The following is a 55,775-nucleotide window of genomic DNA, read 5'->3' as shown; positions in this document are numbered from 1 at the left end:
ATCACCTCGATCAACCAGACGCTCGCCCTGCCGAACCCCGGCGACTCCCATCTCGTCGCCGAAAGCACCGGCGGAACCTGGGGCGGCGCCGGTGGCGGCCACGCCGCGGGCGGCCCTGGCCTGCTCTGCCTGTGGGCGAACCAGCAGTTCTCGCGCGGCGTGCTGCGCCTGGCCTCCGCCGACCCGGACGTGCATCCGGGGATCGACCAGGACCTGCTGAGCGACCCCTCGGACCTCGTCCGGATGCGTGACGGCGTCAAGCACTGCCTGGAGTTGCTGCGCAGCGGGCCGTTCGACACCGCCTTCGAACACATCGCCATCGACATCGCCGGCCGGGGCCTCGACGCGCTGTCCGACGACGCGACGATCGACCGCTGGCTGATGGAGACCATCGGCGACACCGGCCACATCTGCGGAACCTGCCGCATGGGCGCGCCCGACGACCCCCGTGCGGTGGTCGATCCGTCCGGCCGCGTCCTCGGCCTCGACGGGCTCTGGGTCGCCGACGCCTCCGTGTTCCCGGAGGTGCCGCGGGCCAATACGAACCTGCCGACCATCGCCGCCGCGGAACGGCTGTCGGACCTCATCCGCGGACGCCTCGCCGGCCCCCTCGCGGGCGAGAGCGCCGTCACCCCGGCGTAGTCACGATCATGACTGATGCCGGAGGGCCCATGGCCGCATCACCTCTTCCCCTGGCCGCCGCGCCGCTGGTCATCGGTTCGTCGACGCTGCGGAACCGGCTGGTCGCCACGGCCCACGCCAGCGGTTTCGTACGGGACGGGCTGCCGGTTGGCGGCGACGCCGAGTACTGGGGCCGTCTGGCGGCCGGTGGCGCGGCGCTGCTGGTCTGCGGCGGTACGACGGTGGCGCCGGAGTCCGCGCCGCGGCAGGGGAACATCCTTCAGCTCCATCGTCCGGAGGCGGTGCGTCCGCTGCGGGAGCGGGTGGAGGCCATGCACGCCGAAGGCGCGGTCGCCGTCTGCCAGCTTGTGCACCTCGGCCGGGAGACGCTCGGCGCGCAGTCGTACTACGCGCCGGTCGCTCCCGCGGCCGTGCGTTCTCCCCGTGAGCCGACGGCGCCGCGTGCTCTGCTCGGCAGCGAGATCGACGGGGTGGTGGAGGCGTTCCGCGTATCCTCCGCCCACGCTCTGGAGGCGGGGTTCGACGGCATCGAATTGCACGCCGCTCACGCCTATCTGCTGGAGCAGTTCCTCTCGCCGCGCACGAACCCGCGCCGTGACGGGCTCGAGGTACTGGAGCGGGTGATCGCCGCGATGCGCGGACTGTCGGCCGACGCGTTGCTGGGCATCCGTTTCAGCGTCGACGCCTCGGAGGACGTGGCGCTGACGCCGGACGAGCTGGCCGCGCTGCTCCCGGCCGTGGATCCGCTGGTCGACTACGTCAACGTCACCGTCGGGGTGCGGACCACGTACGTCCGTGACATGGCCACCGAAAGCCCACCGGTGCTGGACGATCTGGCGCGTCTGCGGCCGCTCGTCACCCGGCCGCTCGTGGCGTCCCACGCCTTCCGTACCGCGGCCGCGATCGGCGACGCCCTGGCGGCCGGAGCCGACCTGGTGGGGATGGCGCGCGCGCTCATCGCCGACCCGGACCTGCCGCGCAAGGTGCTCACCGGCCGTGCGGCGGAGGTCCGGCCCTGCGTGGCCTGCAACGAGGACTGCCGGACGTTCGACCCGGTGCTGCTGTGCGTGGTCAACCCGGACCTGGCACCGCCCGGCGAACCGCGTCGGCCCGCCGCACCGCTGGTGCGCGCGTGGGATCCGGCACGCGCCACGGGACAGCGCGTCGCCGTCGTGGGGGCGGGACCCGCGGGCCTGGAGTGCGCGCTGAGTCTCGCCCACGCCGGGGTGGCGGATGTCGTCCTCTTCGAGGCAACCGACCGACTGGGCGGACAGCTCACCACGGCGGCTCTGGCGCCCCACCGCACCGGTTGGGGCGCCCTGCTCGGCTTCTACGAACGGGGACTGTCCGCCGCGAGTGTCGACGTACGTCTGGGGCAGACCGTGGAGCCGGGCGCTGAGCTCGAAGGATTCGACGCCGTGGTGCTGGCCACGGGCGCGGAGGAGACATCGCCGCTGCTGGCGGCCGGTGCCATGGCCTCGTCGGTCGTGCTGGCGCGGGGAGTTCCGTCGCTGGCAGGCGCCGCGCAGGTGCTCGTGGCCGACGACGGTTTCGGCTGGTGGCCGGGGTGCGACGTCGTAGAACTGGCCGTGGCCGCGGGAGTTCCCCGCATCACCTTCGTCACGCCGGGAACCGCCTTCGCCGGGGCGATCCCGCCCGAGAGCCGCGTCCAGTTGTTGGAACGTCTCTCGGGCACCTGCGAGCTCGAGATCCTGCCGCTGTGCACGGCGGCCGGCATCAGCCCCGAGGGCGTCACCGTCGCTCACCGCACCTCCGGAGGGACCACCACCGTGCCCGCGGACCGGGTCGTCGTGGTGGGGGAGCGCCGCCCGCGCGGAGCCCTGGACTGCGCCGCCCCCCTGGTGCTGACGGTGGGCGACGCCGTGGTTCCGCGCCGTGTGGCGCACGCGATCGCCGAGGGGCGGGAGGCCGCCGTCAGAATCGCCACCGCTGTACGACACCGCATGCCGCACAGGCACGCTTAACCCATTGCGCCCGGTCAAACCAAACTGATATTAGTTCAATATGGTGATGCGGACTGGACGGGAGATCCGGGTCAGGGCGTACCCGGTCGGCAGCGTCAGCCCGGACGACTTCGAGGTGATCGAGGTCCCCGTACCCCGGCCCGGGCCCGGGCAGGTGCTCGTACGCAACACGTGGACATCGGTGGACCCCGGCCTTCGGCTGCGGCTACGGCCCGACGCGCCCTCCGGCTATTTCGCCGCCTTCGCTCTCGGCCGCGCCATGGACGGCATCATGACCGTGGGGGAGGTGGTGGAGTCCCGGGCCGAGGGCTTCGCCCCGGGTGACGTGGTGTGGCACGCCCAGGGGTGGCGCGAGTACGCCGTCGTGGACGCGGGTGCCGAGCAGCTCGGCGGACTCGGCACCCTGACACGCCTGGACGTCGATGAATGCGAGCCGCAGTGGTATCTCGGCCCGCTGGGCGGTATGGGTTTGACGGCCTACGCCGGTCTGCACGTCGTTGACGCGCTACGAGGCGGGGAAACCGTCTGGGTCTCGGCTGCCGCGGGGGCGGTGGGCAGCTTGGCCGTGCAGATCGCACGGCTCATGGGCAACCGGGTAGTGGCCAGCGCGGGCACCGACGAGAAGGTCGACTGGCTGCGCGACCGCTTGGGCGCCGACGCCTTCAACTACCGGGCAGGGAACATCGGGGCACGGCTGGGCGACATCGCGCCCGCCGGAATCGACGTCTATTTCGACTCCGTCGGAGGGGCCCACCTCGAGGCCGCCCTGTCACACCTGAGGCGGGGCGGGCGCGTAGCGATGTGTGGCTCGATCTCGGAGTACGAGTCCGGCCCGGCCGGGCCGCGGAACCTGTTCCTCGCGGTGTCCAAGGACCTGACCCTCCGCGGGTTCCGCGGGAGCAGCAACCTGCATCTCATGGGGCAGATGCGGCGCCGGATGACCGGGTGGCTTCGGAGCGGCGACCTGGATTATCGCGAGACGGTTTTCGCGGGCTTGGAGTCGGCTCCGCACGCGCTGACGGAAATGATCGCCGGCCGAACGACCGGAAAGACGCTCGTCAGCCTCGGCTGACCCGATGAATGAGGTGTGCTGTGCCGGCGGTGGATGAACGCATCAGGGACAAGGTCGTGTGCGTGACCGGCGCCACCGGGGGACTGGGCACGGCCGCGGCCGCCAGACTCGCGGAGGAGGGCGCCCACCTGGTGCTCACCGACCTCGACGAGCAGGCGTGCGGCGCCCTCGCCGCCGAGCTGGACGGCACGCCCGGACGGCATGTGACCGCGCGGCTCGACGTGGCCGAGGAGTCCCAGTGGATCGACCTGGCGAGCTTCATCCGGAACGAGTACGGCCGACTGGACGGGCTGGTCAACAACGCTGCCATCGGCAGCATCGCCACGGTCGAGGACGAGACGATCGAGCGCTGGGAGGCGGTCATGTCGATCGGCTCCACCGGGGTCTGGCTCGGTATGAAGCACCTCGGCCCGCTCATCGCCTCCTCGGGAGGCGGATCGATCGTCAACGTGTCCTCGATCCTCGGCACGGTGGGCGGCATGGGGAACAGCGCGGCCTACCATGCGGCCAAGGGGGCCGTGCGCACGCTCACCAAGAACGCGGCGCTGCATTGGGCCGACTCCGGAGTTCGCGTGAACTCCCTGCACCCCGGATTCATCGGGACCCGGCAATTGCTCGAGAGGTACGAGGGAACGGCCCGCCACGAAGCCATGCTGGACGGCACCCCGATCGGAAGGCTGGGCCGTGGGGAGGAGATCGCAGCCGTCGTCGCATTCCTGGTCAGCGATGATTCCACCTTTATGACCGGCTCGGAGGTCTACGCGGACGGCGGATACACCGCGCGGTGAGGAGGACGGGTGGCGGACGGCCCGTTTGGGACCTGGTGTTGTCGCCTTGGTGAGGGCATGAGCATCCGGACGGACCAACTCGCCCCATGGTGGTCTGCTGCCCGCCAGATTCGCCACCACGGTGTCCTCCCATAGCACCTCGCTCGTCGGCTGCCCGACGCTGTGCCGTCCACCGGAGAGCGAGAGGGCGAACCGCTCGTCGGTGAGCACGAGCCGCGCCACTGCCAGGCGGTGGCGGGCAGGCGGTCGGCGACGGCGCCCGCGCGGACGGCGGTGTAGCGCCGATGCCGCGTGGTGAACTGGATGTTCTCGGGCTGGGCGTTTTCGATGCGTCCCGCGGTGCCGGTGTGCTGCCTTTGCACGCCTGCCGAGGTACGGCCCTTCTTCACGAAGCCCGTCTCGTCGACGACGAGAACGGTGCCGTCGCTCCCAGCGGGCGTAACGCAGCAGGCGCTGCATCTGTCCTGGCCGGACATGGCCCGCCTTTTCGGCCAGAGCATCTGTCGAATGCGCAGGTCAGGATGAGCCCGACTCTGTCGCCCGGGGCCGGTGTGCGGTTGCGGGCCAGCGGTGTGAGGCCGGCCATGAGGACGACGGCCGCGAGCGGGATCAGGTCGAGGCTGATCGCGATCAGGATGAAGGACACGAACACCAGCGCCGGGCTCCACACGGGCAGCTGCCTGGGCCGTACGGCCACCAACATGATCAGTAAGGTGAGCATACCGAGCTGGAAGGCCATCGGGCCTGCGACCTCGAGGGGGCCGGGCAGAGGGGCGGAGTCGGCGAAGGCGGAGAACAGATCGCCGAGGATCACCCAGACGAAGCAGGCTGCGCCGAACACTCCGGCAACCATGGCGGCACTGGCAGCGGTTCTCGTCCCGACGGTGACCGCGGGAACGAGGCTGCGCAGCAACACGACGAAGGCGCCGAACAGGAGGAAGGCGGCGAGGAAGAACGTGTGGCCGAGGTTCCAGGCCACCCCCGGGCCGTGGCCGCCGTCCATGCCGTCGATCAGGCGAAGCGCGCCGTACGACAGCAGCAGGAGGGGGATGAGGACACTGAACAGTCGGGTTGTGGGTGCCGTCGATGTCATGCTCATACGGTCGCTGTCCGGTCCGAGTAGGGGCTATCGGGACGACCCCCCAGCGCACCCGGACAGCCGCCCTAAGGGCTGGGCGGCTCAACCACCGGGATTTCCCGGAGGTGCGGGCGCGCGGGTTCTGCCGGTCCGCACGGGGCTGGGCAAGCGACCACTTCCTCGTCCGGGCGACAGCCCGACGCAGCCATCCGTCAGCGCCCTGGCCGGTCCATCGCCGGCGACCCGATGACGTGTCCTCGGCGCAATCCGGCGGTGGCACCGAAGAGTTCGAGGTTGCTCGCTTCCCTGCCTCCTGGGCGACAAGGGAGATCATGATCGTGTTACGAGCTCATAGGAAATGATTGGAGCGAGGCGGCGCCTCGCTGCTACTTTCGCGGTGGACCGTGAAGTTCGTCGTATGGAGGTGAGCCCCGTGAACACAGTTACCTATGGGTGCTCCCTCAACCCGTCACGGTCCGGCGGCTGACGTTCGGTGTCGCCAGGAGCGCCTGAGATCGAGGCACTCCTGGAAGGGGAGACTCCGATGAACACGAAGCCTTTCACATCTGGCCTGAGCGAGAACGCGGTGATAATCACGCGCGTCGCGGACAGGCAATGGCATGCACTGGATGACGACCTGGTGGTCGGCCGCGGGCATGCGGAGCACCGGCCCGACGGACGCTTGTTCGTCAGCATCGACGCCTGGCACGACGCCACCTTCGACCGGCTCGCCGAGGCGATGCTGGCGGAACTGCCGGCGCCCCTGTACACGGTGGTCGACGAAGCCGACGTCGAGCTGACGGCCTGCTGGCGGCGGGCCGGTTTCACGATCCGGCGCCGCGAGTGGGAGTACGTCGTGCCGACCGACCCGCGGGTTACAGGGCTCGAAGCAGTCCTGCCGCCTTCAGGCGTGGCGATCGTGCCCGCCGGTCAGGCGGACGAGAGCCTGCTGCGGGCAGTGGACCGCACGATCCGTGACGAAGTCGAGGCGACCGTCGGGTGGCAGTCGATGCCCGCGGAGGTAATTCCCCGCCCCGAAGGCGACACCATCGTCGACCCGTCGAAGTACGCGGTGGCCGCGGCGCCGGACCGCTACCTGGGTCTGATCCGGGTGGTGACGGTGAACCGACCCCGCATCGGGCTGGTCGGGGTCCGGGTCGGCGAGCAGCGCCGCGGCATCGCACGGGCGCTGATCGCCCACGCGCTGGGGACGCTGCACCGCTCCGGGTTCGCCGCGGCCTGGACCGAAGTCCACGAGTCCAACCAAGCAGCCTCGGCGCTGTTCGAGGGCATCGGCGCCCGGCCGATGAGCAGCAACCTGGAGCTGGTGCGATGACGAGGAACAAGAATGTCATCGAAGTCGAGGGCAAGGTCGTCGAGTGCCTGCGCAGCGCCATGTTCACCGTGGAGCTCGAGAACGGCCACCGGGTGCTCGCGCACATCAGCGGGAAGATCCGCAAGAACTACATCAAGATCATGCTGGAAGACCGGGTGCTGGTGGAGCTCCCGCCGTACGACCTGACGCGCGGCCGGATCGTGTTCCGGTACCGGAACTAGCGGCGGTCGGCACCTTTCTGTGACAGCTGATCCTGGGGCCCCGGTCACGGCGTTTCCGTGACCGGGGCCCCGATGATGGCTCGCCGGCCCGCGGCGGCCACCGCTCCGGCCCCCGGTCCGGCACCGGCCACGGGCCAGGAGCCTTCTCGGGTCAGGGCGGCGGCAGCGGCGCGATCAGCGCCCACAGGTCATCGTCCACCAGCCGCGGCCGGGGAGTCACAGCCGAACAGGGCCGTTCAACAAGATCGTGTCACGAGCTCTTAAGAGCTGCTAACACAATGAGCGGATCTGGCGCAGGGTGATCAGGCAGCAGGCGAGTTTGAGGAACGCTTCGTGGATGTCGGCTCGGCGTTCCCAGCGGACCCGTAGGCGCCGGAGGCCGTGCAGCCAGGCGAAGGTGCGCTCGACCACCCAACGGTAGACCCCCAGTCCGCTGCCGGGGGGTGTGCCGCGGCGGGCGATGATGGGCAGGATCCGGCGGACGGGCGGGACGGTGTCAAGCAGGTGCAGCAGCAGCGTGACGTCGTTGCGGCCCCTGGTGAGGAGAATGGCGAGCGGGGTGCCGTGTCCGTCGGTGATCAGGTGGCGCTTGGAGTCGGCCCGTCCCCGGTCGACCGGGGACGGGCCCGTGTGGGCCCCCTTTTTTAGGGCCCTGACGTGGGAGGAGTCGACCGCGCAGCGGGACCAGTCGAGCCGGGCTGCGGCGTTCAGCTCGGCGAGCAGGACCTCGTGTAGCCGCTGCCAGACCCCGGCCTCGTTCCAGTCCCGCAGCCGCCGCCAGCACGTCATGCCTGAGCCGAAGCCCAGCTTCTTGGGCAGGTACTCCCACTGGATCCCGGTGTGCAGCACGTACAGGATTCCGCACAGCACATCCCGATCCGGCAGTGGTTTGCGGCCCGGATACCGGAACCGCCGCTCCTTGCTCGGCAACAGCGGTTCGATCCGCTCCCACAGTTCATCCGAAACGACCCAAGGCGACGCCCCCATGAGCTGGCCAACCGGTGAAGGTCGGGCTGGGACACGTTGTTCGGTTCGGATACCGTCCGAGCGAGGAGACTTCACCAGGGGGATGGGATGAACGCAGAGACCGTCACAGCGATATGCGCGGTCGTGATTGCTGTCGCGTCGTTGGTCGTCTCGGTCTACCAGACGCGCGCGATGCGGCAGCACAACCGCCACTCGGTGCGCCCGATGCTCCAGCTACACCGCGGCTGGCCGACGGGAGGCAGGGCAGGGATCCGGCTCACCAACTCCGGACTTGGACCGGCGGTCATCGTCGACAGCACGCTCACCGTCGATGACGAAGTGATCGGCGCCTGGAACGCTCCCAGTGTCGACCACGTCCGTGACCACCTGTCAGTGCGCCCATCCGCTGTGACCTTCAACTGTGGAGAGGTCATCGCCACCGACTACGAACAGTACTTGTTGAGTGTCGCGAGCTACGATCCGCAGGACCACGCCGAGGTCGAGGACCTGATCAACCGGCGGCTCATACTCAAGATCCGCTATGAGTCCTTGTACGGCGGAGAGGACTACGCAGCTGTCCTACACCCTATCCGTTGAGGGGGGGCACTCCGCCATGCCGCCGATCATTCTGTTAGAACTCCTTAACAGCTCCTAACAAAAAGGGGTTTCTGGACCTCCGGGAATGACGGCGTGTCAGTTCTCGTTGATGCTGGCCGAAGGGGGTGCGAGCCAGTCGAGACGAGGAAGACCGCTGCCAGACCGTGGGAGATCGACGACGAGTTGTGGGCGCGGATCGAGCCGCTGCTGCCGGTCGTCCCGCGTAATCCGCGGCGTCCAGGTCGTAAGCGTCTGGATAGTCGCAAGGTGCTGCGCGGGATCCTGTTCGTGCTGTATACCGGGATCCGCTGGGAGTTTCTGCCCCAGGAGCTGGGCTTCGGCTCAGGGATGACCTGCTGGCGACGGCTGCGGGACTGGAACGAGGCCCGGGGTATGGCAGCGCCTGTACGCCGACCGCGGCTATGACCACGAGGTCTACCGGGACCAGGTCCGCCGGTTCCAGATCACCCCGCACTTCGCCCGGCGCGGCACCGGGCACGGTTCCGGTCTGGGCGTGTACCGCTGGGTCGTGGAAGGAGCGGTCGCGCTGCTGCACTGATTCCGCCGCCTGCTCATCCGCTGGGAGATGCGTGACGACATCCACCACGCGTTCGTCACCCTCGGCTGCGCTGTCATCTGCTGGCGACGACTGCGCACCGTACTTTGTCGGGAGTGAGGGCGGGCGATCAGCCCAGGGGGTGGCCTGCTCGATGCGGCAGAGCGCATTCGTAGCAGTCGGGCCCGCGCAGCCTCACATCCGGGATCTCAGCACGTCGACCTCACAGCCCGGCGCGAAGGGGTCGAAGCCGTGCTCGATCAGCCAGCGAACTGCCAGCAGGCTTCGCAATGACCACCACGCGTGGATCACGTCGAGGTCGATGTCGGTGCCATAGCCGGCGATGACGTCGTCGAGGTGCTCCTCGTGTCCGAGCGTGAAGGTGGCGAGGTCGTACAGGGCATCACCCTGGCCCGCCTCGGACCAGTCGATGATGCCGGTGACCTCGTTGCCGTCGACGAAGACGTGCGCGATCTGCAGGTTGCCGTGCGTGAACGCCGGAGTGCACGGCCGGAGCGCGGCCTCGGCGACCTGGCGGTTGCGGGTGACCAGGTCGGCGGGCAGGAGGCCGTTCGTCACGAGCAACTCGCACTCGTCGTCGAGTTCCGCCGCCAGCGCGACGATGCTCCGGCCGGCGCGGCCCGGCAGGGGCGGCAGCGGCGCGTCGTGCAGCTTCCGGATGGCGGCGCCCGCCGCGGCCCACGCCGCCGGTGACCCGGTCGACGGCCCGCCGAGGCGCCCAAGCGTCGTCCCCGGGAGTGCGGCGATCGCGAGCACGGGCGGCTTGCGCCACAGGACCTCCGGGGTCGGGACCGGCGCGAGGGACATCGCCTCGACCTCGACGTCGATGCGCGCCTGATCGGCGTCCACCTTCAGGAACACGTCACCGACGCGCAGGGTCGCGCGCTCGGAATGGGCGACGACGACTTTGACCTCATCCATGGGCGGCCAGTATCCCGGGGACGATCGCCGACGTCGCCAGGTTTATCGCGTGCGATGACGCGGCTGACCGCGTCCCGCTACCCGGCAGCCTCGTGCACGACACCGACCTCTGACCAGGTCAAGCCCACCACTTTTGTTAGGAGTCCTAAGAGGTTGTCTCACGTGGTGCATTTGGCGAGCTTCTTATAGCAGGTCAGAGCTGCGGCCAGGCCGAGGAAGGCAAGGAAGTGACTGTCCTTTCGTTCGTATCGGACGGTCAGCCGGCGGAAGCCGAAGAGCCAGGCGATGGACCGTTCGATCGTCCAGCGGTGGCGGCCGAGCCGCTCGCTGGACTCGATCCCGGGGCGTGCGATGCGTGGGACCAGGCCCCGGCCGCGGAGCCAGGCGAGATGGTCGGCGGAGAAGTACGCCTTGTCCGCACGGATCTTGACCGGTCGCCGTCGGCGTCGCCCGCGCCGCGAACGGATGGCAGGTATCGCCGGGATCAGCGGCTTGAACACCTGGCTGTCATGCAGGTTCGCGCCAGACACTGCGACCGCCAGCGGGATGTCCTGGGCCTCGGACAACACGTGCAGCTTGCTGCCCTTCTTGCCGCGATCCACCGGGTTCGGCCCGGTCAGCGAGCCCCCTTTTCGCGCGGACGGAGGCCGCGTCAACGATCGCCGAGGTCCAGTCCACCTCACCCCTGGCCCCGAGTTCGTCCAGCACCGCCCGGTGTAGCCGCCGCCACAAGCCGGCCTCGGTCCATACCGTGAAGCGGCGATGCGCGGTGGCGGGCGACGTGCCGAACGTCGGCGGCAGATGCCGCCAGGCACATCCACTGGTCAGTCCATACACCACCGCCGTGAACACGGCCCGCTCGTCACACGGCCCGGTCCCACCACCTTGCGGACGAGCAGCGAACGACGGCAGCATCGGTTCGACCAATTCCCGGAGTTCATCAGGAACCAGACGCTTCGACAGGTCAGCATCCACGACCAGCATCATGCCGCTGTGCCGAGGTTCAGTAGTCATCACCGGCGTAGCCGGATGACGTGGTGAGTGGGATCGGTCGAAGCTGTCTGGTCGGCACAAGCGAGGCAAGCAGCCTGTCACACACCCTCATGCGGCAGCATGTCACCGGCTACGGAGGGTGTGTGAAGGCCCGATGGCTCATTGGATCAGGTCGGTGTGCGGATGCTCGGGGGAGGTCGGGCAGACGTAGAGCTGCATGTTGTCGGTGCTGCCCACTTCGACCGCAGTCGGCTGCGAGGGGTCTTGGCCAGCGTAATGGGCGGCGTAGGCGGCGGCCTGATCTTCGCACGGCGCCCAGCTGCGTCCCTCACCACCGTCCCATTCGAAGGAAGCGATGGTCAGCAGCGGGACCATCTGCACATCGCAGACAGTGCAGTATCGGCGATATGGGTCGGTGCGGCCCCACGGGGGCCAGCCGCCGACCTTCCAGCCGGGAGCATCAGCCAGCTCGCAGTCATAGAAGTCCCGCGGATAGTCCCCGTAGGCGCTGTCCACGCCGACGCCGGCTGCCTGCCATCTGCTCCGGTCCTCCACCATCAGCCGCATCTCTGGACTCAGATCGAGGCTGTCGGGGTACTCGGTGATCGCTTCTGGTGCCAGCACGCACGGCTCCGGCACATAGCCCGGATAGTTCGCCTCGTACGGTTCCGGCGGTGTGGCGAGGATGTCGACGACCGCGGCGGCGGACCGCCAGAACAGCGCGGTCGACGGCTTGTAATCCGGTTCGTGGTCGTAGGGGCACCAGAGAATCTGGAGCAGATCGGCCTGGCCGGGCGGCCGCAACAGGGGTATGTCGCGCAGATACAGCTGAGCCACGGGCAGCATGGGGACCGGGCAGTCCGCAGGCCACGGAGGGCTGGCGTCGAGTCGCTCCGCGAGCCTCGCGGCGCTCCGTTCCTTGAGCGCCTCCTCCTCGGGCGTCAGCTCGAAAGCACCGGAATCAGGGTGCCACCGGGCCTGCATGCGTCTCTCAAGCCGCACTACGGCCGGCGACTGGCGGAACCCACTGTCACGGTGCAGGTGCGAGCTTTCGCAGTGCGGCCACGGCTCCTCGGCCGGCCACAGCAACGGCCCCCCGACCGAGCTCTCCCTGATCGAAGGCGCCCCCGGGCGGGGATGCAGCCGAATCGCAAGACGCGCCAAAGAAGCCAGCTCAGGAAAGACCGCGGTCACATCTACAGGCCGCGGCGGAGTCGTACGTACAAAGACCATGCCGGTGATCCTGCCACCAGCCACCGACAGTCCCCTGCCCCCTCAATCGGCGTCGTTGGCGTCGGCGCTCAGCTGGTCAAGTCCAACGCACGCAGACTGGGTCACGGTGACAGCAAGCCTGATGTAGTCCGACTGCTGTCAGTCCGGTCCTGATGATGTCGTCACCAAGTATTGATCAAAGTCCGTCGTAGTGGGGCGGGCAGATTTTGGTCTCCAGCGGTGGCCGCCAACTCGGTGTCCACTTGCCGCAGCTTGGTGTCGCTCTATGGGGACCTCGACCAATTTCTACAGCCGATGGGGCCCGGAAATAGCGTGCATAGCGCGCCCATGGGAGGGCACTCGGCCTTCGGAGGTTGATAATCATGGTTCCCCTGCTCCTTGTCCTACTTCTCGCTCTGCTCCTTTTTGGCGCCGGATTTGCTTTGAAGGCACTGTGGTGGATCGCGGTCATCGTTCTGGTCGTCTGGCTGCTCGGCTTCGTGGTGCGCTCCACAGGCGCGGGCGGGCGAAAGGGCCGCTGGTACCGCTGGTAGGGGTTGAAGCCATTCTTCTCGGATCGGGCCGGACCCGAGTGGTCCGGCCCGACTGCGCGCGGAGACGCAACCAGGTGTGTCTGACGAGCGGAAGCGCCCGGCCGGCCGCATGTGCTGCGCGGTCCGTTCCGCGCCGAGTACACGGTGGACGTGATGACTTTCGTGTACTGGAAGGACGACATCGCCCACCAGTTCGCCCAAGCGCTGGCCGAACGCACGCGTACAGGCGGCGTGGGGATCGCCGAGGAGTGGTGCGGCAACACCCCGGCTGTTGGCCTCGCATGCCGCGGTCGCCCTCTCCAGCCCGCATACCGCCGACCAGCTTCAGCGAGGCGCCCGCCCACCGACACGACCGGCAGATCTGCGAGAGCGGCGACATCGAGGACTGAGCTGAGAGATGTTGCCAAGAGCGGGAAGACAACGGTTTGACGTCAGTGTTCTGGGCTAGGAGAGTCAGTGATCGAGGTGCTTCGGAAAGCAGGCACACCTGGCGGGAGCCGCGCGCGTGCGCGCTGCGGGCCCCAGATGTGCCGTTGCTGGCTCCCGCCCTGCTGAACAGCAACGAGCAGGGAGCAGAGCAGAGATGACACCGATGAGCACCACACCCGCACGCGCCCGCCGCCGTCACGACGATGCTCCCGACACCGCGGCCGACTTCGAGCGGCTGGCTGCGGCCTCCGATGGGCCCGAGCGGGACCTCTTGGCCGAGGAGCTGGTCGCGGCCTGGCTTCCGATGGCCCACCGCCTGGCCAGCCGCTACCGTAACCGCGGAGAGAGCCTGGATGACCTGAAACAGGTGGCGGCAGTGGGCCTGGTCAAGGCCGTCGACCGCTACGACCCGCAGCACGGAGGCCCGTTCGAGCCGTGCGCGATCCCCACGATCGTGGGGGAGCTCAGGCGGTACTTCCGCGACTACAGCTGGGATGTGCACGTCCCTCGGCGGGTGCAGGAGCTGCGTAACAAGGTCCGCGCCACCCTCCAGGAGCTGGCCGCCACGGAAGGCGCCGACCGTACCCCGACCGTGGCGCAGATCGCCGGAGCCGCCGGTATGAACGAAGAGGACGTGCTCACCGGCATGGAAGCCATGGACAGCTTCCGTTCCCTGTCCCTGGACGTCGAGTTGACCGGTTCGGACGACGGCTACTCGCTGGCCGACACCCTCGGCCGGCCCGAGGCCCGCTATGAGACGGTCATCGCCCGGGAAGCGGTCAAGCCCTGCCTGCACCGCCTGCCGGAGCGGGAGCAGCACATCCTGTACCTGCGCTTCTTCCGCGACATGACCCAAGCCCATATCGCTGAGGAGTTGGGCATCTCCCAGATGCATGTCTCCCGGCTCATCTCCCGCAGCTGCCGCACCGTCCGCGAAGAGGTCGAGGCCGATCCGCAGCCCCAGCGGCTCCCGGCTGCCGCCTGACACCCCACGTCCCGCGGCGCTTGTCGGCGGCGCGGCACGTACCGCCACCGTCACTGAGTGACAAAGAGGAGCCTGCCAATGCTTATGGCCCACTCCGCGGTTCTCGCCGATCTCGTCCAGCAGTACGAGACTCTCAACGCCCTGCACGCCGAGAATGGCGGCCCGGAAGCACGGCAGCGACTCGACGACGTTGTCTACACGCTGTGTGTCGCCACCGGCACCCGCGACGTCGACGCTGCTCTGATCGCCGCCCGCCACCAGCTCCCCNGCCGCCCGCCACCAGCTCCCCGGCGCCCGTACGGAAGACGACTCCCTCCTCCCTGATGCCTGACTGTCTCCGCTGTGGGCCCGGCCACCGGCCGGGCCCACAGCGCCCGAGCTCCAAAGCAGAACCGACGGGCGTCGCGCGACCTCGTGCATGTCGTGGCAGTCTTCGGGCGCTGCTGCCCGCAGTCTTCTTCCGCGACGCGAGTGCAACTGACGGATGCGGAGCGGAGTTTGGTGCTTGGCCGACCGTCCACAATCTTCCGGCAGTGACATGCGATGCATGTAGGCTCGGTCTTGATCAATCGTCTCGCGGCTTGGAGGAAGCAGCAATGACCAAGGCCCCGTTCGTCGCCATGGCCACCGTTACCGCGGCGCTTGGGACTGCGCTTGGTTCCCTCGCGCTTCAGCTGCGCGCAGACGGCAACGAGCAGTACGTCGAATCCGTAGCCACCTTCAGCGTCCTGATGTACGTCACCGCAGCTCTGGTTATGGTGACATGGGTCCGAGACGGTCGGCCGCACTCGAAGTGAGTTCTTCGCGTACGGGCGCCAGGGTGATGCCCTGGCGCCCGTACGGCTCTTCGTGGCTCTGTAGCGCGTTGGCGTAATCACTGAGTAGTCCGGGTGAGTTAATTGATCCAGACCAGCGAGGCCAGCGAGGTAGCTGTCTGAGGTCTTGAACATCGCCACCTCGGTTCGATGGATCCCCGGCGCCGTACGCGCGCCGCACCACCACTTCGCTCTGCTGGCAGCACTCGCCTCCCCGGCGCACGTGTCGCGAAGGACACCCCACGGCGGCGCATGGTTCCCCCGGTATTGAAGGCCGAAGGGTGCATGCATACGGAGCAGAGGGCCCGGGCACTCGGATGGCTGCTGATCCGCAGAGGAGGAACGACCTGGTCGCCGTGGCCGACGTTGCCCGCGCCCTGCCGGCCCCCCAAGCCACCTGCTTGAGGCCCCGTCGAACGACTGACTGGCGTTACCCTGCGATAGCAGACGCGGCCGGTGGGGCGCCCAGAGCGGGGCGCGGCACACGAGAGACGGCCGGGAAGGGGAACAGCCCCCGTGAGTGATCCACTGCGACTCCTGTCCGCTGCGGAACGCGGTCGGCTCCGGCCCGTCGCACCCGGCCGTGGTCTGGAACCGATGCTCGCGACCCTCACGCACGACCGGTTCTCCGACGAGCGCTGGCTCTACGAGCGCAAGCTCGACGGCGAGCGATGTCTCCCGCTGCGCGGAGGGCCGTATCGAGCTGCTCAGCCGCAACGGCCGCTCCGCCGCCTCCGCCTATCCCGAAGTCGTCGACGCCCTCCGCGCCCAGGCACCGCCCGACTGCGTACTGGACGGCGAGGTCGTCGCCTTCGACCGGGGCCGCACCAGCTTCGCCCGCCTCCAGCCGCGTATCCACCTCGCCTCCGCCGACCGGGCCAGACGCAGCGGCGTACGCGTGTACTACTACCTCTTCGACATCCAGTCCGTCGCCGGGGTCGACGTCACCGGGTTGCCGCTGCGCCGCCGTAAGGCCCTGCTGCGTGCCCTGCTCACCTGGCGGGACCCGCTGCGCCTGACTGCTCACCGCAACGCCGCGGGCGAAGATTACTACCGGTATGCCTGCGAACACGGCTGGGAGGGGCTGATCGCCAAGCGCGCGGACGCCCCGTACACGCCCGGCCGGTCCTCCGACTGGCTGAAGTTCAAGTGTGAGCAGGGCCAGGAGATGGTGATCGGCGGCTGGACCGATCCACAGGGCGCCCGCACGGGGCTCGGCGCCCTGCTCCTCGGCTACTACGCCGAGGACGACCTCCGCTACGCGGGCAAGGTCGGTACCGGCTTCGACACCAGGACCCTCCAAGCGCTCGTCCGGGAGCTGCGCGGACTGTCCTCGTCCACCAGCCCCTTCGCCGTCGCCCCGCACCCCGGCCCCGGGACTCACTGGGTACGGCCGGAGCTGGTCGCCGAGATCGCCTTCACCGAGTGGACCCGCGACGGACGGCTGCGCCATCCCCGCTACAAGGGACTGCGCCGTGACAAGTCGGCCCGCGACGTCGTACGCGAGGACCGGCACCCTCACGGCCGCCCGGTCGGGCGCATACCGTGAACGAGAGGGGACGCGGTGGGCGGCGGTGTGCCGCCGGGCGAGACACCGCCCGCCGAGGGCAGCACGCCGGACGCGGGGCCGCAGCAGGCCTACAACCCCACCCATCTGGTACCCCTCTGCGTGAGGTACCGGCACGCGAACGGACTGCATGGGAATGCGGCCCGAAGCCCTGGCGCCATTGTTGTTCGATGGGGGACACACGAAAAGGTTGGTAGTGCAATGCCCGCAGGATCCAGGCGTAAGCGGGAGCGGCAGTACGAACACATCAAGGAAGGCGCGGAGAAGCGCGGGGCTTCCACCGGCCGTGCCAAGGAAATCGCCTCCCGCACCGTCAACAAGGAACGCGCCCGTTCGGGAGAGGCGAAGTCCGCCAGCAAGGTCCCAGAGGCCCGACACGGGACCAGCTCTACAACGAGGCCAAGCAGCGCGGTATCGAGGTGCGCGGCCGCCGTTTCCGCTGGACTCCGCCAACGGGTGGAATGCTTCAGATATTCGTATTTCGGCTGTGGAGGCCGGGTAAAGAAAAGGGGTTCCCCTCGCTTCATAGGAGCCCGCATGACGTTCAACCCGTTGGAGCAGCGGGGAATCCCGCTTGACCGTCAACTGCGCACGTGGCGTGAGTTGGACGTCGCCCCGATCGATCCGGATCACTGCGACCCGTATACGCGGTGCCGGATCATCGCGATGAACGGGATCGAGGTCGAAGCGATTCTGTTCAGCCATCAGATGGCCCGCCACTGCCAGGACCAGGAAGTGAAGCGGCAACTGGCTCGTACCCGCTACATCGAGGCGCAGCAGCAGAAGGCGGTGAACTGGCTGCTGCCGGGGGTGGCCTCGGTGCTGGAGACGACGATCGCCTATGAGCAGGTGGCGGTGGACCTGACGGCCTGGGTGGCCCGTATGGAGCCCGATCCGTATCTCACACAGGCGTACCAGTTCGGCGTGCTGGAGGACTTTGACCACCTGTACCGGTACGCGAACCTGTACGAGATGATCGAGCACCGGAAGGCGGAGGAGATCGTCCAGGGGCTGACCGAGGTCATGCCCGGCCGGCCGACGAAGTTCCATCACCGCAACCCGGTGGACAACGTTCGTGAGCCCTACGACCGGGACCAGGTCAACCCGCTGTCCAAGCTCCACGCGCTCACGATCATGTCTGCGGAGCAGCAGACCATGAACTTCTACATGAACGTCGGCCCGCAGTACATGGAGCCGATCGCCCGGCAGCTCTACCAGGAGATCGGGCTCATCGAGGAGGAGCACGTCACCCACTACGAGTCCCTGGTCGACCCGGGGGAGACCTGGTGGGAGCAACTGGTCAACCACGAGTACAACGAGTGCTACCTCTACTACTCCTTCATGGAGCAGGAGCCGGACCCCAAGGTGAAGGTCCTCTGGGAGCTGCACCTGAACATGGAGCTGGAGCACCTGCGCATCGCCTGCGATCTCATGCGCCGCAACGACGGACGCGAGCCCGAGGAGATCGTCGCGCGGGAGCTGCCGAACGTGCTCACCTTCGAGCCCAACAAGGAATACGTCCGCGAGCTGCTGGGGACCCAGATGGACCTCACGACGCTCGGCACCGGCTACGTCCGCGAGGCCCACGAGCGGTTCGAGGCCATGCAGGCGCAGCTCAACGACGGTGACCAGCCGCCGAGCGAGCGCGTGATGGCGCAGCACCGCGAGATGTTCGGCAGGGAGTACCGGCTGGAAACCGAGGGCGAGCACCCCGCACCGTCGCAGCGCTCGCGCGACTGACCCGGCCGACCCGGCTCAGGCTGGCTCAAGGGAGGAACACCGTGAAAAGTCAGGCCCACGGCGGCGACACCGGCGCAGGCGTCCAGGACGATGTGGTGGCGCTGCTGATGCGCCAGCACGGCGAGATCCGCAATCTCTTCGACGAGGTGGAGCGCACCACGGGCGCGGAGCGGCAGGACGCCTTCCGCCGCCTGGTCCGGCTGCTGGCGGTCCACGAAACGGCGGAGGAGGAGATCGTCCACCCTGTCGCCCGCCGGGCCTTCGACGGTGGCGAGCGGATGGTCGAGGACCGGCTGCGCGAAGAGAAGCAAGCCAAGGAGAAGCTGAGCCGCCTGGACGAGATGGGCTCGGAGGATCCCGAGTTCCTGCCCGTGCTCCTCCAACTGCGGACGGAGGTCATGGAGCACGCCCGCTCCGAGGAGCGCTACGAGTTCGCCCAGTTGCGGCGCCGGACCGATCCCAGGCAGCTCGCCACCATGGCCAACGCCGTCAAGGCGGCCGAAGCCCTGGCCCCCACCCATCCGCATCCGGGGGTGGAGACGGCGGCGAAGAACGTCGCCCTCGGTCCGATGGCCGCCATGATCGACCGGACCCGCGACACCGTCCGCAAGGCCATGGGCAAGGACGGCTGAGGCGTCTCCGTCGCCGGAGTCAGCCGGCACCCACGGGATCGCTGTGCAGGCGCGCGAGCAGGCCCGGACGGTGCAGCTCCGTAACCGGTGCCACCAGGTCCGGGTGCCGCAGTAGCGGGGCCGCCCGCCGGTCGTACTCATCGGGATCCGTCAGCCGACGGAAGTCAACCGGCGAGGAGGCAGTGTGTTCGCACCCGGCAAGCGCGGCTACAGCCGCCTCGGCCAGCGCCGCAGAGGTGAGCAGACTGGCCGCCCAGCTCGCCACGACCTCGTCCACCCAGGTACGCCAGGCGTAGTCCGCCTCGTCCACCTCGCGCGGATCTCCGCCGACGAGCCAGTCCAACTGGGCCGAGCCGCCGGGCCCCGCCACCGCGACCAGCGCGGCGTCCGTCGCCGTGGGGTAGCGGAGCCACGCGGCCACCGTCACCGCCTGCCGGGCCTGCGCTTCAGCGAGCGCCGCGTTCATCGCGCCCCCAGCCGCCGGAAAGGCCCGGACCAGCCATTGAGCGGTGGCGGCTATGACCCCCGACAGATCCACGGACAAACGAAGCCGCTCCTCACAAGCCGGTGACACACGAAGCGCTGGTCAGCGTACCCCGACCACCGGCCGCCTGAAAGTGGCGAACGTCCCGAAAAGAGATATTCGCCGCGGAGTGCGACGAACTCTCGGCGCGGCAGCCCGGCGGGGGCCTGACGGATGAGCGGGCAGGGTGAGGTCCGCGACCACACCGAAGTGATCACTGCCCCAGACCCCGTTCACCGGCTCGGTGAAGAGTCGCTCACACCGCGCGATGTGGAGGGTCGGCTCGTAGTCGTCGCAGCGGACCAGGATGTGTCGATGTGCCGCCCTTCGATTTCGGGCATGTCCCCGCGACGCGCGAGGGGATTCGCCGGGGAGAGGGTGTGACCCGGTTCGCCCGAATGCGCCGCGTCCTAGGCGTCGCGGTAGCACTCGGGGCCAGTTCGGCTCGTGGCGGACGATCACCAGGGGGCCGAAGGGGCGGGGCGCCCGCACTTCCGCGGTGACGACGCCGCACCACGGCATCGTCGCTTTCGCCCGGCGCCGTCGAAGTCGTCCGCCCGTAGCGTGCCGATCGGCCACCGGCTCGCCAGGGCGGCGCCCATCCCGTCGGCCGTCCAGCGGGGGTGTGGCGCTTCTCCAGGACGTTCACCGTCAGCACCCAGAGGCGAGGTACACGTACGCCGGCGCGGTTTCCTCCGGCTGAGCGGTTTCGGCGAGCGGTTTCGGTGGCCGTGGCAGTCGGGCTGCCGTGCGGTCACGCTGTGTCGCCGAAGCGGGGTGGGTGGGTGCCCGGGGCGGTGAGGGCGAAACTGTCGGGTGAGGGGTGGTTTCAGCAGGCGGTGGCGGTAACCGGGCTGCCTTCGGGGGCGCGGAGGGTCGCCTGCCGACCGCACGAGAGATGGTCGGTGCGATGGCGACGGTGCCGCCGGATGCCTGGGCCAAGTCCGTGGTGGCGTCTACGTCGGACATCTGGAAGTGGGCGTGCCAGCGCGCGTCGGTCCGGGGATCGGGGCGGTCCTCGACGGGCTCTCCGCGCAGTACGGCTACTGGTTGTGCGGCCTCCCGGACGATCACCTCGCCGTCCTCGTAGGCGGCGGTGCACCCGTCTCGCCCGGAGGCCCAGCCGAAGATCTCGCCGTAGAACACGGCCGCCGCGAAAATGTCAGGAGTACGCAGTCCCGGCCAGGCCACCGAGCCGCACGCCCCGGCCGGTGCACCGGGATGTCTTTCGCCCCTGCCGCCTGGCGCTGTCCCCTCCCACGGGCCGAACACCGCACCGTCGCGGTCTGCAGCCACCGCGGCGCGGCCCGCGCCGAGTGAGAGGGGGCCGACCCCGACCGTGCCACCGCGTCGCGAGTTCCGTGGCACAGGCCACCGGCGAACCGTGCGCGATGGCGATGCGGAGTCGCTCCGCCGACGGGCTGGCGTGCCAGGTCCATCCCAGGACCGAGCTGGAGAACTTCTGGGCCGCCGGCCCGCCCGGCCCCGGAGGAGGCGCGTCTGTGAACGAAAAGAGCTGAGCAGCTGCCGGGCTGCTCCACGTGCATCGAGACCGGCAAGGCGTCAGTTCGTGGCGCGCCGCTGGTCGCCGCTGACCTGTCGCAGCTGGTCGGCGTGGCGGGTCATGGTGTCGACGCGGGCCGCGAGGTCGGCGTGACGCGCCGTCAGGTGCTGACGGGCTTCGGTGAGCGGGGTGACGAGCTGGGCGGCGTCGTCCTGGGCGAGGGCGTCCGCGAGCTGGGCGATGTGGCCGCGGGCCTCGACGGGCAGATCGGTGAGGGCGGTGACCTGGCCGGCGAGCTGGCGCAGGTCGGCGGCGTTGCCGCGGGCCCATGAGGTGACGGTGCGGTCGGCGGCGCGGCGGTCACGGGTGTCCTGCACGCGCTGCTCGCCGGTGGCGCCGGGGCTTCCGGGTCGCACCCGCAGGTATCGGCGCTCGGCGGCCTGTCGGCTCGCCACGCCCAGCGGGTGCGCGAGCTCGGCCCAGCTGGCGCCCGTCTCGCGGGCCGTCTCGATCAGCCACGGTTCCCACCCGGCGAGCCGGCCCCGGAGCTCCCGCAGCAGCAACAGCGCGGCCAGGGCCTGCTCCGAGCTGGTCCGGTCCGGCTGTCGGTCCGGCGGGACGGTGGCGCTGCGCACGGCCTCGCTGATGGTCTCCAACGCCGCCGCGGCGGCCTGGAGCGACGTAGGGGCGGGGTCGGGTCCGTGGGGGTCCTCCGGGCTGGCCATGGTGTGTCCTCCTGGGGCGTCGTCGGATGGACGACAGAATCATTTGTCATCGTTCCGATGACATGCTACAACGGAGGCAGGTTGCAGCGCATTGGCGGTACTGCCAAATGGCCACTGGAGGTGTTTCACGATGTTGATGCGCACCGACCCGTTCCGTGAGCTCGACCGGCTCACCCAGCAGCTCATGACGTCGTCCGGTACCTGGTCCAGGCCGTCCACCATGCCGATGGACGCCTACCGCGAGGGCGACGAGTATGTGATCGCCCTCGACCTCCCCGGTGTCTCGACCGATGCGATCGACATCGACGTCGAGCGGAACATGCTCACCGTCAAGGCGGAGCGGCGGCCGGCCACCAAGGCAGACGACGTGCAGATGGAGCTGTCCGAGCGGCCCCTGGGAGTGTTCTCCCGCCAGCTCATGCTGGCGGACACCCTCGACACCGAGCACATCACGGCCGACTACGACGCCGGTGTCCTGACTCTGCGCATCCCCATCGCCGAACGGGCCAAGCCCCGCAAGATCGCCATCGGCGAGGGCGCCGGGCGCAAGCAGATCAGCGGCTGACCCCCGGGGTCATTCACCATCGCGGGCGGAGGACGGCAGATGCCGGGTGTTCCCGCTCCGTCCTCCGCGATCACTCACGTCTTCACCCCGAGTCGCGCCGTGCCGTTGCGCCGGCGCGGCGGGAGATGTTCCACCGGCTGGTCGGCTCGTGCGCCGCGCACCGGCCGACCGGCCACTTCACACCACCATGACGAGCAAGCATGACGAGAAAGGCGATCCACCCAGCCATGCCGGTCCAGTCCGAACCCGCCTCGGTCGCCGCGAACATGACATTCGAGCAGATGCTGGAGAAAGTCCGCTACGAAGGGGCGTACCCCACCCGTGAACGGGCCGAGACGGTCGTCCGCGCCGTGCTCACCGGCCTGGGTCGGCAGCTCACCGGCGACGAGCGGGTCGACCTCGCCGCCCGTCTGCCCGAGGAAGCGGCCCGGACGCTCGCCGAGCAGATACCCGACCGCGAACCCCTCACCGGCTGGGGCTTCGTCAAGGACCTCGCCACCCGGGCGGGCGGCACTCCCGCCACCGCTCGCTGGGACACCGGCTCCGTCCTCAAGGTCGTCACACAACTCGCGGGAGACGCCCTGGTGGACCGGATCCTCGCCCAGCTTCCCTCCGGCTATGCCCTCCTGTTCGGCCGCATCGAGCTGACGCGCGCGGCCTGACACCCCTCTGCCCGGGCACCGTATTGAAGGCAGCCCGCTTCGGGTACCCGGGCGGTGAGTGACGCAGGACGGCGGACCTGAGCAGCCGCACCTTCGCGACGCTCCTCTCGTGCCCCACCTACCGCGAAGGAGTGGCCGATGCCCGCCGAGCGCCAGACGAACGCACGCCGGCCGGAGCCGGGCGCATCCGGACTGCGGGTGGTCGTGGTGGGCGCCACCGGCAACGTCGGCTCCGCGGTGGTGCGGGCGCTGGGCGAGGAGGCGGCCGTCTCCTCGGTCCTGGGGCTCGCGCGCCGTGTACCGGACTGGACTCCGGAGAAAACGACGTGGCGTGCCGTGGACCTCGGCGACCCGGACGTGGACCTCGTACCGCACTTCCGTGACGCGGATGTGGTGGTGCATCTGGCCTGGCTGTTCCAGCCCACCCATGAGCCGGTCACCACGTGGAGCAGCAATGTGCTGGGCAGCGTCCGTGTCTTCGAGGCCGTGGCCGCCGCGGGTGTTCCCGCTGTGGTGTACGCGTCGTCGGTGGGTGCGTATTCGCCGGGGCCGAAGGATCGCGCGGTCGACGAGTCCTGGCCCACCCATGGCTGGCCGGAGGCCGCGTACACCCGGGAGAAGGCGTACCTGGAGCGTTTCCTCGACGGCCTCGAGCGGCGCCGTTCGGACCTGCGTGTGGTGCGGATGCGCCCCGGCTTCCTGTTCCAGCGGCAGTCCGCATCCCAGCAGCGTCGGCTCTTCGGCGGACCGCTGGTGCCGGGCAGCCTGGTGCGGTCGGCGCTCGTGCCCGTCGTCCCGGAGGTGCCGGGATTGCGTTTCCAGGTGCTGCACACCGAGGACGCCGCCGCGGCCTACCGGGCCGCGGTCGTCCGGGACGTACGCGGCGCGTTCAACATCGCGGCCGAGCCACCGGTGGATGCCGGCGTTCTCGCGGAGATCCTGGGCGCTCGGGTGCTCCGAGTGCCGCGGCCCTTCCTGCGCGGCTGTGTCGCGGCCGCCTGGAAGCTGCATCTGGCACCGGCCTCCGCGGAGCTCTTCGACGCGGTGCTGCGGATCCCGCTGATGGACACCACACGCGCCCGCCGGGAGCTGGGCTGGGAGCCCCGGCACACGGCCACCGAGGCCGTCGAGGAGTTCCTGCACGGGCTGCGGCGGGGAGCGGGCGGCCCCACGGCGCCGCTGGCCGAGGACTCGCCCGCGCGCCGTGCCCACGAGGCGGCGACCGGAGTGGGCGAGCGGCCCTGAAACAGCCGCTGCCCAGGCCCGGCGGACTTCGTGCCCCGCCGCAGGAGGGTGGTGGACGGTCCGCGCATTCGAGTGCACCCGGGACATGTGCGTACCCGGGCCCGGGGCCGTTACGCGGGCCGCCGACCGGCCCCTGCGCGGCCTGGGGGCGGGCACGCCCACCAGGCGAGGAGCCATCCCGCTTCGACCACCGCGTCGAGGCCGTGAGCACGACGTGCCCGGCCGGCGGGTACGGAGATGACGTCGGCCACGAGCAATGTGGCGGCCGTCCCCAGGCCGCTGCGCCGGGCCTCAGCCAGGGAATCGGCGGCCGGACGCGCCCGCAGCTGGCCCCACCCGGTGGTGACCAGCAGTCCGGCCACCGTCCTCACCAGCCAGTTCTGCTCCGGATCCGGCTGTGTGGGACCGAAAGAAGCGCCTGAAGCCGGTCATGTGCAGCAGCGGCCAAGCCCCGGAAGCGAGATTGAACAGACCATGTGCCCTGGTGAGGAACAGCGGCAACACCATCGGTCCCGGCCTCTGTTCGCGCCGTCGGTCATGGCTCATACCGATCATCTCTCCTTGCGCTTTCCAGCCTAGTGGCATCCGTGTTCCGCGCACTGGCGTACGTCTTCAGGTGGCCCTGGAGGGGGGCGGAATCATGTGGCGGATCGCGTAATCGGCGGGGGGCACGTCTGGGTGATGCGCAAAGTGGCCCTGCCGAAAGCGGGAGTGGTGCCGTCGTCGCGCGTTCGGAGGCAGCCGGACAGGAGAGGCCAGGGGGCTGATTGAAGCGGCGGTGTCTGGGCACCCCGTAGGAGCACGTTGCCCGGTACGACCATGCCCGATCCGGGAGGGCGATCATGAACGAGCCCAGCACATCCCCCCGCCTGCTCGGCATCTACCTCAACGACCATGCGGCGGGAGCGACGGGCGGAGCGGAGCTCGCTCGCCGGACGGCCCGCGAGCACCGGCAGTCGGCCTTCGGCGGCGACCTGGAGGACATCGCCGCACAGATCGTGGAGGACCGGGAGGCGCTCCTGGACATCATGGCCGACCTTGAGGTGCCCGTACGCCGCTACAAGCTCTGCGGGGGATGGCTGGGCGAGAAGGCCGGGCGGCTGAAGCCCAATGGCCGGCTGCGCCATCGTTCGGGGCTCAGCACGCTCGTCGAGCTGGAGGGCTTGCGGCTCGGGGTGGAGGGCAAGGTGATGCTGTGGCATTCGCTGCTGGCCGCGGCCGAGCAGGACACCCGCCTGGATGCGGATCGGCTCACCGAGCTGCTGAACCGGGCGCGGCGCCAGCGCACGGTGCTGGAGTCGGTGCACCATGCCGCGGCCGCCGCGCTGTTCGCCCCCGGTCGGCCGGAAGCGCAGCAGACGGTGGTCGGCCCATGACGCCTCCGCCGGACGACGCCGCCGAGTACCCACGGTGCTCCGCTGCGCACGCGGCGGGCGCGTCACCGTGACCGAGCAGGAAGTGGCTCTGCCCGATCACCCCGGCAAGGCGTAACTCGAGCAACCGACCCGAGCAGGGGGCCAAAGCTCCAAGGCCGGAGAAGCCACGCGCCGGCTCCGCCGACGAGCGGTCCGCATCCGCGTCAGCGGCACTGCGGACGAATCCCACACATGCGAAACGAGACAGTGATGATGAGCGAAGACAAGGCAGACGACGTCTACCAGCCGACCGGTACCAACGAGGAACAGGAGGACGCGGCCCCTCTGGATCCCCAAGACGCCCTGGACGAGCGTGGTTACGACGAGATGCTCGACGAGGGCTACTCCCCGCCGGAGAAGCCGCTCGGTGTCACCAAGCACGGCACAACGGCAGCCGAACAGCACGAGCGCGAGACGCTCGACCAGCGGCTGGCCGAAGAGACCCCCGACGTCGAAGCCCCGGCGGGAGACGGCGTCGGAGATGTGCAAGAGGGCGAGGGAGAGCCCATTGACCCCGAGGCGGGCACGGACCGCGCAGGCCGACTCGTCGCCCCCGACGAGGGCACCCGCCCCGACGTCACCAAGGAAGTCCTCGCCAGGGACGAGGGCATCGACGCGGGCGCCGCCGGAGCAGAGGAAGCCGCCGTGCACATCGTCCCGGACGAACAACTCGAGGAGCCGGGCGACGGAGAACCGGACCGCTGATCCCGCCCGGCTCGGCTGATCAGCAGGCGCCAAGAGGCACGGGCGTTCAGCCGGTGGTGACGCGTGCGTTGATCCGGCGCATCCAGTTCCGGTCGGTGTTCCACATGGGATGGTGAGGCGCTGCGTTGGAGGTCAGAACGACGCCCTGGAAGCCCGCCGTGAGACAGCGGTCGACGACGAATTCCGCGATGTCCTTGCCGACGGCATCCTCCTCGAAGCGCGTCAGGAGAGGGGTGTACCCCACCACGCCTTCACCGAGGACGGCGGGGATGCCGCGGCGGCGGGCGAAGGCGGCGACGGAATCGACCCACAGGGCCAGGGTCTGCCGCATGGCCTCGCGGTGCGGGAGGTAGTTCTCGTAGAGCCACAGGTCCCAGCGGTCGGGGTCGGCCCAGTCGTGCGCGTAGAACAGTTCACGCGGGATACCGGTTGCCGCCAGCCGCCAGGGCTCGTCGGGGTGATAGTCGGCGAAGGCGGGGGCGTCGGGACGCAGCATGCGGGCCAGTTCGGGGGTGGGCCAGGTGGCGGTCCGGGGCGCCTGCTCGGTGCCATGGCCCAGTCCCACGGCCTGGTACAGCGCGCCGAGGACGCCGTAGACGTAGAAGTGGAAGTGGGCGACCTGCCCCTGTTCCGGCAGGTCGTCCAGCTCAAGTGGCCAGGGCTCGCCCAGCGAGTATGTGACGGGAATGCCGGGGTGGTGCTCCCGCAGCAGGTCCACGGCGCGGCCGAGGGGGCCGCGCAGCCGGGAGTAGTGGGTGCCGTCGTCGTTCGGCACCAGGGAGCAGTTGTCGACCTCGTTGTGCACCTCGGCGTAGGCGACTCGCTCGGCCAGCCCGCGCTCGGTGAGGAAGTCCAGCAGCCCGCCGAGCGCTTCGGCCATCACCTCGGCGCGTTCCGGTGCGGGGACCGCGGCCAGGGCGCGGTGCCAGACGTCGGTGTCGGCGAAACAGGGGGACTGCTGGTACTCCCACGAGGACACGATCACTCGGCAGTTGTGGCGGGCAGCCGCCTCGAACAGCTCGACAAGCCGTCGGCGGCCGTCCAGCGCGTAGCCGCCGGACACGTTGTACCAGCGGGTGCGCTGTCCGAACCGCTCGCCCGGACCGCGGACGCGGAGGGATCCCGGATCGGGAACGAGGCCGGAGAACAGCAGGAAGGGCATGGCGCAGATCCGCACGGTGTTGAAGCCGCGGTCCACCGCCTCGGCGAAGGCGCGATCGAGGTCGGCGAACGGCTCCCCGGGCCCGGCCTGGGTGTACCAGCTGAAGTCCCACAGGGTGATGGCGAGCCGACCCGTCTCGCCCGCGGTGGCCTGTTCGTGTGCGCTCATGGTCTCGCCCATCACTCGTGAATCCATTATTAATGAATAATCCTTGACAGCGTACCCCTGGCTGTCCAGGCTCTTGGGGCGAACGGACACATGCATGTCACCAACCACCGTGCGAACGCCCACGAGTTGCGCGCGGACGGTGAGCCGAGGGAGTCCCACGTCATGACCGATCGCACCCACCCGTCGGAGCAGCGCCCCCCGACGCCTGGCCGCCCGTCCCGGCGCGCCGTCGTCACCGGGCTCGGCGCCGCCGGATGCCTCGCCCTGCCGGCATGGCCGGACCGCGCCTGGGCCGCAGCCGGTACGACCGCGACCGCTTCGGGCGGCCCGGTGCTCGACACCCATCCGGACACAGAGCCGTCCGGCACGCATGTGCGCAGCGTCGGCGGCACCAACGTCGTCTTCCAATACGGCGCGGTGCTCCCCGACTTCGACGGCTGGCGCACCCATGAGCCGACCCGCGAGTATCTGTCCCTGGCCAAGCGGTGGCGCTTCCGGTTCGACCCCCGCAACCGCGGCCTCGACCAGGGCTGGGAGTCCCCGCACCTCGACGACAGCGCATGGGGCCTCATCGACGTCCCCGCCGCCTGGGACCTGCTGGACACGCCCGGATTCGCCACCGAGACCGCCACCTTCGGCACGGGCACGGCGTTCACCGACGGCTACGCCTGGTACCGCACCACCGTCGACGTTCCCGGCTCCTGGCGTGCCCGCCACGTGCGCCTGGCCTTCCTGGCCGCCGGCTACAGCGCCGAGGTCTGGCTGGATGGCACCCACCTCGGCAAACACGAAGGAGCGAACTCACCCTTCGCGCTACCCGCGGCCAAGGCCCTCCGGCCGGGGACGCGGCAGACGATCGCGGTCCGGGTCTTCCGCCGGGCGAGCCACGCCGATTACACGGACGCGACCCCACAACCGGTCACCGACGACTACGAGATTCCTTACAAGCCGGTCGACTACTGGCCCTACGCGGGTCTGACCCGGTCCGCCTGGATCGAGGCGGTTCCGAAGGTCGCCATCGCCAAGCTGCTCACGGCCGGTGCGAAGGGGAGGCTCGAGGCGCGGGCCGTCGTCGAGAACCACGGCACCACCGCCTTCAACGGCTATCTCACGCTGGATCCCGGCCACGGGAGCGGTGAAGGGCCGATCGCCGTCCCGGCCCGGATCGCAGCGGGATCGGTCGGCGTCGTATCCGTCTCGGTTCCCGTGCCCGGCGCGCCACGGTGGAGCCCGGGCTCCCCGCACACGCTCACGGCCCGTGCCACGTTGACCGCCTCAAGACCGCACGGCCCGCGGGTGGACACGCTGTCCACGGTCTACGGGATGCGCGACGTATCGGTCGCGGGCGCGCAACTGCGGTTGAACGACAAGCCGGTGTTCCTCAAGGGCGTCAACTGGCACGAGGAGACCGCGGTGCACGGCAGGGCTATGACGCGGGCCGAATACGACGCGGAGCTGGGCCACATTCCGGCACTGGGCGCCAACTTCATCCGCAACTGCGTCTACAACCGCCACCCGTACGTCTACGACTGGGCGGATGAGCACGGGGTGATGGTCATGGACGACATCGACACCATGTGGCTCAACACCGCCCAGGAGAAGTTGCAGACCAGCAGTTACGGTCTCGCCCGGGCGCAGGCCCTGACCATGGCGTGGAACCAGCACAACCACCCGTCGGTGATCCTCTGGGGCCTGCACAACGAGTCGGAGATCGATGGCGACGGCGCCCCCGTCTACCGCGCCTGGCTCGCCGACCTCAAGGCGGCCGTGCACGCGGTCGACCTCACCACCCGTCCCGTGACCTGGGCCTCGAACACCAGCAACGATCCCGCCTTCGACATCGCCGATGTGATCGGGTTCAACGAGTACTTCGGCTACTTCTACGGCAAGGACACCGACCTCGGCCCGGCACTGGACGCGGTGCATGCGAAGTACCCCGCCAAGCCGATCCTGATCACCGAGAACGGCACCTGGTCGCAGGCAGGCCACCACGGCCCGAGCACCACTGAGGGCACCGAGGAGTGGCAGGCGGCCCGCTTCGCCGACCACTGGACCCAGGTGGCCGAGCGCAGCGACTTCGTCGCCGGCTACACCTACTGGGTGCTCAAGGACTACAAGGAACGGGCCGGGTACAACCAGGACTACAACGGCCTTTCCCTCATGGGAATGCTCACCTTCGCCGAGGAGCGCCCCAAGCTCGTCTACGAGGCGTTCCGGAAGGCGGCCAACCCGAGGGGCAGGTGAGCGGCGCCCCGGTGATCCGTCGGCGCCCATCGCGAGGCCGCCCCGGATCACCGGGGCGGCGTGCGGTATGGCTCCCGAAGACGTCAGCCCTTGACGCTGCCCTCGGTCAGGCCGGAACGCCAGTAGCGCTGAAGGATGAGCATCGCGACGGCCAGCGGCAGGATCGAGAGGAACGCGCCGCCCACCGTGAGCTGGTAGAGCTCGGGATGCCGGTCGGCTGCCGACTGCCAGGTGGTGAGGCCCAGTGTGATGGGGTACTTACGGTCGTCGGAGAGCATGACCAGCGGCAGGAAGTAGTTGTTCCAGATGCCGACGAACTGGAAGAGGAAGACGGTCACCAGCGCGGGTGTCATCGTGCGCAGGACGAGTGTGCCGAAGATCCGCCACTCGCCGGCGCCGTCGATGCGTGCCGCCTCCAGCACCTCGGCAGGCACCGCCGCCTCCGCGTAGATCCGGCACAGATACACCCCGAACGGACTGACCACGCTGGGGATCAGCACGGCCCAGGAGGTGTTGACCAGGCCCACCTTGCTGAACAGCAGGTACATCGGCAGGGCGAGCGCGGTGCTGGGCAGCAGCACACCGGCGAGCACCCCCTTGAAGACCACCTCACGCCCGCGGAAGCGGTACACGGCGAGGGCGTACCCCGCGGCACACGCGAGCAGGGTCGCCAGCGCACCGCCGACCCCGGCGTACAGGATGCTGTTCCACGTCCAGTCCCAGAAGATGCCGTCGTCGTGGGAGAAGACCTGCGAGAGGTTGTGCAGCCATCGCGGGTCGGAGAACCACAGCCCGAAGCTGCCGAAGAGCCCGGCGGAGCTCTTGGTGGAGGCCACCACGAGCCAGTAGACGGGCAGCAGGAAGTAGAGCGCGGCGAGGGACAGCAGCGCGACCAGCAGGATCCGTGAGGGCTTCACCCCGCGCGGCTTGGACACGCTCACCGGACATCCCCTCCCTTGCGGTTCACCAGGCTGAGGAAGCCGAAGGACAGCACGCTCGCGACCAGGGCGAGGATCACCGATTCGGCCGCGGCGAGGTAGATGTTGTTGTTGGCGAACGCCTCGTTGTAGGCGCTCAGGTTCGGTGTGTAGGAGCTGGTGACCGACGAGGTGAGCGGCTTGATCACCAGCGGTTCGGCGAACAGCTGAAGCGTCCCGATGATGGAGAACACGCCGGTGAGCACCAGGGCGGGCCGGGCCAGCGGGAGCTTGATCCGGACCGCCGTCTGCCAGGCACCGGCCCCGTCGATGCGCGCGGCCTCGTACAGCTCCTGTGGGATCGCCTTGAGCTGGGCGACGATCACCAGCATGTTGTAGCCGGCGAACTCCCAGATGACGATGTTGGCGATGGACCACAGCACACTGTCGTAGCCGAGGAAGTCGGGGGCGAGCCCGATCCTGCCGAGCACGTCGACGATCGGGCTCACACCCGGCACGTACAGAAAGCCCCACAGGATCGAGGCGATGACGCCGGGGACGCCGTACGGCAGGAAGTAGGCGGCACGCAGGACGCCTGCCCAGCGGTGGGAGAGCGTGTCGAGGGCCAGTGCCAGGGCGGTGGACAGCAGCAGCATCACGGGGACCTGGACGATGCCGAAGAGGAGCACGCGGCCGAAGCCCTCCAGGAAGTCCGACTGCTGGAGGGCGAGGGTGTAGTTGTCCAGTCCGGCGAAGCCGATGGTGGCCCGGCCCAGGCCCAGCGGCCCGGAGCGGACCGGGGTGAGCAGGCTCTGGTAGAGCGCATAGCCGAGCGGAAGGACGAAGGTGAACAGGAAGAGGGCGACGAAGGGGAGGAGGAATCCCCATGCGGCGCGGTCCGGGCGGGGGGTGCGCCGCCGGCCGCCCGGTGCGGACTTCGCTGTCCGGCTGATCGCGGTGCTCATCGCGCGCTCCTCGCCTTCAGGCCCTTGGCCAGCAGGTCGTCCACGGTCCGTTTCTGGGCGTCGGCCAGCGACGAGGTGAGGGTGGCGTCTCCGGCCATGGCGGCGCCGAAGGCGTCGCCGAGGTGGGCGAAGTCGGCGTCCGTGGTGGGTGACCACTTCCAGGAGGTGTCGATGGCCCGGTCGGAGGCGATGAACACGTCGTTGTACCGCTGTCCGCCGAAGAACGGGTCGGGCCGGTCCAGTGCCGATCCGCGGAAGACGCCCGTCGCGGCGGGCCAGCCGTAGCCGGCCGCCACGTTGCGGTCGATGGCCCGGCGGTCGGTGTTGAGCCAGTGCGCGAACCGCAGCGCCTCACGCGGGTGGCGGCTGCCTTGCAGGACGGCGGTGGACGAACCGCCCCAGTTGGCGGAGGCGTTCTGTCCTGCCTTCCACTGCGGCAGCGGGGCGACCCGCCACTTTCCCGTGGTGCCCGGTGCGTTGCCCCGCAGCAGCGCATCGCCCCACTGCGGTCCGACCCAGGCGACGATCTGACCGGTCTGGACCTGCCGGTACCAGGCGTTGGACATGTCGGGTTCGACGATGACGAGGTCGTCGCGGACCATTCTCTCCCAGTACTCCGCGACCTCACGGGAGCGGTCGTCGTTCATGTCGACGATCCAGGTGTCGCCCTGGGTGCGCACCCATCGCGCGCCACGCTGCCAGCACATGGCGGCGAACCAGGTCGGCTGGTTGGGCGCGAAGGCACAGAGCCTGGCACCGTTGCCACGGGACTTGACCACCCGTGCGGCATGCTCGAACTCGGCCCAGGTGGCGGGCGTCTCGATGCCGAACTTCCCGAAGAGGTCACGGCGGTAGAAGAGTCCCATCGGGCCGGACGCCTGCGGGATGGTGTGGACCCGCCCGCCGAAGACGCCCTGCTCCCACTGCCACGGCGCATACCTGCCACGCAGCGCGTCGGCCCCGTAGGCGCTCAGGTCGGTCAAGCCGTTGACCAGCATGAAGGCGGGAAGCTCGTGGTACTCGACCTGCGCCAGGTCCGGCGGGTTGCCGGCCGCCAGCGCGGCGTACATCTTCTGGTAGCCGCCCTGGACGTTCTGGGGGATGGTCTGCATCCGTACCTGGACGTCGGGGTGCGTCCGGTTCCACAGGTCGACGGTCTTCTGCATCGGCACCCACGTCCAGAAGGTCAGTGTCACCTTCTGGCCGCGGCGCGTGGGTTCCTGCCGGGTCGTGCGGGCGGCTCCGACGGTCTGGCCGCAGGCGCTGAGGGCGGGGGCGGCAAGCGCCGCGCCTCCCCACCGGAGAAGAGATCTCCGCGCCGGTATCGAGGTGTTCATGTGTGTCCCTTGTGGCTTACGGCTTTCCGGCTTTACGGCCGGCTCAGTACGGCTACTCCGGCACCCGGCAGCGTGATGCGGTCCGAGGGGGCCGCGCCCTGGGCGAGGGCGTCGGTCATCGGCTCGGCCAGCCCGACCTCGACCTCTTCAGGGCCGTGGTTCAGCAGAAAGACGAACCGCCCGCCATCGCCCTCACGGACGGTCGCCTGGACCTGTTCGGGAAGCCCGGTCAGTACGGGCGCCGCGCCCGCGGTGCGGCACACCTCGTCCGTCAGGTCCCGCATGGCCTCCGGTGACAGACGCGTCGCTACGTACCACGCGCTCCCCTCGCCGAAGGCGTTACGTGTGACCGCCGGCCGCCCGGCCAGCGCTCCCGAGTCGAACGTGGCCACCGTCTCCGCCCCCTCGGGCACGACGACCTCCGACCACAGATCGGCAGGGCTGACCGCCCCGTCCTGGTGCCGCACGTTCACCGTTTCCTTCTCCGGCAGGGGCCAGAACTCCTCGACGTGCAGGCCCAGTACCTCGCGCAGCGGCGCGGGATAGCCGCCCAGGTGCACCCGGTCGCAGTCGTCGACGATGCCGGAGAAGAACGACACCAGCAGATGCCGCCGTCGCGGACGTACGCGGTGAGGCGCTCCGCGGCGCGTTCCCGCAGCAGGTAGAGGTTGGGCGCGACGACGAGCCGGTAGCCGGACAGGTCGCGGTCGGGCGGCACGACATCGCAGGTGATGCCGGCCTCGAACAAGGGCCGGTAGTGGGCGAGCGCGATCTGCATCTGGTCCAGCGCGGTGGACGGGTGCGAGTCCAGCTCCAGGGCCCACCAGCTGTTCCAGTCCAGCACCAGGGCGACGTCGGCCGTGCACCGCGTGCCGGCGATCTGTGGTGCGGACGCGAGTTCGCGGCCCAGCTCGGCCACCTCGCGGAAGGTCCGGGTGCCGGTGCCGCCGTGCGGGAGCATCGCCGAGTGGTGCTTCTCGGCACCGCCCCGGGACTGGCGCCACTGGAAGTACAGCACCGCGTCCGCGCCCTGGGCGACCGCCTGCCAGCTCCACAGGCGCATCCGCCCCGGCGGCTTGGGCCCGTTGCGGTCGCGCCAGTTCACCGCGCTGGGCGCCTGCTCCATCAGCATCCACGGCTGACCGCCGCGGGCGGACCGGGCGACGTCGAAGATGAACCCCGCCGCGATGTGGGTGTCCCGGTCGTGCGGATCCTGGTAGACGTCGACCGAGACGACATCCTCGTGGGCGGCCCAGCGGAAGGCGTCGACGGGCTTGTGCACCCCGATGAAGTTCGTCGTGACGGGAACGTCCGGGGTGATCCGCCGCAGAACCTCCTTCTCCGCCAGGTAGCACTGGAGCAGCGCGTCGTCGGAGAACCGGGCGAAGTCCAGCTGCTGCGCGGGGTTGGGGAAGGTGGGCGCGAGCCGTGGCGGCAGCACCTCGTCGAAGCTGTCGTACCCCTGCGCCCAGAATGCCGTCGACCAGGCGTCGTTGAGCGCCTCGACGGTGCCGTACCGGTCGGACAGCCAGCGCCGGAAGTCGGCCGCCGACTCGTCGCACCAGCACATCGGGGTGTGGCAGCCGTACTCGTTGCCGATGTGCCACATCTCCAGCGCGGGATGGCCGGCGTACCGGGTGGCCAGCCGCTCGACCAGGCGGGTGGCGTGGCTGCGGTACACACCGCTGGAGGGACAGTAGTGCTGCCGCCCGCCCGGCCACATCCGGCGGCCGTCGGCGGTCTCCGGAAGGACGTCCGGGTGCAGCCGGGAAAGCCACGGGGGCGGGGATGCCGTCATGGTGGCCAGGCATACGGCCACACCCGCCCCGGCGAGGTTGTCCATGACCCGGTCGAACCAGGTGAAGTCGAACTCCCCGGGCCTCGGTTCCACCTTGGCCCACGAGAAGATGCCGGCCGTCACCAGGGAGACTCCCGCCTCCTTCATCAGCGCGACGTCCTCGACCCACACCTCCTCGGGCCACTGCTCGGGGTTGTAGTCGCCGCCGAAGGCGATCCCGGCCGGGCGCAGGCGCCGCCGGGCGTCGATAGCTACCGCATGTGCCTGTTGCATGGCGGCCAGTCTTGGAGTGCCGCCGCAGCCAGTCAAGATATTTGCATTATTAATTGAAAGAGTTATCGTGGCTCCAGTATCGGAAAGGGAGAGCGTGCGATGACGGCATGCCGCAGGATGGCGGGGCGAGTCGCGGTGATCACCGGCGCCGCGCACGGGATTGGCGCGGCCACGGCGCGCAGGCTCGCGGCCGAGGGCGCGGCGGTCGTGGTCACGGACGTGGACGACACGGCGGGCAAGGCGGTCGCGGCCGGTATCGCGGAGGGCGGGGAACGAGCGGAATACGTACGCTGCGACGTGACCTCCGCCTCCGACTGGGAGGCCCTGGCCCGCCACGTCGACCAGCGCCACGGGCGGCTGGACGTGCTGCACAGCAACGCGTTCGCCCAGCTCAACAAGCCCGCGCACGAACTGAGCGAGGACGAATGGGACGGTCAGATGGCCGTGCTGCTCAAGCCTGCCTGGCGGGGAATGAAGACCTTCGCGACCCCGCTGCGCGAGGCATCAGGGTCCGTCATCCTCACGTCCTCGGTGCACGCGGTCATCGGCCTGCCCGGCCACGCCGCCTACGCCGCGGCGAAGGGCGCGCTGTGTTCACTGGCGCGGCAGCTGGCGGTCGAGTACGGGCCGCACATCCGGGTCAACACGGTGCTGCCCGGCCCCATCCTCACCGCCGCCTGGGACGGGATCGCGGAGTCCGACCGGGCGCTCAGCGTGGCGGCCACGGCGGCCAAGCGGTTCGGGCAGCCGGACGAGGTGGCCGCCGCGGTCGCCTTCCTGGCGTCGGCCGACGCCTCGTATGTGACCGGCGCGAATCTTGTGGTTGATGGAGGATGGAGCGTCATGAAGGAGTCCTCGTGAGCGGTGCGCACGAGGCGGTGAGCTGTGCGCGAGGCCCGCGAACAGGGCCCAAGCGGAAACGGAGAACGTGGTGACCCATCCCAGCAGGGGGCTGCACGGCCAAGCCGTGGAGGAGATCGGCCGGCGCATCATCCGCGGCGACTACCCGCCGGGCTCCGTACTGCACCCGGACAAACTCGAAGTGGAACTCGGCGTCAGCAAGACCGTGGTGCGCGAGGCGATGCGCGTCCTGGCGTCCAAGGGACTGATCGAATCCCGGCAGAAGCGCGGCACGACGATCCGGCCCCGGGCCCATTGGAACCTGCTCGACAGCGACCTGCTGCGCTGGCAGGGCAGCGCCGCTCCGACCGAACGATTTCTGGAAGACCTCGCCGAGGTCCGCGCCCTCGTCGAGCCCGCCGGCGCCCGTCTCGCCGCAGCCCGCCGCACCGAAACCGACCTGGCCGCGATGCGGCAGGCGCTCGATGCCATGTCGGCGGCGGGGACGGACGCCGACGCGATGGTGGAGGCCGACCTGGCCTTCCACCGCGCCCTGCTGAATGCCGCCCACAACGAACTGCTGAGCCGGATGGAAGTCGTCATCGAGGCCGGCCTGAGCATCCGCGACCGGATCGTGCACGGTGCCCAGCACTTCTCCGACTCCGTACCGGTGCACCGGGCACTGCTGCGAGCCATCGAAGCGGGCGATCCGGACGCCGCCGTGACCGCCGTCGAGTCGCTGCTCTCGCAGGCGTCCCGGGACCTGGCGGCCGTACAGGCGAGGGACGGACACGACGAGGATGCCGCCGGGGCTACGCCGGACGAAGCCCCGTGAGAACAACCGCTTCACCGACTGGTGAGGCGCCCCAACCCGCCGTCGGACACCCGAACCTTCGCGCCCCAGGAGAGTCCCGTCCCATGAATCTGGTGGAATCGCTGCGAGCGCATCGCCTGCTGGCCATCGTGCGCGGCACCGACCCCGACGCGGCCCTGCGTGCCGTACTCACCCTCGCCGAGGAGGGCATCGAGGCCATCGAGGTGTCGCTGACCACGAACGACGCACCGGCGGTGATCGCGCGGGCGCGTGCCGAACTCGGTCCCGAGGCGCTGGTGGGTGCCGGAACCGTGCGCACGGCCGCCGATGCCGTCCGCGCCGTGGAAGCCGGCGCGTCGTATCTCGTCACCCCGGCGCTCGTCGACGTCCTGTCGTCCGCCGGCATAGGGGACGTGCCGGTGCTGATGGGCGCCCTGACACCGAGCGAAATCGAGCTCGCCCTCGCGCGGGGCGCCTGCGCGATCAAGCTCTTTCCCGCTTCCCTCGGCGGGCCCGGCTATCTGCGGGCATTGCGGGACCCGTTCCCCGACGTGCCCATCGTGCCCGTCGGGGGAGTGGACGCGGCGGCCGCCCGCGACTACCTCGGCCACGGCGCGATCGCCGTCGGTGTGGGCTCGCCGCTGCTCGGGGACGCCGCCGACGGCGGCGATCTCGGCGAACTCCGCACCCGCGCGGCCGCGTTCCGCGCCACGACCACACGGGACGCGCCATGACGACCCAGGCCGCCCGTTCCGCGCCCGAAGTGGTCACCTTCGGCGAGACGATGGCGGCGCTGCGGGCCAACAGCGCGCTGCGGCTGGGCGGGAGCCTCGGCCTGTCCGTAGCCGGAGCCGAATCCAACGTCGCGATCGGGCTCGCCCGGCTCGGCCACCGGGTGCGCTGGACCGGCCGGGTCGGCGCGGACGAGCTCGGCGCGCTGGTGCTGCGTACCCTGCGTGCCGAGAGCGTCGACACCGGCCACGCCGTCGTCGACGACACCGGCCGCCCCACGGGCCTGCTGCTGACCGAACCCCGCACGGGCACGCTGACGCGCGTCAGCTACTACCGCTCCGGCTCCGCGGGCTCGGCCGTCACACCATCCGACGTGCTGCCCACACTGACCCCCGGGACACGTGTCCTCCATCTGACCGGCATCACGCCCGCCCTCAGCCCGTCGGCCGCCGAGGCCGCGCTGGCCGCCGCCACCACGGCACGCGACTCCGGCATCACCGTATGCCTCGACGTCAACTACCGCTCACGGCTGTGGACGGCCGACCGTGCCCGCACGGCCCTCCGGCCGCTGCTGGCCCGCACCGACCTGCTCATCGCCTCCGAGGACGAGCTGCCGCTGGCGCTGGAACGGCCCGACGCGAGCGAATCCGAGGGCGTACACAGCCTCCTGGCCGAAGGCGTCACCGAGGTGGTCATCAAGCGCGGGGCACGCGGTGCGACCAGCTTCAGCGCCTCTGGGACGGCCGACTGCCCGGCGCAACAGGTCAGCGCGGTCGACTTGGTCGGCGCGGGCGACGCCTTCGTGGCCGGATACCTGTCGGGGCTCCTCCAGGGCGCCGACATCCCGGCCCGCTTGCACCGCGCCGTCACCACCGCGGCCTTCGCCGTCACCACCCGGGGCGACTGGGAAGGCTTGCCGACTCAGGCCGAACTCGGCCTGTTCGACCAGCCAGAGGGCACCACCATCCGCTGACCGAGGAGACCGACCATGCCATCCGCCGAACAGCAGCCGGTGACGATCGCGGTCCACGGCGGTTACGAGCTCGCCGAAGGCGGCCGCTGGGTCGGCGGCCGGTTCGTGTACGTGGACATCCTCAACGGTCGCCTCTTCGAGCTGCGCGACGGCACCGGCCGGGCACCCCGCCAAGTGGCCCGGCTCGACGTACCGCTCGGCGCCGTCGCGCCGGTACGCGACCGGCCGGACACCTGGATCGCCGCCGCGAGCACCGGAATCGCGCTCCTCACCGCCGACGGCGAACTGGAATGGCTGGACCGTCCCGAGGATCGCACCACCGTCCCCAGCCGGATGAACGACGGCGTCGCGGACCCCGCCGGCCGCTTCTGGGCCGGCAGCATGCCCTACGACGGCACCCCGGGCGCGGGCTCGCTGTACCGTACGGACCCCGACGGCACTGTGGCACGCGTCCTCGACGGCCTCACCATCGTCAACGGGCCGGCATTCAGCGCCGACGGCACGACGCTGTACCTCGCGGACAGCGCTGCGGGCGTCATCCACCGTTGCCGGGTCGACCCGGCAACGGGCGACCTCACCGGTCCCGAGGCCTTCGCCCGTTTCCACACCGATGAGGGCAGCCCCGACGGAATGACCGTCGACGACGAGGACTGTCTGTGGGTCGCGGTATGGGGTGGCGGCGCAGTCCGCCGGTACCACCCCGACGGCCGCCTGCTCCACACCCTGAAGGTGCCGGCCCCGCAACCCACCTCTGTCTGCCTGCACCCCTCGGACTCCCGCATCCTGATCACCACTGCCCGCCACGGGCTGAACCACCCAACGGCAGCCTCGGGCGCGGTACTCAGCGCCCCCGCACCGGCCCGGGCTCCGGAAACCCACTCTTGGGGCGGCGACAGTCCAGCCCCGAGGTGAGCGCCGCCGACACTGGTCAGTGGCCCCGGCGCCACCGGCCGCTCCAGGGGCGGTCATGTCCGGGGTCGGTACTCCGACCAGGACGACGGTGCCCGCGAGGTCGCGGGCGAAGAAGGCCTGCTCCCAGGTTTCGGGCCGTCCGACGGCGTCGATCACGACGTCGGCGCCGAAACCGTCGGTGGCGTCGCGGATGGCCTTCACCGGGTCGATGCGCCGGGCGTCGACGACGTGGGTGGCGCCGAACTCCTTGGCCTGGTCGAGCTTTCGCGGGTCGCGGTCCACGGCGACGATGGTCGACGCTCCGGCGAGGTGGGCGCCCGCGATGGCGGCGTCGCCGACGCCCCCGCAGCCGATGACCGCGACCGAATCGCCCCGGCTCACCTGACCGGTGTTGATCGCGGCACCGATCCCGGCCATCACGCCGCAGCCGAGCAGACCGGCCACCTGGGGTGTGACAGAGGGATTGACCTTGGTGCACTGTCCGGCGGCGACGAGGGTCTTCTCGGCGAACGCGCCGATGCCCAGGGCCGGAGTGAGTTCCCGCCCCGAGAGCAGGGTCATCTTCTGCTTGGCGTGGTGAGTGCTGAAGCAGTACTGCGGCTTGCCCTTGCGGCAGGCGCGGCACTGTCCGCAGACGGCGCGCCAGTTCAGGATGACGAAGTCGCCCAGCAGTGACCTCGGTGACTCGTCGTTGATACCGCCTTCGCGGTAGTGCAGGTCGGTGTGGCAGACCCCGCAGGCCTGTACGCGGACCACGGCCTCACCGGGGCCGGGGTCCGGCACCCGGATGGTCTCGACGGTGACGGGCTCCTTGGCGGCGTGCGCGACGACGGCACGTACTTCGTGCGGCATGACCGGGGTCTCCTTTTGCTGAGGTGCGGCCTACGGCCACGTGTCAGCCGGTCCGGGTGATGTTGATGTAGGAGGCGTCCCTGGCGGCGCTCATGCTGGTTCGCCTTCTTCGTACGGTCAGACCCGGTGGGACCGGATCTCCTCGGTGAGCTGCGGGACGCGGTCGCCGACCACGCCGTAGTCGACGAGGTCGAAGGGCGGGGCGTCGGCGTCCTTGTTGATCGTCACGATGGTCTTCGAGGTCTGCCTACCGGCGCGGTGCTGGATCGCACCCCGAGATACCGGCCTCGATGTACAGCTGTGGGGAGACGGACTTGCCGGTCTGGCCGACCTGGCTGGTGTGCGGGTACCAGCCGGCATCCACCGCGGCACGCGAGGCACCGACGGCCGCGCCGAGGGAGTCGGCGAGCGCCTCGACGACGGGGAAGTTCTCCGCGCCGCCGACGCCACGGCCACCGGAGACCACGTCGCGGCCTCGGTCAGGTCCGGACGACCCGTCGACTCACGCGGCGTACGGCCGGTGACCTTCGTGCCGGTGGCCTGCGCGGAGAAGCCCAACTCTGGGTAGTGGAGCGCGCGTTCGCCCACCTGCACCTTGCTGGGCGCTCCAGCAGCGACCGTTCCAGGGAACTGCGGGGTTCGCGCCACCGATCCGCGCCGCCGTCTCGGCGTCAGCTACTGGTTCTGGCTCATTGGCGCGTGGCACTACGCATCAGTTCCTCGAGGTCGCGTTCGCCTGCCGGTGTCTGCGCCCCGTTGCGCAGTCCTCGGCCCATTAACTGCTGAACGGCCGGCAAGGCGATCTGAGTGGCCCACGCCTCGTTCTCGCGGAGGAGTCCGTCCGTGATGTGTTCGGCAGGCAGTGCGCGCTTGGCCGCTTCGATGACGCCATCGGGCAGGGCAGCGATATTGCGGGCGATACGGTCGACATACTCATCGAGTTGGCCGGACGGCAGAGCCCGGTTGATCCAGCCGTAGGACGCTGCGGTCTCGGCATCAAACAGGTCTGCGGTGAGCACCACCTCCAATGCGCGGTTGCGGCCCACGCGGTCACGGAGGTACTGCGTTCCGCCTCCGCCGGGGACGATGCCCATGAGCGCTTCGATCTGGCCGATTCCGGCGGTCTCGGCAGCGGCGAATGCCATGTCAGCCGCGGTTACGAATTCCGCCCCGCCTCCACGGGTCTTCCCGGCGAGCTTCACGATGGTCACCTGGGGCTGATGGCGGAGGAGCTCGCCTATGGCCTGGAACACATTGACGTCCGCCGGCGCCGACGCGGCGAGCTGCTCCAGAATGTCCGTCCTCTCCCCGATCCGCATGTCCACATGAGCGAGGAAGAACTCCGGGTCGGCACTGGAGAAGACGATCACCCGGACCGATGAATCGCCCCTCAAGGCGTCCAGCGCCGTGCGGAGCTCGCGCATCATCGTCGCGTCGAGCACGTTCACCGGCGGATTGTCGAGGACGATCCGGGCGACGCCGTCTTCGATGCTCACGTGCAGGGTCGAGTAGGCATTGGTGGTCAAGAGGGTTCTCCATCAGTTACCGATATGCATGTAGGTTTGCAATGCATACTTACCGTCGGCGACGCCGCTGGGACCGTCAAGAACGCACTCTGGGAGAACCTAGGATCATGAGGGATACCGCCCCGCACGGCGTTGACGCGGGAACACGCACCATTTTCCGGGCGGACTGCCCCAGCCGGCCGATCCTTGACCAGATAGCAGACAAGTGGTCGATGATGGTCATGGCGCTGCTGGAACGGCCCACGCGGTTCAACGAGCTGAAGCGCCGTTTGGTGGGCGTGACGCAGCGTGTCCTTACTCAGACACTGCGTCGTCTTGAGCGGAACGGCATGATTCAGCGGAAAGTACTGCCGACATCACCGGTCGGCGTCGAGTACTCGCTCACGGCGCTGGGCGAGTCCCTGCGCGAGCCTTTCGGGCACCTTTACAGCTGGACTGTCGAGCACGGCGAGGAAATCCAGAACTGCCAGCGGGCGTACGACAGTAGGGCTGACACATAGCCGCCTGCGCAATCACCTGTAGGCATGTCATTTGAGGCCGGCCTCTGGTCTGGTGCAGTTGGAGAGCGTGGTCTGGGCCAGCGGGGTGAGCACTGTCTGAGAGTCGGCGTCGGCCGTGGGCGTGGTCACCACGATGGTCCGGCCCTGGTCCGCAGCGGCTCGATCACCGACCACAGTCGTCGTCGACTTCCCACAGCTTCGACCGTGCCACCCCGCACCCCCAGAGCACCAGTCCAGGGATGGTCCAACCACCTCGAAGGCCATTTCGTTGAGGAGTTCTTAGGCATGTCCGGTGTGCGGAGGGTGGTGCAGGCACCCACCGCCGGGCATCGCCACCCGCCCGAAAATCTGTGGAACCGCGCCCCCGTGTGCCGTTACCGTGCTCCCGCCCACAGTCACCCTGTCAAGGACACGCCGTTGTACACCAAGTGAGCACCCCCAAGCGCTGATCCGTCGCGCGTCGCACATGTGCGCCGTGCTCCTTTTCGCTGCGGTCTTCTCACTGGAACTGGTGTAACTCTGTGTCCAAAAACTGGGCGGTCGTGTCCGCCTGCCTGCTGATCGGTCTCCGGCGTTGCCACACGTGCGCGTCCGAGCACTTCCGGGCGAACGCCAAATTCCGCGTCACTGCGAACCACAAGCTCCTCAGCGCCTGGCTCCTCGCGCTGTGCACTGGGTGCGGGGACACCGCCAAGCTCACTGTCCTGGAGCGGATGTACGTGCGTTCCGTACAACCCGAGCCTCTGAGCCTGCTGCACGACAACGACCCCGGTCTCGTGGCCGAAGCGCTCCAGGACCCGGTCGTACGGCGCCGCGACGTGGGCGGCTCGGGGCGAACCGAGCGGCCGGCCTGGCAGTCGCCGTACGGTCCGCCGCCACACCGGGCACACCGCGGCCGGTGGGCGCCTGTGCCGGGGTTGGCCACGTCTCGGTCCGCTGTGCGGCGTGGATACCTGTGCGGCCGGTGCGACTGATCGCCGAAGGCTTCGGCTTTTCGCGAGCCGAGGTCGAGAGACTGCTGGCCGAGGGGAACCTCGTGTCGACAGTCCGACTGAGCGGCAAGCCCTCGGGCGACTTCACCTTCACGCTCAAGCGCTGAGTCCTTCCGGTCCCGGGCCTGTCCGGCAGTATCCGATCCGCCGGGCAGGCCCCAGCGGGCCCTCCCGCCGGGGGCAGCGTGTCCGACCTTCTTGGCGGCGCGGTGACAGATCGAGTGCCGTCCTACTACTCCACCATTATTGACGCGCCGGATGAAACCGCCCGTCTCGCAGCGGAGAAACGCGCCGAGGGATACCCGCGGCTCCAGGTCAAGGTCGGCGGGCGGCCGGTCGAGGAAGACATCGAGACCATCCGCAAGGTCTGGGAGGTCATCCGCGGGTCGGGGATGCGTCTGGCGGTGGACGGCAACCGCAGCCTGACCACGCGTGATGCACTGCGGCTCGGCCGGGAATGCCTGGACATCCCCTTCACCATGGAACAGCCCTGCAACACCATCGAGGACCTTCAGAAGATCCGCCCGCAGGTCAGCCACGGCATCTACATGGACGAAAACAGCACCAGCCTGAATACGGCGATCACCGCCGCCGGCACGGGACTGGTCGATGGCTTCGGCATGAAGGTCACCCGGATCGGCGGGCTGCATCCCATGCGCGCGTTCCGCGACATCTGTGCGGCGCGGAACCTGCCGCATACCTGTGACGATTCCTGGGGCGGAGACATCATCGCCGCCGCCTGCACCCATATCGGTGCGACGACGGCACCTGAGCTGCTCGAAGGCGTCTGGCTTGCGGCCCCCTATATCGAAGGCCATTACGATCCGGATAACGGGATCCGCATCGAAGCCGGCCATATCAAGCGACCGCAGGGCCCCGGCCTGGGCATCGTGCCCGATGAAAGCCTATTCGGTGCCCCAGTGGCATCCTTCTGAAGGCAGCGCCAGTTGGGACTCGAGGCAGGTCGACGTTAGATACCGGGCGCGTGGGTGCGAAGCCGTGGCGGAAGGTGCGCACGTGGCCCTCGGCGGTGGGAATCGGCGTGGACATCACCAAACCGGATGGGCCGCGCTCCCTCGTGGAGGCCGCGACGAGCCGGTTCGGGCCGGTGGACGTGCTGGTGCGCAACGGCGGTGGGCCAGCACCTGGTGCCGCGGCCGGGATGAGCGTCGAGACGCACACGAGGCCGTGCGGCTGCTGGTGACCGCGCACATCCGACTGGTCGAGGCGGTGCTGCCGGGCATGCGCGAGCGCGGCTGGGGGCGGATCGTCGCGATCGGCTCCAGCGGCATCCAGGAGCCGATCGCGGGCCGGGGGGTTTCCGAACAAGAGGTACGCGACGCTAGCGCGGAAGTACCAGCGGGCCGGTTCGGTACCCCTGACGAGTTCGCCGCGGCCGTCGCGTTCCTGGCCGGCGCCCAGCTGGGCACGACGAGCGGCGCCTTCCACGACTCCTCCTCGTACAACTCGGCCCGGGCCGACTCCAAGATGTGCTGACCTGAAGTCGACGACGCGGCGCCCCACCTTTACGGTGGGGCGCCGTGCTATGCGGTGCCTGCCATCTGCCGCTGCCGCTCCCCGTCGGCATGCGCCTTGCCCAGCAGGGAGCCTTCTTCCTGCTCGTAATGGGACAGGGCGATGCCGAGGCCGAAGAAGGTGGGTGCCCACTCGCCGACGAAGATGCCCCACCGATCGGCCCGGTCGAGACCCTTGCCGGGCTCGGCGCGCAGAGACGCGGCCCAGGTCAGCACGGACAGGCCGATGGAGGCCACGGCGGCGGTGTAGGCGTGCTCGGACCGGAGGCCCATGTCGTGCAGCTTCTTGATCACGGCGTGCTCCTTCGGGAGATCCCCCTCAGGTCGACCCTCGTGTGCCCACTTTCGGGCGCGTGATTCAGGACGCCGGCCGCTTCTTGGCCGTCTTCTTCGCGGGGGCCTTCTTCCCGCTGGTCTTCTTCGCCGCCGACTTCTTGGTGGTCTTCTTGCCCGCGGTCTTCCTCGTGGGCCGCATCTCGTGCACGTCGGCGGAGCCGGCTTCCTCGCCGCGGGCTTCCTTGGCGGCCCGGACGCTGTCCTGGAGGGCGGACATCAGGTCGACGACACGCCCCGTCGGCTCGGCCGGTACCTCCATCTCGGGCGGCTCCTGGCCCGCCGCCTTGGCCTCGATCACGGCTTCGACGGCCTCCCGGTATGTGTCGCGGTACTGGCTGATGTCGGTGGGGCCGATGATCTCCATCAGCTCCATGGCCTCGTCGACCTCGGCGTCGGACAGCTCGACGCCAGTTGGGGCGAGCCCTTCGCTGGAGCGGATCTCGTCTTCCCAGTGGAGTGCCTGGAGCACGATGGCGTCGCCGACGACCCGGAGCGCGCCGAGCCGTTCGCGGTTGTGCCACGAGAATTTCGCGACGGCCACCTTGTCGTTGCGCTGGAGCGCCTCGCGTAGCAGCGTGTACGGCTTGGCGGCGACCGCGCCGTCGCCCTGCAAGTAGTAGGGGCGCCCGAACCGGATCGGATCGAGCAGTTCGGCCGGCACGAATGCCTGCACGTCGATGGCCTTGGCGGTGGGCAGCGGCAGGTCGTCCAGCTCCTCGTCCGTGATGGGGACGAGCTGGTCTTTGCTCTCCTCGTAGGCGCGCCCGATCTCGTCTTGATCGAGTACGCGGTCCTCGATCTCGCACACCTTGCGGTACCGGATCCGGCCACCATCGGTGGTGTGGATCTGCCGGAAGCTGATGCTGTGGTCTTCGGTGGCGGGCAAGACCTTGATCGGAATGGTCACGAGGCCGAATGACACGGCGCCGGACCACACGGGGCGAGGCATGGTGCACCTCCCAGGAGGCCCCCCTGGGGTCGGCTCCAGCCTAGGCCAGCTCCTGGCGGAACGCCCTGGTCAGCCCGCCAACCGTATTCGAACTAAAATCCGAATCATGGATGCGGAGGAGTGGCGATCGAAGACCGGGCCCTGGGTGCGGGCCCGCATGCCGGACGAGCAGGAACTCGACGTGATCATCACCAAGTGGATCCGCGCCAAGGACGGCCAATGGTGGGCAGAGTGCGAAGCCATCCTGCCCGCGCGGCATGAGTCTGCGGACGGCACAACCAAGACCATGGGCGCGCCCACCCCGATGAGCGTCTCGGCCGAAGACATCGCTCCCATCCCCGGCGAGACCTACAGTTCGCTGCCGACGGACGGCGCGGTGGCGGGCAGGCAGTGGGTGCTCGAGAAGTTGCACCAGCACGGCGATGACGAGCCCAGCCGCCGCCTGCATCGCCGGGACTGCTGGCAGGCCCGCGAGAGCCACGCCCGCGTCACCACCGAGGAGGCCGCAGAGATGGTCGGGGCTCCACTTGTAGATATATGCGACGTGTGCCGACCGGATCGGGCACTTCGCCGCTTACGCCGTGCCACACTGGTGCTGGCCCCCGCTGCATCCCCCGTCGGCGGGGGCCGATCTACTGCGTGGGCTGCGCAGATGCCAGGAGCGACCGCCCCGCCCATCCGGCGGGGCGGCACCCTGTGGGTGCACGGCCCCTTCGGCGGCCTTCAGCTGAGCTGCTCGGCAAGTCCGACGACGATGCGATGATGCCAAGGCTCAGCGCTGCGGGCATCGACGCGACCATCAGTACGCCGAGTAGGTCGGGCAGCCGTGGGCGTGGGGGTCGCGGGTTTCGCGCAGCATGCGCAGGCCGAAGGCGACGATCACCGCGCAGATTGGCACGTTGGCCAGGAAATCCAGCGCCAGGAGGCGTACTGGGCCAGCAGCGCCCCAGCGTGGGTCCGGCGGCCGCCGCCGCGCCCATGGAACCCCAGGTGCCGATGGCAACCGGCCGCCGGGCCGGCGGGAATTCCGGCAGGATCAGGGGGAGTGACGTCGGTGTGACCAGGGCGGCGAAGGCCGCCTGCAGAGCCCGCCCCCGCGATCAGCAAGCCCGCGTTCGGCGCGAGCCGCACAGGGCGTTCGTCACCGCGAAGCCCGTGATGCCGGTCAGGAAGAGGCGCTTGCGGCCGTAGAGGTTGAGTCGCCCTGCCGGGATGAGGGCAGCGGCGAAGACCATGCTGTAGGCGTTGAGCACAAGGTGGTCAGCCGTGGCATGGAAACTGCGGCTCATGGCCTCGAAGGCGACATTGACGATCGCCGTGTCGAGGAACACCACGAACGTGCCGAGGCTGCTGAGCGGTGTGAGTCCAATACCAACTGACCAAGTGTGGTCTCAGCTCAGGGGGATGGCGCGCTGGAGACCATCGGTGAGCGGTTCGCTGCCGTATGACGGGGGTTGGCAAGCAGCAGACAGCGAGCACCTCGCGAACTCCGCCGGGCAGATCACACCGTGCGGCAAGACTGCTCAGCTCCGCGTTCCTTCAGACGGGCCCGATAGGCCCGTACATTCTGAGTGTTCCCGCAGGTGGTGACGTTGTGCCAGGCACGCGAGCAGTTCTTGGAACGGTCATAGAACGCGCCGCGGCAGCGAGGGTTCGCACACACCTTCAGTCGCCGCATCGTGTCGGCATAGGTGGCGGCGGCCAGCTGGATCAGGACGTACGAGCGGAGAAGTTCGACACCCTTGCCGCGCGGATGCAGCCGCGTGCCTCCGGCGTCCAGACTGACGGCTGCCGTCGTCTCGATCGACGGTACGGCGACGGCGGCGGAGGGTTCGTCGGCATGCCCGGTGGCCAGCGCGGCGCGGATGTCGTCGCGCAGCGACCGGAGGCGACTGAGGCCGCGTGCGTCGAGGGGAAATGGCGCGGGAGGAGCGCTGGAGTCGATACTGCTGAGCGTTGCGAGGGAGGACTGGAGCCATTGTTCCGCCGCGTCGACGGACTCCAGGAGGTCAGGCCGGCGTGGCTTGCCCATGCTCGCTGTGTTCAAGAGATCCTGTACGAATCCCAGCCCGCCTGGGGCGCTGTGCTCGACTTCCTTAAAGCGAGCCGAGGCCGGCCATTGGACCGCCGCACTCATCTCGTCCTCCTGGTGCCTTCAGGGTGCTTGCATCGCCTCTGTAAGAGCCTATCGCTTTCACTTGTGACCACGGCCAGGCCGCGGGGGCGGGGCCGCCTGCACGACGGCCCCGCGAGGGAGCCTATTCCCCGGTGAAGTCGACGGTGGGTCGGGGTCGTCCGGCCTTATAGGCCGCCACGGCCGACGTGAGACCGCCCGTCGCATCCTTGGACTCGAACAGCGGGATGGCGATGTCGAACATCGAGTCGTCGGCAGCGTTCACACCCCCGGCTTCCCACATCCGCAACAGCGCCTTGTGCGCGGCATGCGCCCGGGTGGGCCCCGCGGCCACCTTGCGCGCGAACGCCCGTGCGGCTTCGAGGGCTTCGTCATCGGGGAGGACGTGGTTGACGAGTCCGGCCTGCGCCATGGTGGCAGCGGGCACCTGTTCCGAGGTCAGCGCCCACTCGTAGGCCCTGGCACGGCCCGCACGAGCGGCCGCTCGGTAGATGCCGCCGAGCAGTGTGACGAGGCCCAGTGTCTGCTCGGGGTGCCCGAACCGGGCCCCCTCGCCGGCGAAGATCACATCGGAGCGCAGCGCGAGTTCGAAGCCCCCACCGAAGCACAGGCCGTTCACCGCTGCGACCACCGGCACGGGAATCTGCTCGAAGCGGTTGAACGCGAACATGTACCGCTCGAACAGCAGCCGCAACTGCCGCACGTCGAGATCGGGCCAGGTGACGATGTCCCCGCCGAAAGAGAAGTCAGGCCCTTCGGCACGCAGAAGGATCGCCCGCGCCCCCGATGACTCCGCCTTCTCAACCGCTGCGAGCAGCTCGTCGGCCATCTGTTCATCGATGCGGTTCTGTGGCGGGTTGTCCAGGACGATCTCGGCGACGTGGTCGTCGATGCCGAAGCTCAAATGGCTCATCGGTACTCCATTCCTTCGAACACGGCTACTCAAGGTGGCCTGTGCGGGACAGACGGGGGACGGGCTATGCGCCCGGAACGGGCTGCGGGTCACCGGCATAGAAGTGATCGGACGGGACGATGCCCACCAGCCGGTCGCGGAGCGTGGTGGAGAATCGCAGGGCTGCTCCGAGAGGACGATGGTGGATCGCCGCCCGGACGACATCGCCATCTGCGTTCTTCTCCAGAACGGTGATGCCGGAGATCTCCACTCCGCCGAACGCCGTCGCCTTCCACTGCAGGTAGGTCGTGGTTGCGTCGGAGGCCTCGGCCGTGAACTCCAGCGACTCGTAGATCGTGCTCGCAGCCGCGACAGTCGAGGCGACGAGCGCCCGACCGGCGATCGGCCGGGCAAGAGCGCTGGCCTCCAGCGCGATGTCCTCGGCGAAGCCCTCGGCGAAGGTGTTCGCGCAATGCTCCGAGAAGCCGCTGCGCCAGCCCGAGGCCGCAGCGTCGGCATTCAGGTTCTGGAGGAAGCCGAGGACTTCGCGGGCCAGGGCATGGGGGTACTCCACGTGCAGCCAGTGCCCGCCGCCGGAAACGGTCGCAAGGTGCGCACCGGGGAAGCGCGGAGCGATGGCTCCGGTGATCAGTTCCTCGGTGACGAAGCCGTCGCTGTCGCCGCGGACGATGAGGACGGGGCCGGGGTACGCGCTCTGCTCCGGTGCCGCGTCGACGCCGTAGTTCCACAGGTCGGCGTAACGTGCGGTCACGAGCGGAGGGACCAGCAGGCCGCTGCGGCCCAGCGTGTCCAGCGCCTCCTCGTCAAGCGTCGGCGAGAGGTGGTTGCGTACGGCACGCTGGCCCTCCGCGTTCCCGCCGAGGGCCCGGAACGGCGCGACGGCGTCTTCGGGCAGACGGGCGCCGCCGAGTGGTACCGGCGTGAGCAGGACCAGTCCTGCGACCCGCTCGGGCCTGGCAGCAACCGCGAGCTCGGCGACCTGGGCTCCCATACTCTGGCCCACCAGGGCGACTGGTCCCTCGATGTCGTCGATGACGGATGCGACCTCGTCGGCCAACAGGGCCAGGCTCAGCTTCTCCGTGTCCACAGGGGCGGACGCGCGGGCCCCGGAACCCGGAAGATCCAGCCGCGCCGTCGCCACCGAGCCGTCCAGGGCCTTGACGAAGCCGTCCCAGACGGTGGCGTCGTCCAGGAACCCGTGCACGAGCAGCAGTGTCGGAGCACCTGGGAGCACCTCGCCACCACCGGTGGCCGCACGGTCGATGTGAACAAAGTCGCTGGTCATTTCGGTCCTGTCGTCGTTGATCCGGAAGGCGACCATTCCGCCGTGTCGATGGGGGAGAAGTCGGTCGGACGCTCATCGAGGCGTGCGCTGCGAGTGGCGAGCAGGCCTTCGACGAGTTCCTCGGGGAGCGGGGTGGTGAAGATGTTGTTGACGAGCGAGTACTCGGCGGCCAGGCGCCCGACGGCCCCCAGGGCACCGGTGTCGATGCGCCCACCGGGCAGGTAGAGGTCATCGCGGACGTGGAAGCGCTCCACACGTCCCCACACCACGTGGTCCGGCAGCGGAGGCATGGGGATGATCCGGTCGACCACGCACTCCATGGAAATGGGGGCACCGGCGATCCGGGGTGCCGACACGACCTCGCATTCGGCCTTCTCCAGGCCAAGGGCTTCGAATTCGTCGACCTCGGAGTCGAACTCGAAGGCGGAGCGGTGCGCCTCGTCGACCTGGCCGAGGGACACCATGTTGACCACGAACTCACCGGTGTCCCGGATGTTGACGAACGTGTCCTTCAGGGTGACCTCGTCGGAGCGGGGCTGCAGGGAGATCGACACCGTCGGAGGGATGCGGCCGACCACGGTGAAGAACGACACGGGGGCCACGTTGCCGACGCCTGCGGTCGACCGGGTGCTGACCCAGGCGATCGCGCGCGGAAGCACACTGCCGATGAGGAGTTTGTAGCTCGACCTGGCGTCGAGTGATGCCGTATCGATGATCATTTCACTCTCCGTTTGAGTGCCTCAGCGGATGTGCCGCCGGGCTTGGCCCGTCCGCGGCGTCCGCGACGATGGAAGGTTCGGCTCGCTGCCTGCGCCGGGGTGTCCAGGGGCGACAAGTGCGAGCGCCTGCTTTGTACAGAGGCATAGCGCTTATGGCTATGACGTGGTCAGCATTGTGACACAGGGGGCGGCGGTCGGCACAAGAAGGCGTGGCGGTCGTTCCGCGATACCCGTAGGCGACATAACCAAACCGTTGTCACCTATGTACATGACTGCTAAGGTCCGCCGTATGAGAGCAATGATGCTTCCTGGTCTCGTCGGCGAGTCGGCACTGGAGATGTCCATGCCGCGCCAACGGGTCCCGCGATACCCGGATCGGCCCGCCCGCTGTTCGCGCACGGTCTGGGGCAGGAGGCCTGGTGCTGGGAGGACCGGATGTCCGCGGCGGCTGCGGCGTCCGAGGCCGCTGCCATGATCCTGGTTGCTCCGCTTCCCCCGCGTCCTGCCGTGCACACGGCGCTGGCCGTGCTCCGCCGGCAGCCGTTCGAGATACTGCGGTACATAGTCGGCAGACCTCTCCGGCTCGGGCCCTACATGCTCTTCGCCCGGCGGGACGACCCGGCGACGGCCGAGCTGAGCGGGCGCCTGGCTCCTGATCCCGCTCGTCCAGTACCAGTTCCTGTTCCACCTGCCCAAGCGGGTACCGGCGCTGCCAGTCCTGGTGCCGGCCGCCACCGAGGACCGCCTCGTGCCACTTGTCCCAGTGCGGGCCACCGCGCGGCGCTATGGGGCGGAGATCCGGGAAATCGACGGCGTCGGGCACAACACGATGCTCGACGCGGGGTGGCCCGAGGGCTGGAAGCAGATCGAGTCGTGGCTCGCCGACGGCCGGGCGCACTGATCCCACACGTGCGGTACCGCAGAGAGGAAATGATGGACCATGCTTGACAGGCGAGACGTGGCGTTCACCGCCCGAGGCGGAGTGACCCTGCGCGGCTGGTACTTCGTACCAGAAGGCGAAGGTCCGCATCCGGCCATCTCGATGGCCCACGGCTACGCGGGCGTCAAGGAACACGCCCTGGAGGGCTTTGCGCGACGGTTCGCCGATGCGGGTTTCGCGGTGCTGCTCCATGACCACCGCACGTTCGGCGCCAGCGACGGCGAACCCCGTCAGGACGTCAATCCCTGGGAACAGGCCGAGGACTGGCGCCGGGCGATCTCCTTCCTGGAGGCGCAGCCCGAGGTCGACCCGGACCGAATCGGCGTCTGGGGAAGCAGTTACGCCGGCGGGCACGCCATCGTGCTCGGTGCCACGGACCGGCGCCTGAAGGCCGTCGTCGCGCAGGTCCCGACCATCAGTGGCTACCAGCAGGCACTTCGGCGGGTTCCTCCGCATCTTGTTCCTGCCCTCGAAGAGGGGTTCGCGGAGGAGGAGCGCAGAAGCGCCCGCGGGGAACCGCTCGACTACCAGCAGATCGTCAGCGCCGATCCCGCGGTCCGCGCGTCCTACTACTCCAGTGACGCGGTCGACTTCTATCTCCAGGAGCTACCCGAGGGGGTCTGGGAGAACCGGGTGACCGTGCGCTCCACCCGCATGGCGCGCATGTACGAACCCGGGCTGTTCATCCGGAGGGTGTCACCCACGCCCTTGTTGATGATCGTTGCCGAGAACGATTACCTCACGGTGACCGACGTCGCTCTCGAGGCCTACGAGGACGCCCTCGAACCCAAGAAGCTGATCCTCATCCCCGGTGGCCACTTCGACCCGTACCGCGCCCAGTTCGAGCGCGCCAGCACGGAAGCACTCGACTGGTTCCGGGAGCATCTGTAGGCATAGAACGAGTGCACCCGCGGCGGAAATCGGCCAGGAGCATCCGGCCTGATGGTCCAACAGACCAGCTCGGCGGCGACCTCCGCGTCGTTGCAAGTGGCGCCGGACTCTTGGAAGAGAGCCCCCGCCAGTGCCCAGCCGCGCGAGCCAGGCACCCGGCTGGTAGGCGTCCGGACCCGGTATTCCGTGCGGGCTGAAGCAGTTCACGGAAGCGGTACGCGCCGGGCACGGCCGCCTGACCGCACGGCATTGGTCCCATGACGACTGAACGATAGGAATCGGGCCTTGGCCGGTAAGAAGGACCTGCGGTACGCGGTCCACGTCTCGCCTCGGTCCCGACAGCGATCAGTGATCGGCCGCCGTGGTGTGGAGCGGCGGATGTGGTCGCCCATTTCCTCGACGCTCATCTACGGCAACCGCGACGCGATTCTCGTCGATCCGGTGACGACGGTCCGGCAGGCCGCCGCGCCCGTCGAATGGGTGGAATCGTTCGACCGGAACCTTACGACGATCTACGTCACCCACGGACTCGGAGATCAATGGTTCGGGCTGGCGACCATCCCCGAGCGCTTCCCGAAAGCCCGACCGGTCGCCACACCGGCGGTCGTCGAGCACATGTCGAAACAGATGGAACCGAGCTTCGTCGAGAGCTTCTGGCCCCCGGTGCCCAGGCCAGATCCCGCACCGCATCGACCAGCGGCGCCGCCGCATCGACGGCGTCGTGACCACGGTCGGTGAACTCGCCGCCGCCGAATCTCTGCTGGACATCCCGGTGAGGCCCTTCCCGGCCGAGCTGGAGGTCGAGCGCACGGTCAGCCCGCAGAGCCTGGTGCAGTTCGACGGCAACTTCTACTCCGTGCCACCCGGGCTGCCCGGTGTCCAGGTCAAGGTACTGCACCGCCTAGGAGAGGACGACCTGCGGATCGCGACCGCGGGCCGGGCAGTGATTGCCCAGCACCGCCGGGCCCCGCGCGGCGCCGGACAGACGGTCCGCGATGACGGCCACGTCCTCGCGCTGGAGCGGGCGGTGCTGGCGTCGTTCTCTGACCGGGCCCCGTGCAAGAACAAGGTTCGCAAGCCGCCTTCCGCGGCCGCGCTCGCGGAAGCCGAGCGTCTGCGCGGGCAGACCGCGGCCGGCGATCCGGCCGAGCGGGTCGTGATCGACCTGTCCCACTATGCCGCCGTGGCCGACCGGCTGCGGAGTGTTCCCCCACCGACGAAGGAGGAGAACCCGGAGCGAGTACGTCGCCCATGCAGATGAGCGAAGCACGCCGCTTCCAGCAGCTGCGAGGCCACCTGCCCTACCTCAAACTCAACGACGCCGCCGAGGCGTTGAACCGGGTCCTGGACCAGGCCCGCGCCGAACGGATGTCGCTGACCGCGGCCCTGGAGCGGCTGCTGGAGATCGAGGTCGAGGCCACCGAAGCCCGCCGGCTCGCCGCCCGGCTCCGTTTCGCCTGTCTGCCCGAACCGTGGACCATCAACGACTTCGACTTCGCCGCCCAGCCGGGCGTCGACGAGAAACTCATCCGCGATCTGGCCAGGTTGCGCTTCCTCGACGACGCTTCCAACGTGCTGTTCGTCGGCCCGCCAGGCGTGGGCAAGACCATGCTCGCGGTCGCCCTGGCCCGGGCCGCGGTCGAGGCCGGCCACCGCGTCTACTTCACCACCGCCGCCGAGCTGGCCGCCAAGTGCCACAAAGCCGCACTCGAAGGCCGCTGGAAGACCTGCATGAACTTCTTCGCCGGCCCGAAACTCCTGGTCATCGACGAACTCGGCTACCTCCCCCTGCCCGAAGACGGGGCATCTGCCCTGTTCCAGGTGATCAACCAGAGGTATCTGAAATCCTCGACGATTTTGACGACTAACGTCGGATCGCCGGCTGGGCGGGCGCCTTCGGTGATGCCACGGTCGCGGCCGCGATGCTCGACCGGCTCCTGCACCGGGCTGCGGTCGCAGGCATCGATGGCCCCTCCTACCGGTTGCGCGGTCACCAGAACCAGGCTGAGGCCATCCGAGCCGGGGTGAACGCCCGTGTCTCCTGACAACGCCTCCGACACCACTGAGGTCACGTCTGCACGACCGTCTTCACCGTCGCCACCGACACCAGTCGCCAGGTCTTCTGCTCACCCACCTGCAAGGAGACCAACCGCCAGAGCAAACCCGTCCAGCAGACCTGCCCGGCCTGTCAGGCCGAGTTCACCACCCCGGCCGGTCAACGCCGGATCTACTGCTCGGACGGGTGCCGAATCACCGCCCGCACCAGCGAGAACGCCCGGGAGAATCGCACCTGTCCCGTCTGCGAGGGGCCCTTCGAGGCCCTCAGGACTGTCCGCCAGATCTACTGTTCACCGGCCTGCCGCAAACACGCCGAACGCAGACGCGACCAGGCCCGGGACGAAGACCGGGCCCGCCGGCTCGGCGAGACACCGACACCACCCAAATTGCCGGAGCTGCCACCGCAGCCCAAGCCGGTCAGCCGCGGTTATCACGCCAACCAGTCTCGGAACGCGATCCGTTGGAGCCGACCGCGACCCGGAACTGTCCGCACTGCCAGCAGCCGGTCACCATCGTCGCGCTGCTGGCGACCCCGGAAGCGGCCCGCCCCTCTGTC

53 protein-coding genes and 9 pseudogenes (1 of these 62 running past the window's edge) are annotated in these 55,775 nt (G+C 69.3%); 39 read left to right on the top strand and 23 right to left on the bottom strand.

From position 1 onward, the window contains the following. The 4 genes in view from EEJ42_RS11710 to EEJ42_RS11695 are tightly spaced (at most 46 nt apart) and all read left to right on the top strand, a layout consistent with a single transcriptional unit that may run on beyond the window. Positions 1-642, top strand: partial view of a GMC family oxidoreductase gene (locus tag EEJ42_RS11710; RefSeq protein WP_123099877.1) — the 3' portion only. Its footprint begins 1,005 nt before the window's first position; the window shows 642 of its 1,647 coding nt (coding positions 1,006-1,647); its start codon lies beyond the left edge, outside the window; it ends in the stop codon at positions 640-642. Between the two features lie 29 nt (positions 643-671). Then, complete coding sequence (locus tag EEJ42_RS11705) at positions 672-2,627, top strand: oxidoreductase (protein ID WP_123099876.1); 1,956 nt, start codon at positions 672-674, stop codon at positions 2,625-2,627. A 46-nt stretch (positions 2,628-2,673) separates the two neighbouring features. Then, complete coding sequence (locus EEJ42_RS11700; RefSeq protein WP_342778278.1) at positions 2,674-3,699, top strand: NADP-dependent oxidoreductase; 1,026 nt, start codon at positions 2,674-2,676, stop codon at positions 3,697-3,699. Between the two features lie 29 nt (positions 3,700-3,728). Beyond that, positions 3,729-4,487 (top strand): SDR family NAD(P)-dependent oxidoreductase, encoded by a 759-nt coding sequence (locus EEJ42_RS11695; RefSeq protein ID WP_221179357.1) that lies wholly within the window; start codon positions 3,729-3,731, stop codon positions 4,485-4,487. A gap of 314 nt (positions 4,488-4,801) precedes the next feature. Here the strand turns inward: EEJ42_RS11695 and EEJ42_RS54615 are convergent. Beyond that, positions 4,802-4,982, bottom strand: a pseudogene (locus EEJ42_RS54615) (transposase); the annotation flags it as partial. A 1,127-nt stretch (positions 4,983-6,109) separates the two neighbouring features. Here EEJ42_RS54615 and EEJ42_RS11680 point away from each other — a divergent pair. Together EEJ42_RS11680 and infA are read left to right on the top strand one after the other, a co-directional pair. Continuing rightward, positions 6,110-6,901: a GNAT family N-acetyltransferase gene (locus EEJ42_RS11680; RefSeq protein WP_123099873.1), complete on the top strand. Its 792-nt coding sequence runs from the start codon at positions 6,110-6,112 to the stop codon at positions 6,899-6,901. Next, positions 6,898-7,122, top strand: coding sequence for a translation initiation factor IF-1 (gene infA / locus EEJ42_RS11675; protein WP_123099872.1), 225 nt, complete (start codon positions 6,898-6,900; stop codon positions 7,120-7,122). Before EEJ42_RS11680 ends, infA begins: the two co-directional genes overlap by 4 nt. A gap of 270 nt (positions 7,123-7,392) precedes the next feature. On the opposite strand, the gene EEJ42_RS11670 is transcribed toward infA, so the two are convergent. Continuing rightward, positions 7,393-8,109: an IS5 family transposase gene (locus tag EEJ42_RS11670; RefSeq protein WP_123099871.1), complete on the bottom strand. Its 717-nt coding sequence runs from the start codon at positions 8,107-8,109 to the stop codon at positions 7,393-7,395. An 87-nt stretch (positions 8,110-8,196) separates the two neighbouring features. Between EEJ42_RS11670 and EEJ42_RS11665 the strand changes: the two genes are divergently transcribed. Both EEJ42_RS11665 and EEJ42_RS11660 read left to right on the top strand, forming a co-directional pair. Beyond that, a complete protein-coding gene (locus EEJ42_RS11665; protein ID WP_123099870.1) occupies positions 8,197-8,685 on the top strand; it encodes a hypothetical protein in 489 nt (162 codons plus the stop codon). 171 nt (positions 8,686-8,856) lie between these two features. Next, positions 8,857-9,361: pseudogene (locus EEJ42_RS11660) on the top strand (transposase). Between the two features lie 75 nt (positions 9,362-9,436). Here EEJ42_RS11660 and EEJ42_RS11655 read toward each other — a convergent pair. From EEJ42_RS11655 to EEJ42_RS11645, 3 genes are all read right to left on the bottom strand, one after another. After that, entirely contained in the window at positions 9,437-10,183 is a 747-nt protein-coding gene (locus EEJ42_RS11655; protein WP_123099869.1) for a phosphotransferase family protein, read from the bottom strand. Positions 10,184-10,341: 158 nt separating this feature from the next. Next, a protein-coding gene (locus EEJ42_RS11650; RefSeq protein ID WP_123099930.1) for an IS5 family transposase occupies positions 10,342-11,167 on the bottom strand; the annotation gives its coding sequence in 2 pieces (ribosomal slippage) (positions 10,342-10,816 and positions 10,815-11,167; 828 coding nt in all). 168 nt (positions 11,168-11,335) lie between these two features. Then, on the bottom strand, positions 11,336-12,409 hold the full coding sequence (locus tag EEJ42_RS11645) for a hypothetical protein (protein WP_123099868.1): 1,074 nt from the start codon (positions 12,407-12,409) through the stop codon (positions 11,336-11,338). Between the two features lie 362 nt (positions 12,410-12,771). On the opposite strand from EEJ42_RS11645, the gene EEJ42_RS11640 reads away from it, so the two are divergent. From EEJ42_RS11640 to EEJ42_RS11600, 9 genes and pseudogenes are all read left to right on the top strand, one after another. Further along, positions 12,772-12,942: a hydrophobic protein gene (locus tag EEJ42_RS11640; RefSeq protein ID WP_123099867.1), complete on the top strand. Its 171-nt coding sequence runs from the start codon at positions 12,772-12,774 to the stop codon at positions 12,940-12,942. 592 nt (positions 12,943-13,534) lie between these two features. Further along, positions 13,535-14,356 carry a SigB/SigF/SigG family RNA polymerase sigma factor gene (locus tag EEJ42_RS11630; RefSeq protein WP_342778277.1) on the top strand — a complete coding sequence of 274 codons (822 nt, stop codon included), beginning with the start codon at positions 13,535-13,537 and terminating at the stop codon, positions 14,354-14,356. A 78-nt stretch (positions 14,357-14,434) separates the two neighbouring features. Beyond that, on the top strand, positions 14,435-14,680 hold the full coding sequence (locus tag EEJ42_RS11625; RefSeq protein ID WP_425472884.1) for a DUF5133 domain-containing protein: 246 nt from the start codon (positions 14,435-14,437) through the stop codon (positions 14,678-14,680). A gap of 272 nt (positions 14,681-14,952) precedes the next feature. After that, on the top strand, positions 14,953-15,153 hold the full coding sequence (locus EEJ42_RS11620) for an SCO3870 family protein (RefSeq protein WP_123099864.1): 201 nt from the start codon (positions 14,953-14,955) through the stop codon (positions 15,151-15,153). 538 nt (positions 15,154-15,691) lie between these two features. Continuing rightward, positions 15,692-16,720: a non-homologous end-joining DNA ligase gene (gene ligD, locus EEJ42_RS11615; protein ID WP_246096374.1), complete on the top strand. Its 1,029-nt coding sequence runs from the start codon at positions 15,692-15,694 to the stop codon at positions 16,718-16,720. Between the two features lie 12 nt (positions 16,721-16,732). Then, positions 16,733-16,813 (top strand): annotated as a pseudogene (locus EEJ42_RS54610) (DUF6480 family protein); the annotation flags it as partial. A 126-nt stretch (positions 16,814-16,939) separates the two neighbouring features. Next, positions 16,940-17,163: pseudogene (locus tag EEJ42_RS52715) on the top strand (plasmid stabilization protein); the annotation flags it as partial. Positions 17,164-17,275: 112 nt separating this feature from the next. Beyond that, on the top strand, positions 17,276-18,478 hold the full coding sequence (locus EEJ42_RS11605; RefSeq protein ID WP_123099863.1) for a hypothetical protein: 1,203 nt from the start codon (positions 17,276-17,278) through the stop codon (positions 18,476-18,478). A 41-nt stretch (positions 18,479-18,519) separates the two neighbouring features. Then, complete coding sequence (locus EEJ42_RS11600) at positions 18,520-19,110, top strand: hemerythrin domain-containing protein (RefSeq protein ID WP_281291433.1); 591 nt, start codon at positions 18,520-18,522, stop codon at positions 19,108-19,110. 19 nt (positions 19,111-19,129) lie between these two features. Here EEJ42_RS11600 and EEJ42_RS11595 read toward each other — a convergent pair whose 3' ends face one another. The 3 genes from EEJ42_RS11595 to EEJ42_RS11590 form a co-directional block, all read right to left on the bottom strand. Next, positions 19,130-19,654, bottom strand: coding sequence for a hypothetical protein (locus EEJ42_RS11595; RefSeq protein ID WP_123099862.1), 525 nt, complete (start codon positions 19,652-19,654; stop codon positions 19,130-19,132). Positions 19,655-20,284: 630 nt separating this feature from the next. Then, positions 20,285-20,779: a VOC family protein gene (locus tag EEJ42_RS54605; RefSeq protein ID WP_425472886.1), complete on the bottom strand. Its 495-nt coding sequence runs from the start codon at positions 20,777-20,779 to the stop codon at positions 20,285-20,287. A 417-nt stretch (positions 20,780-21,196) separates the two neighbouring features. Continuing rightward, complete coding sequence (locus EEJ42_RS11590) at positions 21,197-21,862, bottom strand: type III effector protein (protein WP_123099861.1); 666 nt, start codon at positions 21,860-21,862, stop codon at positions 21,197-21,199. A 130-nt stretch (positions 21,863-21,992) separates the two neighbouring features. Between EEJ42_RS11590 and EEJ42_RS11585 the strand changes: the two genes are divergently transcribed. The 5 genes from EEJ42_RS11585 (at position 21,993) to EEJ42_RS11565 (ending at position 26,454) form a co-directional block, all read left to right on the top strand. Further along, entirely contained in the window at positions 21,993-22,427 is a 435-nt protein-coding gene (locus EEJ42_RS11585) for an Hsp20/alpha crystallin family protein (RefSeq protein ID WP_123099860.1), read from the top strand. 227 nt (positions 22,428-22,654) lie between these two features. Then, positions 22,655-23,089: a DUF2267 domain-containing protein gene (locus tag EEJ42_RS11580; RefSeq protein ID WP_123099859.1), complete on the top strand. Its 435-nt coding sequence runs from the start codon at positions 22,655-22,657 to the stop codon at positions 23,087-23,089. Positions 23,090-23,227: 138 nt separating this feature from the next. After that, entirely contained in the window at positions 23,228-24,334 is a 1,107-nt protein-coding gene (locus EEJ42_RS11575; RefSeq protein WP_123099858.1) for an NAD-dependent epimerase/dehydratase family protein, read from the top strand. 842 nt (positions 24,335-25,176) lie between these two features. After that, positions 25,177-25,710, top strand: coding sequence for a hypothetical protein (locus EEJ42_RS11570; RefSeq protein ID WP_123099857.1), 534 nt, complete (start codon positions 25,177-25,179; stop codon positions 25,708-25,710). Between the two features lie 231 nt (positions 25,711-25,941). Further along, positions 25,942-26,454, top strand: a complete 513-nt coding sequence (locus tag EEJ42_RS11565) for a DUF5709 domain-containing protein (RefSeq protein WP_425472883.1) — start codon at positions 25,942-25,944, stop codon at positions 26,452-26,454. Between the two features lie 46 nt (positions 26,455-26,500). Here EEJ42_RS11565 and EEJ42_RS11560 read toward each other — a convergent pair whose 3' ends face one another. Next, positions 26,501-27,784: a cellulase-like family protein gene (locus EEJ42_RS11560; RefSeq protein ID WP_123099928.1), complete on the bottom strand. Its 1,284-nt coding sequence runs from the start codon at positions 27,782-27,784 to the stop codon at positions 26,501-26,503. Positions 27,785-27,946: 162 nt separating this feature from the next. Here EEJ42_RS11560 and EEJ42_RS11555 point away from each other — a divergent pair, with 162 nt between their 5' ends. Continuing rightward, on the top strand, positions 27,947-30,028 hold the full coding sequence (locus EEJ42_RS11555; RefSeq protein ID WP_123099927.1) for a glycoside hydrolase family 2 protein: 2,082 nt from the start codon (positions 27,947-27,949) through the stop codon (positions 30,026-30,028). An 83-nt stretch (positions 30,029-30,111) separates the two neighbouring features. On the opposite strand, the gene EEJ42_RS52710 is transcribed toward EEJ42_RS11555, so the two are convergent. From EEJ42_RS52710 to EEJ42_RS11540, 4 genes and pseudogenes are all read right to left on the bottom strand, one after another. Beyond that, entirely contained in the window at positions 30,112-30,969 is an 858-nt protein-coding gene (locus EEJ42_RS52710) for a carbohydrate ABC transporter permease (protein WP_246096373.1), read from the bottom strand. Next, entirely contained in the window at positions 30,966-31,910 is a 945-nt protein-coding gene (locus EEJ42_RS52705; RefSeq protein WP_246096372.1) for a carbohydrate ABC transporter permease, read from the bottom strand. The genes EEJ42_RS52710 and EEJ42_RS52705 overlap by 4 nt, the downstream gene beginning before the upstream one ends. Then, on the bottom strand, positions 31,907-33,247 hold the full coding sequence (locus tag EEJ42_RS11545) for an ABC transporter substrate-binding protein (RefSeq protein ID WP_184503036.1): 1,341 nt from the start codon (positions 33,245-33,247) through the stop codon (positions 31,907-31,909). The genes EEJ42_RS52705 and EEJ42_RS11545 overlap by 4 nt, the downstream gene beginning before the upstream one ends. A gap of 32 nt (positions 33,248-33,279) precedes the next feature. After that, positions 33,280-35,318, bottom strand: a pseudogene (locus tag EEJ42_RS11540) (beta-galactosidase). A gap of 99 nt (positions 35,319-35,417) precedes the next feature. Between EEJ42_RS11540 and EEJ42_RS11535 the strand changes: the two are divergent. From EEJ42_RS11535 to EEJ42_RS11515, 5 genes are all read left to right on the top strand, one after another. Beyond that, positions 35,418-36,179: an SDR family NAD(P)-dependent oxidoreductase gene (locus EEJ42_RS11535; RefSeq protein WP_246096371.1), complete on the top strand. Its 762-nt coding sequence runs from the start codon at positions 35,418-35,420 to the stop codon at positions 36,177-36,179. A 67-nt stretch (positions 36,180-36,246) separates the two neighbouring features. Continuing rightward, on the top strand, positions 36,247-36,993 hold the full coding sequence (locus tag EEJ42_RS11530) for a FadR/GntR family transcriptional regulator (protein WP_123099854.1): 747 nt from the start codon (positions 36,247-36,249) through the stop codon (positions 36,991-36,993). Between the two features lie 83 nt (positions 36,994-37,076). Continuing rightward, a complete protein-coding gene (locus EEJ42_RS11525; RefSeq protein WP_123099853.1) occupies positions 37,077-37,706 on the top strand; it encodes a bifunctional 4-hydroxy-2-oxoglutarate aldolase/2-dehydro-3-deoxy-phosphogluconate aldolase in 630 nt (209 codons plus the stop codon). Beyond that, entirely contained in the window at positions 37,703-38,677 is a 975-nt protein-coding gene (locus EEJ42_RS11520; protein WP_123099852.1) for a sugar kinase, read from the top strand. The genes EEJ42_RS11525 and EEJ42_RS11520 overlap by 4 nt, the downstream gene beginning before the upstream one ends. 15 nt (positions 38,678-38,692) lie before the next feature. Further along, positions 38,693-39,589: an SMP-30/gluconolactonase/LRE family protein gene (locus tag EEJ42_RS11515; protein ID WP_123099851.1), complete on the top strand. Its 897-nt coding sequence runs from the start codon at positions 38,693-38,695 to the stop codon at positions 39,587-39,589. Positions 39,590-39,709: 120 nt separating this feature from the next. Here the strand turns inward: EEJ42_RS11515 and EEJ42_RS11510 are convergent. The 3 genes and pseudogenes from EEJ42_RS11510 to EEJ42_RS11500 form a co-directional block, all read right to left on the bottom strand. After that, positions 39,710-40,441: pseudogene (locus EEJ42_RS11510) on the bottom strand (zinc-binding dehydrogenase); the annotation flags it as partial. 117 nt (positions 40,442-40,558) lie between these two features. Next, a pseudogene (locus EEJ42_RS11505) lies at positions 40,559-40,996 on the bottom strand (electron transfer flavoprotein subunit alpha/FixB family protein); the annotation flags it as partial. A gap of 134 nt (positions 40,997-41,130) precedes the next feature. Beyond that, positions 41,131-41,967: an enoyl-CoA hydratase/isomerase family protein gene (locus tag EEJ42_RS11500; protein ID WP_123099850.1), complete on the bottom strand. Its 837-nt coding sequence runs from the start codon at positions 41,965-41,967 to the stop codon at positions 41,131-41,133. Between the two features lie 107 nt (positions 41,968-42,074). Between EEJ42_RS11500 and EEJ42_RS11495 the strand changes: the two genes are divergently transcribed. The 4 genes and pseudogenes from EEJ42_RS11495 (at position 42,075) to EEJ42_RS11475 (ending at position 44,956) form a co-directional block, all read left to right on the top strand. Then, positions 42,075-42,467, top strand: coding sequence for a winged helix-turn-helix transcriptional regulator (locus EEJ42_RS11495; protein WP_123099849.1), 393 nt, complete (start codon positions 42,075-42,077; stop codon positions 42,465-42,467). Between the two features lie 521 nt (positions 42,468-42,988). Then, a pseudogene (locus EEJ42_RS11490) lies at positions 42,989-43,566 on the top strand (DUF1062 domain-containing protein). Between the two features lie 78 nt (positions 43,567-43,644). Beyond that, positions 43,645-44,394 carry a mandelate racemase/muconate lactonizing enzyme family protein gene (locus EEJ42_RS11480; protein WP_281291432.1) on the top strand — a complete coding sequence of 250 codons (750 nt, stop codon included), beginning with the start codon at positions 43,645-43,647 and terminating at the stop codon, positions 44,392-44,394. A gap of 253 nt (positions 44,395-44,647) precedes the next feature. Beyond that, the gene (locus tag EEJ42_RS11475) at positions 44,648-44,956 is read left to right on the top strand and encodes a hypothetical protein (protein ID WP_123099847.1); all 309 of its coding nucleotides are present in this window, start codon (positions 44,648-44,650) and stop codon (positions 44,954-44,956) included. Positions 44,957-45,003: 47 nt separating this feature from the next. Here EEJ42_RS11475 and EEJ42_RS11470 read toward each other — a convergent pair whose 3' ends face one another. After that, positions 45,004-45,288, bottom strand: a complete 285-nt coding sequence (locus EEJ42_RS11470; protein WP_246096370.1) for a hypothetical protein — start codon at positions 45,286-45,288, stop codon at positions 45,004-45,006. 64 nt (positions 45,289-45,352) lie between these two features. After that, positions 45,353-46,279: a non-homologous end joining protein Ku gene (gene ku, locus EEJ42_RS11465; RefSeq protein ID WP_123099846.1), complete on the bottom strand. Its 927-nt coding sequence runs from the start codon at positions 46,277-46,279 to the stop codon at positions 45,353-45,355. A 106-nt stretch (positions 46,280-46,385) separates the two neighbouring features. Between ku and EEJ42_RS11460 the strand changes: the two genes are divergently transcribed. After that, positions 46,386-47,042: a DUF6233 domain-containing protein gene (locus EEJ42_RS11460; RefSeq protein WP_246096369.1), complete on the top strand. Its 657-nt coding sequence runs from the start codon at positions 46,386-46,388 to the stop codon at positions 47,040-47,042. Positions 47,043-47,379: 337 nt separating this feature from the next. Here the strand turns inward: EEJ42_RS11460 and EEJ42_RS11455 are convergent, their stop codons facing one another. From EEJ42_RS11455 to EEJ42_RS11435, 5 genes are all read right to left on the bottom strand, one after another. Beyond that, the gene (locus EEJ42_RS11455) at positions 47,380-47,649 is read right to left on the bottom strand and encodes an MFS transporter (RefSeq protein WP_123099845.1); all 270 of its coding nucleotides are present in this window, start codon (positions 47,647-47,649) and stop codon (positions 47,380-47,382) included. A gap of 131 nt (positions 47,650-47,780) precedes the next feature. After that, the gene (locus EEJ42_RS11450; protein WP_123099844.1) at positions 47,781-48,416 is read right to left on the bottom strand and encodes a CGNR zinc finger domain-containing protein; all 636 of its coding nucleotides are present in this window, start codon (positions 48,414-48,416) and stop codon (positions 47,781-47,783) included. Between the two features lie 121 nt (positions 48,417-48,537). Next, entirely contained in the window at positions 48,538-49,326 is a 789-nt protein-coding gene (locus EEJ42_RS11445) for an enoyl-CoA hydratase/isomerase family protein (protein WP_123099843.1), read from the bottom strand. A 64-nt stretch (positions 49,327-49,390) separates the two neighbouring features. Next, entirely contained in the window at positions 49,391-50,611 is a 1,221-nt protein-coding gene (locus tag EEJ42_RS51780; RefSeq protein ID WP_221179355.1) for an alpha/beta fold hydrolase, read from the bottom strand. Continuing rightward, the gene (locus EEJ42_RS11435) at positions 50,608-51,330 is read right to left on the bottom strand and encodes a flavin reductase family protein (RefSeq protein WP_123099842.1); all 723 of its coding nucleotides are present in this window, start codon (positions 51,328-51,330) and stop codon (positions 50,608-50,610) included. Before EEJ42_RS11435 ends, EEJ42_RS51780 begins: the two co-directional genes overlap by 4 nt. Positions 51,331-52,078: 748 nt before the next feature. Between EEJ42_RS11435 and EEJ42_RS50785 the strand changes: the two genes are divergently transcribed. The 6 genes and pseudogenes from EEJ42_RS50785 to EEJ42_RS54600 all read left to right on the top strand — a co-directional run bounded on the left by EEJ42_RS50785 (position 52,079) and on the right by EEJ42_RS54600 (position 55,206). Continuing rightward, the gene (locus tag EEJ42_RS50785) at positions 52,079-52,231 is read left to right on the top strand and encodes an alpha/beta fold hydrolase (RefSeq protein ID WP_184503034.1); all 153 of its coding nucleotides are present in this window, start codon (positions 52,079-52,081) and stop codon (positions 52,229-52,231) included. Positions 52,232-52,270: 39 nt separating this feature from the next. Next, positions 52,271-53,161, top strand: coding sequence for an alpha/beta hydrolase (locus tag EEJ42_RS11425; RefSeq protein WP_123099840.1), 891 nt, complete (start codon positions 52,271-52,273; stop codon positions 53,159-53,161). A 285-nt stretch (positions 53,162-53,446) separates the two neighbouring features. Beyond that, complete coding sequence (locus EEJ42_RS11420; RefSeq protein WP_148081921.1) at positions 53,447-53,899, top strand: MBL fold metallo-hydrolase; 453 nt, start codon at positions 53,447-53,449, stop codon at positions 53,897-53,899. Then, positions 53,883-54,422: a Mu transposase domain-containing protein gene (locus EEJ42_RS11415; protein ID WP_184503033.1), complete on the top strand. Its 540-nt coding sequence runs from the start codon at positions 53,883-53,885 to the stop codon at positions 54,420-54,422. The genes EEJ42_RS11420 and EEJ42_RS11415 overlap by 17 nt, the downstream gene beginning before the upstream one ends. Beyond that, positions 54,413-54,973: pseudogene (locus EEJ42_RS11410) on the top strand (ATP-binding protein); the annotation flags it as partial. The gene EEJ42_RS11415 and the pseudogene EEJ42_RS11410, both read left to right, overlap by 10 nt. Positions 54,974-55,083: 110 nt before the next feature. After that, positions 55,084-55,206, top strand: coding sequence for a hypothetical protein (locus tag EEJ42_RS54600; RefSeq protein ID WP_425472882.1), 123 nt, complete (start codon positions 55,084-55,086; stop codon positions 55,204-55,206). Positions 55,207-55,775: the final 569 nt, after the last annotated feature.

The organism is Streptomyces botrytidirepellens (assembly GCF_003721215.1).
Taxonomy (GTDB): domain Bacteria; phylum Actinomycetota; class Actinomycetes; order Streptomycetales; family Streptomycetaceae; genus Streptomyces; species Streptomyces himastatinicus.
The sequence above is the reverse complement of the archived record's forward strand: the minus strand, read 5'-3'. Positions and strand labels throughout refer to the sequence as shown.

Coding starts and splice junctions, on each gene's coding strand:
- EEJ42_RS11705 (WP_123099876.1), top strand. CDS start 672: ATGGCCGCATCACCTCTTCCCCTGGCCGCCGCGCCGCTGGTCATCGGT.
- EEJ42_RS11700 (WP_342778278.1), top strand. CDS start 2,674: ATGCGGACTGGACGGGAGATCCGGGTCAGGGCGTACCCGGTCGGCAGC.
- EEJ42_RS11680 (WP_123099873.1), top strand. CDS start 6,110: ATGAACACGAAGCCTTTCACATCTGGCCTGAGCGAGAACGCGGTGATA.
- infA (WP_123099872.1), top strand. CDS start 6,898: ATGACGAGGAACAAGAATGTCATCGAAGTCGAGGGCAAGGTCGTCGAG.
- EEJ42_RS11670 (WP_123099871.1), bottom strand. CDS start 8,109: ATGGGGGCGTCGCCTTGGGTCGTTTCGGATGAACTGTGGGAGCGGATC.
- EEJ42_RS11665 (WP_123099870.1), top strand. CDS start 8,197: ATGAACGCAGAGACCGTCACAGCGATATGCGCGGTCGTGATTGCTGTC.
- EEJ42_RS11655 (WP_123099869.1), bottom strand. CDS start 10,183: ATGGATGAGGTCAAAGTCGTCGTCGCCCATTCCGAGCGCGCGACCCTG.
- EEJ42_RS11645 (WP_123099868.1), bottom strand. CDS start 12,409: ATGGTCTTTGTACGTACGACTCCGCCGCGGCCTGTAGATGTGACCGCG.
- EEJ42_RS11640 (WP_123099867.1), top strand. CDS start 12,772: ATGGTTCCCCTGCTCCTTGTCCTACTTCTCGCTCTGCTCCTTTTTGGC.
- EEJ42_RS11630 (WP_342778277.1), top strand. CDS start 13,535: ATGAGCACCACACCCGCACGCGCCCGCCGCCGTCACGACGATGCTCCC.
- EEJ42_RS11620 (WP_123099864.1), top strand. CDS start 14,953: ATGACCAAGGCCCCGTTCGTCGCCATGGCCACCGTTACCGCGGCGCTT.
- EEJ42_RS11605 (WP_123099863.1), top strand. CDS start 17,276: ATGACGTTCAACCCGTTGGAGCAGCGGGGAATCCCGCTTGACCGTCAA.
- EEJ42_RS11590 (WP_123099861.1), bottom strand. CDS start 21,862: ATGGCCAGCCCGGAGGACCCCCACGGACCCGACCCCGCCCCTACGTCG.
- EEJ42_RS11585 (WP_123099860.1), top strand. CDS start 21,993: ATGTTGATGCGCACCGACCCGTTCCGTGAGCTCGACCGGCTCACCCAG.
- EEJ42_RS11580 (WP_123099859.1), top strand. CDS start 22,655: ATGCCGGTCCAGTCCGAACCCGCCTCGGTCGCCGCGAACATGACATTC.
- EEJ42_RS11575 (WP_123099858.1), top strand. CDS start 23,228: ATGCCCGCCGAGCGCCAGACGAACGCACGCCGGCCGGAGCCGGGCGCA.
- EEJ42_RS11570 (WP_123099857.1), top strand. CDS start 25,177: ATGAACGAGCCCAGCACATCCCCCCGCCTGCTCGGCATCTACCTCAAC.
- EEJ42_RS11565 (WP_425472883.1), top strand. CDS start 25,942: ATGCGAAACGAGACAGTGATGATGAGCGAAGACAAGGCAGACGACGTC.
- EEJ42_RS11560 (WP_123099928.1), bottom strand. CDS start 27,784: ATGAGCGCACACGAACAGGCCACCGCGGGCGAGACGGGTCGGCTCGCC.
- EEJ42_RS11555 (WP_123099927.1), top strand. CDS start 27,947: ATGACCGATCGCACCCACCCGTCGGAGCAGCGCCCCCCGACGCCTGGC.
- EEJ42_RS52705 (WP_246096372.1), bottom strand. CDS start 31,910: ATGAGCACCGCGATCAGCCGGACAGCGAAGTCCGCACCGGGCGGCCGG.
- EEJ42_RS11545 (WP_184503036.1), bottom strand. CDS start 33,247: ATGAACACCTCGATACCGGCGCGGAGATCTCTTCTCCGGTGGGGAGGC.
- EEJ42_RS11535 (WP_246096371.1), top strand. CDS start 35,418: ATGACGGCATGCCGCAGGATGGCGGGGCGAGTCGCGGTGATCACCGGC.
- EEJ42_RS11525 (WP_123099853.1), top strand. CDS start 37,077: ATGAATCTGGTGGAATCGCTGCGAGCGCATCGCCTGCTGGCCATCGTG.
- EEJ42_RS11520 (WP_123099852.1), top strand. CDS start 37,703: ATGACGACCCAGGCCGCCCGTTCCGCGCCCGAAGTGGTCACCTTCGGC.
- EEJ42_RS11515 (WP_123099851.1), top strand. CDS start 38,693: ATGCCATCCGCCGAACAGCAGCCGGTGACGATCGCGGTCCACGGCGGT.
- EEJ42_RS11495 (WP_123099849.1), top strand. CDS start 42,075: ATGAGGGATACCGCCCCGCACGGCGTTGACGCGGGAACACGCACCATT.
- ku (WP_123099846.1), bottom strand. CDS start 46,279: ATGCCTCGCCCCGTGTGGTCCGGCGCCGTGTCATTCGGCCTCGTGACC.
- EEJ42_RS11460 (WP_246096369.1), top strand. CDS start 46,386: ATGGATGCGGAGGAGTGGCGATCGAAGACCGGGCCCTGGGTGCGGGCC.
- EEJ42_RS11450 (WP_123099844.1), bottom strand. CDS start 48,416: ATGAGTGCGGCGGTCCAATGGCCGGCCTCGGCTCGCTTTAAGGAAGTC.
- EEJ42_RS11445 (WP_123099843.1), bottom strand. CDS start 49,326: ATGAGCCATTTGAGCTTCGGCATCGACGACCACGTCGCCGAGATCGTC.
- EEJ42_RS51780 (WP_221179355.1), bottom strand. CDS start 50,611: ATGACCAGCGACTTTGTTCACATCGACCGTGCGGCCACCGGTGGTGGC.
- EEJ42_RS11435 (WP_123099842.1), bottom strand. CDS start 51,330: ATGATCATCGATACGGCATCACTCGACGCCAGGTCGAGCTACAAACTC.
- EEJ42_RS11425 (WP_123099840.1), top strand. CDS start 52,271: ATGCTTGACAGGCGAGACGTGGCGTTCACCGCCCGAGGCGGAGTGACC.
- EEJ42_RS54600 (WP_425472882.1), top strand. CDS start 55,084: ATGCTCGACCGGCTCCTGCACCGGGCTGCGGTCGCAGGCATCGATGGC.